The organism is Staphylococcus edaphicus (genome assembly GCF_002614725.1).
Lineage (GTDB): Bacteria > Bacillota > Bacilli > Staphylococcales > Staphylococcaceae > Staphylococcus > Staphylococcus edaphicus.
In genome coordinates this window covers 226,250-275,845 of sequence record NZ_MRZN01000001.1, presented here as the reverse complement: position 1 = coordinate 275,845, position 49,596 = coordinate 226,250, and the positions used below count along the sequence as shown (strand labels likewise).

General features: G+C 33.2%; 48 protein-coding genes, 1 other RNA gene and 2 other annotated features (1 of these 51 running past the window's edge). Of the genes, 5 read left to right on the top strand and 44 right to left on the bottom strand.

Annotation, left to right across the window (positions count from 1 at the left end; translation table 11 throughout):
• On the top strand, positions 1 to 186 hold a 186-nt coding region (locus BTJ66_RS01525), incomplete at its 5' end, for a transposase (protein ID WP_193433004.1).
• 156 nt (positions 187 to 342) lie between these two features.
• Here the strand turns inward: BTJ66_RS01525 and BTJ66_RS01520 are convergent.
• The 9 genes from BTJ66_RS01520 to sal all read right to left on the bottom strand — a co-directional run bounded on the left by BTJ66_RS01520 (position 343) and on the right by sal (position 11,554).
• On the bottom strand, positions 343 to 669 hold the full coding sequence (locus BTJ66_RS01520; RefSeq protein ID WP_017724645.1) for a DUF1292 domain-containing protein: 327 nt from the start codon (positions 667 to 669) through the stop codon (positions 343 to 345).
• Positions 670 to 685: 16 nt separating this feature from the next.
• Positions 686 to 1,114, bottom strand: coding sequence for a Holliday junction resolvase RuvX (ruvX, locus tag BTJ66_RS01515; protein ID WP_099089232.1), 429 nt, complete (start codon positions 1,112 to 1,114; stop codon positions 686 to 688).
• A gap of 3 nt (positions 1,115 to 1,117) precedes the next feature.
• Entirely contained in the window at positions 1,118 to 1,378 is a 261-nt protein-coding gene (locus BTJ66_RS01510; RefSeq protein WP_099089231.1) for an IreB family regulatory phosphoprotein, read from the bottom strand.
• A 69-nt stretch (positions 1,379 to 1,447) separates the two neighbouring features.
• Positions 1,448 to 4,078 carry an alanine--tRNA ligase gene (alaS, locus tag BTJ66_RS01505; protein WP_099089230.1) on the bottom strand — a complete coding sequence of 877 codons (2,631 nt, stop codon included), beginning with the start codon at positions 4,076 to 4,078 and terminating at the stop codon, positions 1,448 to 1,450.
• A gap of 339 nt (positions 4,079 to 4,417) precedes the next feature.
• The gene (recD2, locus tag BTJ66_RS01500) at positions 4,418 to 6,805 is read right to left on the bottom strand and encodes an SF1B family DNA helicase RecD2 (RefSeq protein WP_099089229.1); all 2,388 of its coding nucleotides are present in this window, start codon (positions 6,803 to 6,805) and stop codon (positions 4,418 to 4,420) included.
• 3 nt (positions 6,806 to 6,808) lie between these two features.
• Positions 6,809 to 7,474 (bottom strand): tetratricopeptide repeat protein, encoded by a 666-nt coding sequence (locus BTJ66_RS01495; RefSeq protein ID WP_099089228.1) that lies wholly within the window; start codon positions 7,472 to 7,474, stop codon positions 6,809 to 6,811.
• A gap of 132 nt (positions 7,475 to 7,606) precedes the next feature.
• A complete protein-coding gene (gene mnmA, locus BTJ66_RS01490) occupies positions 7,607 to 8,719 on the bottom strand; it encodes a tRNA 2-thiouridine(34) synthase MnmA (RefSeq protein ID WP_099089227.1) in 1,113 nt (370 codons plus the stop codon).
• Positions 8,720 to 9,862: a cysteine desulfurase family protein gene (locus BTJ66_RS01485; RefSeq protein WP_099089226.1), complete on the bottom strand. Its 1,143-nt coding sequence runs from the start codon at positions 9,860 to 9,862 to the stop codon at positions 8,720 to 8,722.
• A 60-nt stretch (positions 9,863 to 9,922) separates the two neighbouring features.
• Positions 9,923 to 11,554: a Sal family ABC-F type ribosomal protection protein gene (sal, locus tag BTJ66_RS01480; protein ID WP_099089225.1), complete on the bottom strand. Its 1,632-nt coding sequence runs from the start codon at positions 11,552 to 11,554 to the stop codon at positions 9,923 to 9,925.
• Positions 11,555 to 11,834: 280 nt separating this feature from the next.
• On the opposite strand from sal, the gene BTJ66_RS01475 reads away from it, so the two are divergent.
• Positions 11,835 to 12,833, top strand: coding sequence for an LLM class flavin-dependent oxidoreductase (locus tag BTJ66_RS01475; protein WP_099089240.1), 999 nt, complete (start codon positions 11,835 to 11,837; stop codon positions 12,831 to 12,833).
• Positions 12,834 to 13,046: 213 nt separating this feature from the next.
• Here BTJ66_RS01475 and BTJ66_RS13610 read toward each other — a convergent pair whose 3' ends face one another.
• The 3 genes from BTJ66_RS13610 to cymR all read right to left on the bottom strand — a co-directional run bounded on the left by BTJ66_RS13610 (position 13,047) and on the right by cymR (position 13,977).
• Positions 13,047 to 13,211: a hypothetical protein gene (locus tag BTJ66_RS13610; RefSeq protein ID WP_167380371.1), complete on the bottom strand. Its 165-nt coding sequence runs from the start codon at positions 13,209 to 13,211 to the stop codon at positions 13,047 to 13,049.
• Between the two features lie 36 nt (positions 13,212 to 13,247).
• A complete protein-coding gene (locus BTJ66_RS01470) occupies positions 13,248 to 13,430 on the bottom strand; it encodes a CsbD family protein (RefSeq protein ID WP_099089224.1) in 183 nt (60 codons plus the stop codon).
• Between the two features lie 127 nt (positions 13,431 to 13,557).
• A complete protein-coding gene (gene cymR / locus BTJ66_RS01465) occupies positions 13,558 to 13,977 on the bottom strand; it encodes a cysteine metabolism transcriptional regulator CymR (protein ID WP_099089223.1) in 420 nt (139 codons plus the stop codon).
• 86 nt (positions 13,978 to 14,063) lie between these two features.
• Between cymR and BTJ66_RS01460 the strand changes: the two genes are divergently transcribed.
• A complete protein-coding gene (locus BTJ66_RS01460) occupies positions 14,064 to 15,341 on the top strand; it encodes a replication-associated recombination protein A (RefSeq protein ID WP_099089222.1) in 1,278 nt (425 codons plus the stop codon).
• A 44-nt stretch (positions 15,342 to 15,385) separates the two neighbouring features.
• On the opposite strand, the gene BTJ66_RS01455 is transcribed toward BTJ66_RS01460, so the two are convergent.
• From BTJ66_RS01455 to BTJ66_RS01345, 24 genes are all read right to left on the bottom strand, one after another.
• A complete protein-coding gene (locus BTJ66_RS01455; RefSeq protein WP_099089221.1) occupies positions 15,386 to 16,156 on the bottom strand; it encodes a tRNA threonylcarbamoyladenosine dehydratase in 771 nt (256 codons plus the stop codon).
• Between the two features lie 138 nt (positions 16,157 to 16,294).
• A non-coding RNA gene (gene ssrS / locus BTJ66_RS01450) (6S RNA) lies at positions 16,295 to 16,486 on the bottom strand.
• Between the two features lie 63 nt (positions 16,487 to 16,549).
• Complete coding sequence (gene aspS, locus BTJ66_RS01445; RefSeq protein ID WP_099089220.1) at positions 16,550 to 18,316, bottom strand: aspartate--tRNA ligase; 1,767 nt, start codon at positions 18,314 to 18,316, stop codon at positions 16,550 to 16,552.
• Positions 18,317 to 18,328: 12 nt separating this feature from the next.
• The gene (hisS, locus tag BTJ66_RS01440; protein WP_099089219.1) at positions 18,329 to 19,591 is read right to left on the bottom strand and encodes a histidine--tRNA ligase; all 1,263 of its coding nucleotides are present in this window, start codon (positions 19,589 to 19,591) and stop codon (positions 18,329 to 18,331) included.
• 327 nt (positions 19,592 to 19,918) lie between these two features.
• On the bottom strand, positions 19,919 to 20,794 hold the full coding sequence (locus tag BTJ66_RS01435) for an N-acetylmuramoyl-L-alanine amidase family protein (RefSeq protein ID WP_099089218.1): 876 nt from the start codon (positions 20,792 to 20,794) through the stop codon (positions 19,919 to 19,921).
• Positions 20,791 to 21,243 (bottom strand): D-aminoacyl-tRNA deacylase, encoded by a 453-nt coding sequence (gene dtd, locus BTJ66_RS01430; protein ID WP_099089217.1) that lies wholly within the window; start codon positions 21,241 to 21,243, stop codon positions 20,791 to 20,793. Before dtd ends, BTJ66_RS01435 begins: the two co-directional genes overlap by 4 nt.
• Positions 21,244 to 21,255: 12 nt before the next feature.
• Complete coding sequence (locus BTJ66_RS01425; RefSeq protein ID WP_099089216.1) at positions 21,256 to 23,445, bottom strand: RelA/SpoT family protein; 2,190 nt, start codon at positions 23,443 to 23,445, stop codon at positions 21,256 to 21,258.
• A 310-nt stretch (positions 23,446 to 23,755) separates the two neighbouring features.
• The gene (locus BTJ66_RS01420) at positions 23,756 to 24,274 is read right to left on the bottom strand and encodes an adenine phosphoribosyltransferase (protein WP_099089215.1); all 519 of its coding nucleotides are present in this window, start codon (positions 24,272 to 24,274) and stop codon (positions 23,756 to 23,758) included.
• A gap of 12 nt (positions 24,275 to 24,286) precedes the next feature.
• Positions 24,287 to 26,566: a single-stranded-DNA-specific exonuclease RecJ gene (gene recJ, locus BTJ66_RS01415; protein WP_099089214.1), complete on the bottom strand. Its 2,280-nt coding sequence runs from the start codon at positions 26,564 to 26,566 to the stop codon at positions 24,287 to 24,289.
• A 193-nt stretch (positions 26,567 to 26,759) separates the two neighbouring features.
• The gene (gene secDF / locus BTJ66_RS01410; RefSeq protein ID WP_099089213.1) at positions 26,760 to 29,036 is read right to left on the bottom strand and encodes a protein translocase subunit SecDF; all 2,277 of its coding nucleotides are present in this window, start codon (positions 29,034 to 29,036) and stop codon (positions 26,760 to 26,762) included.
• Positions 29,037 to 29,439: 403 nt separating this feature from the next.
• Complete coding sequence (yajC, locus tag BTJ66_RS01405) at positions 29,440 to 29,700, bottom strand: preprotein translocase subunit YajC (RefSeq protein WP_011302951.1); 261 nt, start codon at positions 29,698 to 29,700, stop codon at positions 29,440 to 29,442.
• Between the two features lie 18 nt (positions 29,701 to 29,718).
• Entirely contained in the window at positions 29,719 to 30,858 is a 1,140-nt protein-coding gene (gene tgt, locus BTJ66_RS01400) for a tRNA guanosine(34) transglycosylase Tgt (RefSeq protein WP_099089212.1), read from the bottom strand.
• A gap of 20 nt (positions 30,859 to 30,878) precedes the next feature.
• Positions 30,879 to 31,904, bottom strand: a complete 1,026-nt coding sequence (queA, locus tag BTJ66_RS01395; protein WP_099089211.1) for a tRNA preQ1(34) S-adenosylmethionine ribosyltransferase-isomerase QueA — start codon at positions 31,902 to 31,904, stop codon at positions 30,879 to 30,881.
• Positions 31,905 to 31,906: 2 nt separating this feature from the next.
• Entirely contained in the window at positions 31,907 to 32,911 is a 1,005-nt protein-coding gene (ruvB, locus tag BTJ66_RS01390) for a Holliday junction branch migration DNA helicase RuvB (RefSeq protein ID WP_099089210.1), read from the bottom strand.
• Positions 32,912 to 32,944: 33 nt separating this feature from the next.
• Positions 32,945 to 33,547: a Holliday junction branch migration protein RuvA gene (gene ruvA, locus BTJ66_RS01385; protein WP_099089209.1), complete on the bottom strand. Its 603-nt coding sequence runs from the start codon at positions 33,545 to 33,547 to the stop codon at positions 32,945 to 32,947.
• A gap of 12 nt (positions 33,548 to 33,559) precedes the next feature.
• On the bottom strand, positions 33,560 to 34,015 hold the full coding sequence (locus tag BTJ66_RS01380; RefSeq protein ID WP_099089208.1) for an ACT domain-containing protein: 456 nt from the start codon (positions 34,013 to 34,015) through the stop codon (positions 33,560 to 33,562).
• An 11-nt stretch (positions 34,016 to 34,026) separates the two neighbouring features.
• On the bottom strand, positions 34,027 to 35,322 hold the full coding sequence (gene obgE / locus BTJ66_RS01375; RefSeq protein WP_099089207.1) for a GTPase ObgE: 1,296 nt from the start codon (positions 35,320 to 35,322) through the stop codon (positions 34,027 to 34,029).
• Between the two features lie 131 nt (positions 35,323 to 35,453).
• A complete protein-coding gene (gene rpmA, locus BTJ66_RS01370) occupies positions 35,454 to 35,738 on the bottom strand; it encodes a 50S ribosomal protein L27 (RefSeq protein ID WP_002483091.1) in 285 nt (94 codons plus the stop codon).
• A gap of 12 nt (positions 35,739 to 35,750) precedes the next feature.
• Positions 35,751 to 36,071: a ribosomal-processing cysteine protease Prp gene (locus BTJ66_RS01365; protein WP_099089206.1), complete on the bottom strand. Its 321-nt coding sequence runs from the start codon at positions 36,069 to 36,071 to the stop codon at positions 35,751 to 35,753.
• A gap of 2 nt (positions 36,072 to 36,073) precedes the next feature.
• A complete protein-coding gene (gene rplU / locus BTJ66_RS01360; protein WP_099089205.1) occupies positions 36,074 to 36,382 on the bottom strand; it encodes a 50S ribosomal protein L21 in 309 nt (102 codons plus the stop codon).
• Positions 36,383 to 36,395: 13 nt separating this feature from the next.
• Positions 36,396 to 36,469 (bottom strand) — a sequence feature (ribosomal protein L21 leader region).
• Between the two features lie 29 nt (positions 36,470 to 36,498).
• On the bottom strand, positions 36,499 to 37,023 hold the full coding sequence (gene mreD, locus BTJ66_RS01355; protein WP_099089204.1) for a rod shape-determining protein MreD: 525 nt from the start codon (positions 37,021 to 37,023) through the stop codon (positions 36,499 to 36,501).
• Positions 37,023 to 37,865 carry a rod shape-determining protein MreC gene (mreC, locus tag BTJ66_RS01350; protein WP_099089203.1) on the bottom strand — a complete coding sequence of 281 codons (843 nt, stop codon included), beginning with the start codon at positions 37,863 to 37,865 and terminating at the stop codon, positions 37,023 to 37,025. Before mreC ends, mreD begins: the two co-directional genes overlap by 1 nt.
• A 502-nt stretch (positions 37,866 to 38,367) precedes the next feature.
• Entirely contained in the window at positions 38,368 to 38,523 is a 156-nt protein-coding gene (locus tag BTJ66_RS13605) for a hypothetical protein (protein WP_167380370.1), read from the bottom strand.
• Between the two features lie 70 nt (positions 38,524 to 38,593).
• Positions 38,594 to 39,052, bottom strand: coding sequence for a DUF4930 family protein (locus BTJ66_RS01345; RefSeq protein WP_099089202.1), 459 nt, complete (start codon positions 39,050 to 39,052; stop codon positions 38,594 to 38,596).
• A gap of 148 nt (positions 39,053 to 39,200) precedes the next feature.
• Between BTJ66_RS01345 and BTJ66_RS01340 the strand changes: the two genes are divergently transcribed.
• Positions 39,201 to 39,380 carry a hypothetical protein gene (locus BTJ66_RS01340; RefSeq protein ID WP_099089201.1) on the top strand — a complete coding sequence of 60 codons (180 nt, stop codon included), beginning with the start codon at positions 39,201 to 39,203 and terminating at the stop codon, positions 39,378 to 39,380.
• Positions 39,381 to 39,414: 34 nt separating this feature from the next.
• Here the strand turns inward: BTJ66_RS01340 and BTJ66_RS01335 are convergent, their stop codons facing one another.
• The 6 genes from BTJ66_RS01335 to BTJ66_RS01310 form a co-directional block, all read right to left on the bottom strand.
• On the bottom strand, positions 39,415 to 39,696 hold the full coding sequence (locus BTJ66_RS01335; protein WP_099089200.1) for a hypothetical protein: 282 nt from the start codon (positions 39,694 to 39,696) through the stop codon (positions 39,415 to 39,417).
• 63 nt (positions 39,697 to 39,759) lie between these two features.
• Positions 39,760 to 40,440, bottom strand: a complete 681-nt coding sequence (gene radC / locus BTJ66_RS01330) for a RadC family protein (RefSeq protein WP_099089199.1) — start codon at positions 40,438 to 40,440, stop codon at positions 39,760 to 39,762.
• A complete protein-coding gene (locus tag BTJ66_RS01325; RefSeq protein WP_099089198.1) occupies positions 40,437 to 41,147 on the bottom strand; it encodes a prepilin peptidase in 711 nt (236 codons plus the stop codon). The genes radC and BTJ66_RS01325 overlap by 4 nt, the downstream gene beginning before the upstream one ends.
• A gap of 237 nt (positions 41,148 to 41,384) precedes the next feature.
• Positions 41,385 to 42,203: a squalene/phytoene synthase family protein gene (locus BTJ66_RS01320; protein ID WP_099089197.1), complete on the bottom strand. Its 819-nt coding sequence runs from the start codon at positions 42,201 to 42,203 to the stop codon at positions 41,385 to 41,387.
• 393 nt (positions 42,204 to 42,596) lie between these two features.
• Complete coding sequence (locus tag BTJ66_RS01315; RefSeq protein WP_099089196.1) at positions 42,597 to 43,862, bottom strand: bifunctional folylpolyglutamate synthase/dihydrofolate synthase; 1,266 nt, start codon at positions 43,860 to 43,862, stop codon at positions 42,597 to 42,599.
• Positions 43,863 to 43,873: 11 nt separating this feature from the next.
• On the bottom strand, positions 43,874 to 46,504 hold the full coding sequence (locus BTJ66_RS01310; RefSeq protein WP_099089195.1) for a valine--tRNA ligase: 2,631 nt from the start codon (positions 46,502 to 46,504) through the stop codon (positions 43,874 to 43,876).
• Positions 46,505 to 46,548: 44 nt separating this feature from the next.
• Positions 46,549 to 46,790, bottom strand: a binding site (T-box leader).
• 58 nt (positions 46,791 to 46,848) lie between these two features.
• On the opposite strand from BTJ66_RS01310, the gene BTJ66_RS01305 reads away from it, so the two are divergent.
• Positions 46,849 to 47,415: a DNA-3-methyladenine glycosylase I gene (locus tag BTJ66_RS01305; RefSeq protein ID WP_099089194.1), complete on the top strand. Its 567-nt coding sequence runs from the start codon at positions 46,849 to 46,851 to the stop codon at positions 47,413 to 47,415.
• A 239-nt stretch (positions 47,416 to 47,654) separates the two neighbouring features.
• Here the strand turns inward: BTJ66_RS01305 and BTJ66_RS01300 are convergent, their stop codons facing one another.
• Both BTJ66_RS01300 and hemL read right to left on the bottom strand, forming a co-directional pair.
• Positions 47,655 to 48,731, bottom strand: coding sequence for an AbrB family transcriptional regulator (locus BTJ66_RS01300; RefSeq protein WP_099089193.1), 1,077 nt, complete (start codon positions 48,729 to 48,731; stop codon positions 47,655 to 47,657).
• Between the two features lie 97 nt (positions 48,732 to 48,828).
• Positions 48,829 to 49,596: the 3' portion of a glutamate-1-semialdehyde 2,1-aminomutase gene (gene hemL / locus BTJ66_RS01295; RefSeq protein ID WP_099089192.1), read on the bottom strand. Its footprint extends 516 nt past the window's final position; 768 of the gene's 1,284 nt are visible here — the last part of the coding sequence; the start codon falls outside the window, past its right edge — the gene reads right to left on this strand; the stop codon is at positions 48,829 to 48,831.

Here is a 49,596-nt window from a genome sequence, read left to right as displayed (position 1 = left end):
AAACAATATAAAATGCGAAGTCAAACAATAGAGAGAAGATTTGGTGATGCAAAAGAGCAGCATGGTATGCGATGGACGAGATATAGAGGACATGACAAAGTTTCCATGGATACCACGCTAATTTGTGCTGCCATGAATCTTAAAAAAATAGCAATGTGGTTAGTAAAAGGCCCGGTAATGGTCTGAAAGACCACTGCTTTTTTGAAAAATAACTATATAAATAAAAATAAACAAACCTTACGCATTAATTTGCGCAAGGTTTGTCTACGTTCTGAAACCATACTGAATATTCAGTATGGTTTACATTAATATCAAAGATTTAACAAGAAATTGTTATTTTAATTATTCATGATCATGGTCATGATCGTCCATTTCAGTATTAACTACCTCTTCAATCATATCCCATTCTTCATCAGTTTCTACTGGTAAGAATTTTCCACCTTCACCATTTTCATCTGGTTCATTAATCATAGGTACTAATTCTATCAGATCATCATCATCTGACTCTGCCCCTTCTTCTGCAAGAATGACATATTCTTTTTTGAATTCTGGATGGAAGAATTCTAATACTTTGCGGTATAAGACTTCATTACCTTCTTCATCATATAAAGTAAGTAACTCCTCTTCGTTGTTAATTTCTAATTGAGAATCGTGATTATGTTCTGTCATTATTAAACGCTCCTTTTTATTGTAATGAATCTAAATAGCCTTGTAATATAAATACTGCTGCCATTTTATCGATTACTTTTTTTCGTTTCTGTCTAGAAACATCTGCTTCAAGCAGTGAACGTTCTGCAGCCATAGTGCTTAATCGTTCATCCCACATTATTATTTCTAATGATGGCAATGCTTCTTGAAGTTGCTCCTTGTATTGTAACGAAGCCTCGCCTCGAAATCCAATAGAATTGTTCATATTTTTTGGTAACCCGATTACAACGGTACCAACGTTATCTCTTTTTATAATTTTCACCAATGCATCAATACCTAATTCATTGTTCTCTTCGTCTATACGGAGTGTATCTAATCCTTGGGCTGTCCAACCCATCAGATCACTTATTGCAATGCCAACAGTCTTACTACCTACATCTAACCCTATAATTTTATGTTTTAACATAAATTAATTTGATTTCTCTTGCAAATAGTTTGAAACGAGTTCTTCCATAATATCATCGCGGTCAATGCGACGTATTTGATTTCTTGCTTCATTATTGCGTGGAATATAAGCAGGATCTCCTGATAATAAGTAACCAACGATTTGATTTACAGGATTATATCCTCTTTCTTCTAATGTATTATAGACATTTTGTAATACTGTTTTGACATCTTCTTTTGGAATTTCATCATAATTAAATTTCATTGTTTTATCAAAATTTTCCATTGTTCTTACACTCCTTTTGTATCGAGTAAAAAAGTTCTTATCCATATTCTACCTTAGAATTGTACCAACTTATAGAGATTTAATGTAATCTTTAATGAAACGTAATGATTCTGTTATGTTTTCTGGTTGCGTTCCGCCACCTTGTGCCATATCAGGACGACCGCCACCTTTACCGCCAACAATTGGAGCCATATTTTTAATTAAATCGCCCGCTTTAACTTTATCTGTTAATGTTTTTGGTACGGTAGCAACTAAAGCCACCTTACCATCTATATTGCTAATAAGTACAATAACAGTGTCTTGTAATTTTGATTTAAAGTCATCCATCGTTTCGCGAATCACTTTAGCATTTGGAACTTCTACTTCTGTTGCTAATACTTTTAATCCATTAATTTCTTCTACTTGATTTGTAATATCGCCCATTTTCAAAGATGTGATTTCTTTATTTTTTTGTTCGAGCTGTTTTGAAAGTTCTTTTTCATCAGCTTGCATTTGTTGAATTTTATCTAGTACTTGATCATCTACTTTTACTTTAACTTGAGATTTAACTGCGTTAAATTGTGATTGAATTGTTTCTAAGTATAGAAAAGCGGATTTCCCAGTGAATGCTTCAATTCTACGTACACCAGCACCTGTACCAGACTCACTTACGATTTTAAACAATCCAATTTCTGATGTATTGTTCACATGAATACCACCACATAATTCAATTGAAAATGGAGCCATATTAACTACTCTTACGATATCTCCATACTTTTCACCGAAAAGTGCCATCGCCCCAAGTTGTTTAGCATCAGAAATTGGCATTTCCTGAATATCTACGTCAATACTATTCCAAATTTCTTCATTCACTCTACGTTCGACTGTATCAATTTCATCTTTTGACATTGGACCAAAGTGAGAAAAGTCAAATCTTAAACGATCTGCTTCAACAAGTGAACCAGCTTGGTTAACATGATCTCCGAGTACTTCTTTTAGTGCGGCATGTAATAAATGGGTTGCGCTATGATTTTTCTTAATGGAACGACGTTCTTTATGATTTACACTTGCTGAAACTTCAGCATCCTTCTTAACCGTACCAAATTGGATCTCACCTTTGTGTAAATTTTGTCCGTTTGGTGCTTTTGTTACTTCAGTAACTGCAATTTCAAAGTTTTCATTACTAATCGTGCCTTGGTCAGCCACTTGTCCACCACTTACAGCATAAAAAGGTGTTTCATGCAGAATAAAGTATATTGTCTCTCCAGCTTCTGCAGAATCTACAATCTCACCATTGTGAATAATGTCTGTGATAGACGTAGCCTTATCCATTACATCATACCCTACGAATGTACTATCTGTTGTAATTTTTTTCAATACTTCACTTTGGATTTGCATAGATTGTGAATTTTGTCGTGCTTGTCTAGCTCTATCTCTTTGTTGTTGCATCTCTTCTTCGAAAGTTTGCATATCTACAGTTAAATTTTCTTGTGTAGCAATTTCTTCAGTTAATTCGACTGGAAAGCCATATGTGTCATATAATTTAAAAGCATCTTTACCACTAATTTCATGTGTAGCTTTTTTCGCTTGTGCTACTAAATTATTTAAAATTGCTAGACCATCTTCCAACGTTTCATGGAATCGCTCTTCTTCAGATTTAATAACTCGTTTGATAAAGTCTGATTTTTCTTTAACATTTGGATAATAAGGTTCCATAATTTCAGCTACAATATCCACTAATCGATACATAAATGGTTCGTTTATATCTAACGACTGGCTAAATCTTACAGCACGACGTAATAGACGACGTAGCACATAACCTCTGCCTTCATTAGCTGGTAGCGCGCCATCTGCAATGGCGAATGCAATTGTACGTATATGATCAGCAATGACTTTGAATGCGACATCATAACTATTATCTTCCAAATACTTTTTACCAGAAACTACTTCTACCTCATGAATTATAGGCATGAATAAGTCCGTTTCATAATTTGTGCGAACATTTTGAGCAAGGGATGTCATTCTCTCAAGTCCCATGCCAGTATCAATATTCTTGTTAGGTAGTGGCGTATAAGTATGATCTTTATTATGGTTAAATTCACTAAATACTAGGTTCCAAACTTCTAGAAAACGTTCGTTTTCTCCACCAGGATACATTTCTTCTGCGGGATCATCTTGGCCATAAGTTTCACCACGATCATAGAAAATTTCAGTATTAGGGCCTGATGGACCTTCACCAATATCCCAGAAGTTACCCTCAATACGAATAATACGGCTTTCTTCTATACCGATGTCTTCATTCCATATTCTATATGCCTCAACATCTTCTGGATGAATGGTAACATATAGAAGTTTTGGGTCCATCGCCATCCATTTTTCACTTGTCAAAAATTCCCATGCAAATTCAATGGCTTCTTGCTTGAAGTAATCTCCAATTGAAAAATTTCCTAACATTTCAAAAAATGTATGATGTCGCGCAGTGAAACCAACATTTTCGATGTCATTTGTTCGAATAGCCTTTTGTGAATTTACAATTCTTGGTTTTCTAGGTGTTTCTCTACCATCAAAATATTTTTTTAATGTGGCTACACCAGAGTTAATCCACAACAGTGAATCATCATCAATGGGTACTAATGGCGCAGAAGGTTCTACCATGTGACCTTTTTCTACAAAAAAATCTATAAAATTTTGTCTAATTTCACTTGCTTTTAAGTTTTTCATACTTATTATTCCTCCATCTCAACTCAAGTTAATTCCAAAAAAGAAAATAAAAAACGCCCATCCTCATAAAAGGGACGAACGTTTCGCGGTACCACCCTAGTTATAAGTGTTAGCAAATCTATGCAATCCAAATTGTAAATATGATACAAAACAGACGATTCACTTAAATTTACCATTGTACACTTATCACTTAATTAGTTATTATGCTTTCTGACACAAAGTAGCGTTCAACTATCTCAACTGTACTTTTCACCAACCAGTACATCTCTTTTTGTTATCAAATAGTCTACTCATCTTTATGTGAAGTTAATTATATTGTATTTATTTTCTTTGTTAATGTCAATCTTCAACAAAGTCATACGGCGAAATATCTCCCATATTAATCATCGGGTTAATTTTAAATATATTGTCTTCTGTTAAAATGATGTCTGCATCAAAAGCGTTACTTGTTTCTTCCCCTTCAGTAGTCATATCATTGTTGAAGTATGCTTTTAAAAATGAGCATAATTGTGTCATTCTGACTTGACCATGTGTTTTTAGGGCTATATCAAATGCTTGTGGATCCCCTAAAAACACGAGCGATTGTTTTGCTCTTGTTAGACCAGTATATAATATAGGCTTTTGTAACATTCTAAAGTATTGTTTTACCATAGGCATGATTACAATTGGAAATTCAGACCCTTGTGATTTATGAATAGAAGTGCAATATGCATGTGTTAATTCGATTAAGTCTTGACGCACAAACGTTATTTCATTACCTTCAAAATCAACAACCAACACGTCTTTGTTAAGCGCATTTTCCTTCGCCCAAAAAATACCTACTATGACACCAATATCACCGTTAAAAATATTATCACTTGGTCGATTTACGAGTTGTAATACTTTATCGCCTTTTCTAAATACAACATCTCCAAATTCTATTTCACGAGTGTCTTTTTCTTTAGGATTTAAAATATCTTGTAATACCATGTTTAATTTCTTAATACCCGCAGAGCCTTTATACATGGGTGCTAGAACTTGAATATCGCTCATGTCATAACCTTTATTAACAGCACTAGAAACTACTTTTTCTACAAACGATGGAATTTGATCCGTAGCACAATTTATAAAATTCCTATCATGAAACCGTTGCGTTATATTTATTGGTTCACCTAATTTCATTTGATGTGCTAATTGAATAATACTAGAACCGTCTTGTTGTCTATAAACTTCCGTTAAATTGACACGAGGAATCACTTTTGAATCTATCAAATCTTTAAAGACTTGGCCTGGTCCAACTGAAGGTAATTGGTCCTCATCGCCTACTAATATAACTTGCGCGTCTATAGGAACGGCACTTAAGAATTGATGAAATAACCAGGTATCTACCATAGACATTTCATCAATGATGATTAATTTTGCTGATATCTCATTTTCTAAAATATCTTCTGGTTGTGTATCTTGGTTCCATCCTATCAAGCGATGAATCGTCATCGCTTCTAGTCCGGTAGATTCGGCTAAGCGTTTCGAAGCTCTACCAGTCGGTGCACCTAAAACGACTGGATAATCATCGTTTTGATAATCGTCATAATTTAATGAAAGCCCGTGAATCTCTGCGTATAATTCTACTATACCTTTGATAACAGTTGTTTTACCTGTACCAGGACCACCGGTAAGCAACATTATTTTAGAGTTTATAGCCGTTTGTAATGCATCTTTTTGGGAATTCGCATAGTTCACTTGGTTTCGTTCTTCAATTTCCCCAATTTCCATTAAAAGATCTGATTGTTCAATTTGCTTTAGCTTATTCGTATAGACATAGTTACGATAGAGATTTTGAACACTTTTTAATTCTGAATAATATAAACTTGGTATGGCGACTTCGTGCTCTTGTTGAATTAATTTTGTATCCTTAACCAATTCTTGTAACACATTTTCTAGTTGTTGTATTTCAATTATTTCACTGGGCGCTTGTGAAAGCATTTCTTGAGTCATTTCTAGTACATTCTGAGTCGGTAAATACGTGTGCCCCTGTTTAATACACTCTTCTTCTAGTACATATAATAAGCCTGCTTTAAGTCTTTCCACATCATTAAATTGTATCCCAACATTACGTGCTAATGTGTCCGCTTTATTAAATCCTATTCCTTTTACATCATATACAAGTTGATACGGCTTATATTCAACTACTTTTAGTGTTTCTCCTAAGTAAGCTTGATAAATAGACATTGCTAATTTAGGTCCAAATCCTAAATCGTGTAACCGAATTATAATTCGTTCAGTTTCTTGATTACTAGCAATTTGTTCGGCTATTTGCTTTTGTTTTTTCTTAGGTAAACTAGGTACCTTTTCCAAAACTGTTGGATCATTTAAAATGTCGCTAATTGCATTTTCACCGAGTTTATTGACGATACTTTGTGCGGTTTTCTTACCTATACCTTTAAATAAATCACTTGATAAATAACTGATAATTGCCTCTTTAGTTTGTGGTAATTCTTTTTCAAATGTTTCAGCTTTAAGTTGCTTACCATATTTTGGATGCGTGACAACTTGGCCTTTAAATGTATAAACATCACCTTCAGCAATTTCTGGGAAAAACCCTACTATTGTAGGCATTGAATCAAATGTTTCGCTAGATTCAATCGTATCAACTTTCAAAACCGTATAAAAGTTTTCTTTATTTTGAAATAAAATCGCATCAACGGTTCCTTTAATCATTGAATTATTAAATAATGTAGGGTCTCCCATCAGTTATTCCTCCTCTGCAATAGCTTTAAAAGTCTTTATAGCATGTTGACTCATAACATGCTCTGGATTTGTTGCTACAGCATCTTCAAAGTATTGTATCGCTTTAGCTGTATCTTCTGTTTGCATGTATGTTGCTAAACCTAAATTATATAGTGCATCTGAATGCTTTTCATCAATTTCTAACACATATTTCAGTTGTTTGATCGCTTGCTCAAACATTTCTAAATGGCAAAGTACGAGACCATATTGAAATTGAGCCTCAACATCTTGTCGATTGTCCTGTTCCGCTGCAGTCATTAAAAAAGGTAAAGCTTCTTTATATGCTTCTAATTGATTAAATGACATACCTATCATATAGTTAGTATCTACTATATCTACATTAAATTTCAATGCCTGTTGATATAACTTAATCGCTTCTTTAAAGCGACCTTCGTTATAATATACGTTTCCGAGGTTGTAGTAGATAGCTCCATTTTGTGGGTCTAAGGTAATCGCACGTTGAAAGAATTTCTCCGCTTTGTCTACCTCCCTCGCTTCTGCCAATAAGATGCCAGCATTTATGTAATTTTCTACTTCTTTTGGATTTGCTTCTATATTTTCAAATAATGCTTTGAGTGCTTCTTCAAAATTACCTTGCTTAATTAATTGATAAATGTGTTCTTGATCCATTTCTATCCCTCATTTCTGACTTTTAATTATAACATTTGGCGGAATATTTGAAATATCAATTTTCAAAAAAAATCGCTAGTTCCTATCTTAAATAGTCTACTAACGATTTCAATTAAAATACATGTGAAGTATTTATACGACGTAACTTAATTGACCTGATTCTTTATACACATCATCAATTGTTGCGCCACCTAAACAAATATCTCCATCATACAATACTACAGATTGACCTGGTGTAATCGCGCGTACTGCTTCATCAAATATAACGCGTATTGCATTATCATTTTCTCTTTTCACAAATACTTTCGTATCTTTTTGACGATATCTAAATTTGGCTGTACATTTAAAGCCGTTTTCTAAATCCACATCATTTACAAATGAAACATCAGATGCAATAAGGTAATCGCTATATAACGCTTCATGATGGAAACCTTGTTCCACATATAAAACATTGTCCGTTAAATTTTTACCTACTACAAACCATGGATCTCCATCGCCACCAATACCTAAACCATGACGTTGACCAATCGTATAATACATTAAACCAGCATGTGTGCCTATTTTCTCACCTTCTAGTGTACGCATTTCACCACTTTGCGCTGGTAGATATTGTGATAAGAACGTTTTAAAATTACGTTCACCAATGAAACAAATTCCAGTTGAATCTTTCTTTTTAGCAGTAGCTAAATCCTGTTCTTCAGCAATTCGACGTACTTCGCTTTTCTCAATATCTCCTATTGGAAACATTACATGAGATAATTGTGTTTGAGATAATTGATTTAAGAAATAAGTTTGGTCCTTATTATTATCGACACCTCGTAACATTTCAACGTGACCATCTTCATGACGACGCACGCGTGCATAATGCCCTGTTGCCACAAAGTCCGCGCCAAGTTTTAGTGCATGTTCTAAAAATGCCTTGAATTTAATCTCTTTATTACACATTACATCTGGATTTGGAGTTCGCCCTTTTTTATATTCGTCTAAGAAATAAGTAAATACTTTATCCCAATATTCTTTTTCAAAATTAACTGCATAATATGGAATGCCAATTTGATTACATACAGCGATAACATCATTATAATCTTCAGTTGCAGTACAAACGCCATTTTCATCCGTGTCATCCCAATTTTTCATAAATATGCCAATGACGTCGTATCCTTGTTCTTTCAATATGTGTGCCGTAACTGAACTATCTACGCCGCCTGACATGCCAACAACTACACGTATATCTTTATTTGACAACTATATTTCCTCCTTAAATTTATGATAAATTTTGTGTATTTCTGTAGCTATATATTTAACCTCTTGTTCGGTTGTTTGTTCGTTAAAGCAAAATCTAACTGAATGCTTTGCTCGCTCATCGTTACTATACATCGCTTGCAACACATGTGAAGGTATCGTAGAACCTGCTGTACATGCCGAGCCTGAGGATACATAAATATTAGATAAGTCTAATAGTGTAAGCATCGTTTCTACATCTATAAAAGGTAGAAATAAATTAATAATATGTCCAGTCGAATTTGTCATCGAACCATTTAGTTCGAATGGTACGGAGCGCTCTTGTAATGATACCAAAAATAAATTCTTTAAATTCATTAGATGTACATTGTTTTCATCTAGATATTCATTTGCTAACTTAACTGCTTCGGCTAAGCCAACAATTTGTGGTACATTCTCAGTACCAGCTCTACGCTTCGCTTCTTGCTCTCCACCTAATTGTTGATTTTTCAATGTGGCATCATCTTTTAATAAAAGCACGCCTACGCCCTTAGGTCCACCAAATTTATGTGCAGTTATACTCATTGCATCAATATTAAATTCATGAAAATCTATTTCTAAATGCCCTACAGCCTGAACTGCATCAACATGGAATAATGCACCCGTTTGAGAAACGATTTCATCTATATCATACATTGGTTCAACTGTACCAACTTCATTATTAACAAACATAATTGAAACTAAAATCGTTTCATCTGTAAGCGCATTGCTTAATTGATTAAGATCAACTAGACCTTGTTTATCCACGTCTAAATAAGTAACTTCAAAACCTTCTTTTTCAAGTTGTTCAAATACATGGAGTACCGAATGATGTTCAATCTTAGTTGTAATGATATGCTTACCCTTATGCATATGTTCATATGCTATCCCTTTTATCGCAGTGTTATTAGATTCAGTTGCACCACTTGTAAAGACGATTTCACTAGGTTTGGCATTAAATGATTTAGCTATTGAACGACGTGCATCGTCTAAGTATTTTCTTGCATCTCTACCCATACTATGAATCGAAGATGGATTACCAAAATGCACTGAATATACTTCCATCATTTTATCAATCACTTCTTGTTTGACGGGTGTTGTTGCAGCATAATCTGCATATACTTCCATGTTAGACACTCCTTATGTTTTAATCAATGTTCCAATAATAGCACCATATATATTATTTTTCTACTTGTCTGTTTCATAATGACCATTTTCATCAATATTTTTAAAATCCTTTAATAATTGCACTGTGTTTTCCATATTGATTTTATGATTACTATTCATTGTAACATTTATCAGTTGTTTATTTTTAATTGTCCAATGCGTCGCCTTAAAATGTGTTTGCAAATACGTATCATGTGTAACAATAAATACTTGCCCTTTAAATCCCTCAATCATATTTAATATTAAGTCTTGTGTTGCAATATCAAAATAATTAGTTGGTTCATCAAGTATAAGTAAATTGGGGTTTGAAAAATATAAAAGTACAAATTGTAATCTTCCTTTTTCACCCATGGATAACGTACGAATCGTCTGATGGATTTTATCTTTATTAAATCCAAAGGACGCTAATATCGTTTGTGCATTACTACGCGTCATGTGCTCGAGTGATAACACCATATCTAATGGAGATTGATTATAATTTAAATTATTATTTTGTTGGTCAAAACAAGCAATTTTTAACGAGGGTGTTATATAAACACGACCTTCATCAGGTTTGACTTTCTGCCTTATGAGTGCAATTAATAATGATTTCCCACTACCATTAGATCCTGTTAACAAAATATTTTCTTCATTTTTTATTTCAAAATCAATCGCATTATAAATTATTTTTTGGTCAGCGCATTTAGATACGCTATCAAATTTCACTAAAACGCGTTTACGAAATTGCTGTGAATCCTTAAAATAATAATTCTTATCATCATGTTCTGGAGCAAGTAATTGTTTATCGTTTATTTTATGTTCTAATTGAGACTTTTTCATCTTGGCTTTTTGTGCAAGTTTGCTAAGGCGTTTTTGTTGATTTGGATCACGAACACTTGCCGACGCTTTGGCGGATGCGTGCCATTCATTGATACGTTGTATTGACTCTTCCAGTGCCTTAACTTCTTTTTGTTGCTTTTCATAGGCTTTGTATTGTGATTGGAGTTCTAAATCCTTAACTACTTTATACTGATTATAATTACCTTTAAACTTTCTAGTTTCTTTATCCGTAATTTCATATACATGACTAGCAGTTTGATTGATAAAACCTCTATGATGTGAAACATAAACTATCGTTTGCTTAGATTTATTAATTGCTGATATTAAGTCATTTAACCTGTCCTGATCAAGATGATTTGTAGGTTCATCTAACATTATGAACGCTTTTTCAGATATGAAGGCTCTTACCAAAGCGACACTTGTTTGTTGTCCACCGCTTAATAATTGAATTGGTTTATTCAAATCTTGTTCGCTGAGATTGAAACGTTTTGCAAGAGTGATTATTTTTTGTTCGATTTCATAGCCACTTAAAGCAATGTAGTCGCCTATCTTGTCATAATCATTTTCAATCTTCATTCGCAACGCTGCAACTTTTGGAAAAACAGAGATAATAAAGTCTATCCCGGTTTCATTTAACACATCAGTTAAATCTTGTTTCATTAAATATGACTGATTTGAAAATTTTGAATGCATAGCATTTAACAACGTTGACTTACCGACACCATTATCACCAATTATTGCAATATGTTCTCCTGGTTCAACTTCAATATTTACTTCATTTATTAATACTCTACCGAACTGTTCGAACGGCTTTAGTGAAAAATAAAAAGACATATCATTACTCCTCTCAACGGATATGACACATCTTTAAACATTATAACTGTATAAATCTCGTTTTATACAAAATACTATTTAGACATAGACATATCCCATATAAGTTTATGTTCTCGATTTCGTTTATTAATTACTTTATGAGTCTTGTCCATAGTATTTTTCTTATGCCACCTAACATTTTAATTTTATTTATTATAACAATGAGCAATTTCTTACGCAAGTTTAATATGCACTGTTATACTTCATTATATTAGTTATCTGAAGGAGGATTATGTTGCAAATGAAAAGTTTAAAGTTATCGGCACTTAATTTAGTACCGATTCGCGAAGGTCAGGATGACCAGAATGCGATAGAAGATATGGTAACATTAGCACAAAAATTAGAAACATTAGATTATGAACGATATTGGATTGCCGAACATCATAATGCACCTAATCTAGTAAGCTCAGCAACTGCATTATTAATTCAACATACATTAGAACATACTTCAAAAATACGCGTTGGTTCTGGTGGTATCATGCTACCAAATCATGCACCTTTAGTCGTAGCTGAACAATTCGGTACTATGGAAACGGTATTTCCAAATCGAGTTGATTTAGGCTTAGGACGTGCACCAGGTACAGATATGATGACCGCTAGCGCATTACGTAGAGATCAACATAATGGCGTTTATGAATTTCCTGAAGAAGTTGAACAACTTGCAACTTACTTCGGCCCAGCAAATAAACAAGCATACGTGCGTGCATATCCTGCGGTTAACAAAAATGTACCCCTTTATATTCTTGGTTCTTCTACAGATTCAGCACACTTAGCTGCACGTAAAGGACTACCCTATGTTTTTGCAGGTCATTTTGCACCTCAACAAATGAAAGATGCCATAGAAATATATAAAGAGCTATTTGAACCATCTGAAATATTAAGTGAGCCTTATGTTATTGTTTGCCTAAATGCTATTGTCGCTGATACAGATGAACAAGCTGAATACCTATCAACAACTCAAGCACAAGTGATGGTCAGTATCACGAGAGGTAGAATGCAACCTGTTCAGCCACCGACAGATGATTTAAGAGGTTTATTAACGCCTACTGAATATGAATTAGCCAAACAAAGAATGGGACAATCATTAATTGGCTCAGAAGAAACAGTAAAAGCTAAATTAAGTTCATTCATCGAAGAACATGGTGAAATAGATGAATTGATGGCAATCAGCTATATCTATGACCAAGAAGCGCAGGTTGAATCTTACCGTAAATTAAAAAAAGTAATCAATGCTTTATAATCTTGATGTAAATTAATACACTTAAATTTCTCAATTAAGTAGAACTAGAGGTATCTTAAGTAAAAATTTCTGTTGTTTCATCTACTAATATTTAATTGCAAATTCGTTTTTTAAAAGGAATATGATTTCCCACACCCTCTATCAATACAATCGCAAAAAGCACAACTTACCTTCAAGTAAGTTGTGCTTTGCTTTAACCAAATTAACAAAACTTTATTTCTCGTCTTTTTTATCATCTTTATTATCGTTGTCACTGCCACCAGTGAATTTATCGATTTGTTCAGATGCTTGTTTTGCTTTCTCGTTATCTGTATCTTTTAATTTATCTGATACGTTTTTTGCTGCTTCTTTTGCTTTGTTTAAGAAATTTTCAGCCATGTAAATCGCTCCTTTAAACTAAAGAATAAGTAAAAACTATTTTTTGAATTTATCAATAACGTCGTTTGCTTTATCTTTTGCATTTTCTACAAACTCTTTAGCTTTACCAGAAGTTTTATCTTCTTTACCTTCATTTTCTAAATCTTTATTGTCAGTAACGTTACCAACTGTTTCTTTCACATTACCTTTTGCTTGTTCAAATTTATTTTCGTCTGCCATAATGATTACCTCCTTACGATATATATTACCTATACCACCATATTTAGTAATTAAACACGAAAATATAGATTTTTTTCATTTCCCACAAAAAGTTAATCAAATACTATTAAATAGTATTAATTATCTGTTAAATATAAAACATATATCCATCTAAATTATTTGTTTCTTTATATTCAGCTAAATATTTTAATGATGTATTATCTAGTACTTCTCTTACTGCATCTCTCATCCTAATCCAAAGTTGTTTTTGTGCCGGTGGTTCTGAATCTATGCTTTCTACAAATGTGATAGGACCTTCTAACAAACGAATAATATCACCCGCTGTTATTTCTTCAGATGGAACTCTTAATTGATAACCACCTTTTGCACCACGAACACTTCGAATTAATCCAGCATTTCTCAATGGACCGACCAATTGTTCTAGATACAGATCACTCAAACTATTTTCTTCTGCTATAGATTTTAATGATACACACCCTTGACCTTCTTTTTTAGCAAGAGATATCATAAGTGTTAACCCATATCTTCCTTTAGTTGAAATTTTCATTACATTACCTCACTTAATTCGAATACTATATATTAACATTCTATCATTTTTTAAGTTAATATAGAATTAGAAAGGTGTGAAAGATTGTGACAAACGAACCATTAGCGTCAAGAATGCGACCAAGTAATATTGATGAAATCATTTCACAAGGACATTTGGTTGGACCAAAAGGTATTATTAGAAGAATGGTTGAAACTAAAAGACTATCATCAATGATATTTTATGGACCTCCAGGAATTGGTAAGACAAGTATTGCTAAAGCTATTTCTGGGAGTACACAATTTAAATTCAGACAATTAAATGCTGTAACTAATACTAAAAAAGATATGCAACTTATCGTAGAAGAAGCCAAAATGTCTGGACAAGTTATTTTGTTACTAGATGAAATTCATCGATTAGATAAAGCTAAGCAAGATTTTTTATTGCCACACTTAGAAAATGGAAAAATCGTATTAATCGGTGCGACGACATCAAATCCATATCATGCCATAAATCCGGCTATTCGCTCTCGTGCTCAAATATTTGAATTATATCCCCTAGATGAAAATGATGTCAGGGTTTCACTCGATAGAGCTTTAAATGATTCCGAAAGAGGTTTAGCTAATTACAATCCTAACGTTGATGAAGATGCGATGGCTTATTTCACTACACAAAGCCAAGGTGATGTAAGAAGTGCATTAAATGCATTAGAACTCGCTGTCTTAAGTTCAGAAACTACTAATAATCAGCGTCATATTACTTTACAAGATGCAAAAGATTGTCTACAAAAAGGTGCTTTTGTAAGCGACAAGGATGGAGACATGCATTACGATGTTATGAGTGCTTTTCAAAAATCAATTCGTGGTAGTGATGTGAATGCTGCTTTACATTATCTTGCACGCTTAATTGAAGCTGGAGATTTGCCAACCATCGTAAGAAGATTGTTAGTGATTAGTTTTGAAGATATCGGCCTGGCTTCTCCAAGTGCAGGACAGCGAACACTCGCTGCAATTGAATCAGCAGAACGATTAGGTTTCCCTGAAGCCAGAATTCCATTGAGCCAAGCAGTCATCGAGCTTTGTTTATCTCCAAAATCGAACTCAGGTATTGCTGCCATTGATGCTGCACTTTCTGATATTAGGAAAGGACATATCGGCCAAATTCCAGATCATTTAAAAGATGGTCATTATGCTGGTGCAAAAGAGCTCGGCCGGTCTATTGGCTATAAATATCCACATAATTATGAAAATGGCTTTGTTGTGCAACAATATCTACCAGATAAATTAAAAAACAGAATTTACTATGAACCAAAAAGCACATCAAAAACCGAACAACAATTTAAGACTGTATTTGATAACATAAATCAATCACAACATAAAAAATAAAGCCTAAGACATGAATATTGTCTTAGGCTTTATTTTTATATAAATTATTTTTTATCTTTTATTCTCGTTACGGGAATATCTTTTAAAATGTTATTTACTACATAACTTGCACAAATTAACCCTACTACACTTGGTACAAATGCATTAGAGGAAGGTGGAATCTGTGCTTTTCTTGTTGATGCATTAGCATCGCCAACTGTATCTTTAACATCTTCCCTAATTACAATTGGACTCTCATCTGAAAAGACGACTGGTATCCCTTTATGAATGCCTAATTTTTTTAATTTCCTACGAATGATTTTAGCCATTGGATCCATATATGTTTCAGAAATATCCGCTATTTGAAATTTTGTTGGATCTGTTTTATTTGCAGCTCCCATACTTGAAATTACAGATATACCTCTATTTAAACACTCATGCATCAAGTGAACTTTATACATAATTGTATCACTTGCATCAACAAAATAATCGATATCGTAATTGTTAAATAATTCTTCGTATGTGTCTTCTGTATAAAACATGTGCAATGATGTTACTTTACAATCAGGATTAATGAGCTTAATACGTTCTTCCATCAATGTCACTTTACTTTGTCCTATTGTCGTTGTCAAAGCGTGAATTTGTCTATTCACATTTGTAATATCAACATCATCTTTATCTATAAGTATGATGTGTCCAATATTCGTACGTGCAAGAGCTTCAGCTGCAAATGAGCCTACACCTCCGACACCCAAAATAACGACTGTTTTTTGTTTTAATAAATCCAAACCTTCTTGGCCATAGGCTAATTCATTTCTTGAAAATTGGTGTTTCATGTCATGCTCCTTAATAAATATAAATATTTAATCTAACTCAAAACCAAAAATTCATTTTAATAATATATGTGAGTTCATAAGTTTATACATAATAAATTGATATCAAAAAAATACGCAAGACCGAAGTCTTGCGTACCGATAGAGTCCGTTAGTGCCGTAGTTATAAAATGCTTGATCATTCGGCCTGCTTATAACAGGTGGGTGCCCTGTTTCTTGTTTTGCAAGTCCTCCTAATTGAGGCGTGTGCGCTGCAAGAAAACCCATTGGGCTCCCGGATCAAAGAGTGTTAGGCCCAAATATGAAGCAAACTTACGAACACTACAGATGACTATCTTATGGAATAATCATAACACAATATTTAAATATAGCAAGAATTATAACTTCTCACATGCATTAATGACGTATACGCAATGATAGTTCTTCTAGTTGACTTTCAGAAACTTCACTTGGTGCATCCGTTAACAGACATGTGGCTGAAGCTGTTTTAGGGAAAGCAATTGTATCTCTTAAATTCGTACGACCTGTTAGTAACATGACTAAACGATCTAAACCTAATGCAATACCGCCATGTGGAGGCGCGCCATATTTAAAGGCATCAAGTAAGAAACCAAATTGTTCCTGAGCCTGTTCTTCAGTAAAACCTAAGACTTCAAACATTTTTGATTGTAGCTCTGCATTATGAATTCTGATTGATCCACCGCCCAGTTCATAACCATTTAGTACAACATCATAAGCATTCGCTTGTGCATTTTCAGGTTCATTATCTAATTTTTCTATATCTTCTTGTTTAGGTGCAGTGAAAGGATGATGCGCTGCAGTATAACGTTTTAAGTCTTCATCATATTCAAGCAAAGGCCAATCCGTTACCCACAAGAAATTTAGTTTAGATTCATCTATTAAATCTAATTCCTTTGCAAGTTTCAGTCTTAGCGCACCTAGACTTTGTGCTACTACATTAGGTTTGTCAGCAACAAATAATACTAAATCACCAGCTTGAGCGTGTGTAAGTGTCTGTAATTTTTCTACATGTGCTGAATCAAAGAATCTAGCGATTGGGCCACTCAAGCCATCATCAACTACTTTAACCCAGGCCAACCCTTTCGCGCCGTAAATGTTTACAAATTCAGTCAAGACATCAATGTCTTTCCTAGTATATTGATCAGCTGCCCCATTCGCGACAATAGCTTTAACTTGTCCATCATTGTTTACTGCATCTTTAAATACTTTAAAGTCCATTTCGTGCCCAAGTTCTGATACATTAATTAATTCCATATCAAAACGTGTATCTGGTTTATCGGAACCAAAACGTTCCATCGCTTCGCTATATGTCATTCTTGGGAATGGACGTGGAATTTCAATATTTTTCACATCTTTTACGACGTTGTGCAACATTTCTTCACCCATATCCATAACGTCTTCTTGATCAACAAAACTCATTTCGATATCGACTTGTGTAAATTCAGGTTGGCGGTCAGCACGTAAATCTTCATCACGGAAACATTTAACAATTTGATAGTATTTATCAAAACCACTAATCATTAGCAACTGTTTAAAAATTTGTGGTGATTGTGGCAATGCGTAAAATTCACCATCATGCACACGAGATGGTACTAGGTAATCACGTGCACCTTCGGGCGTTGATTTAGTTAAAACTGGTGTTTCAATATCAAAAAATCCTTCTTTATCTAAATATTGTCTTATAGCACGTGTCGTTTGATGTCTCATTTTAAAAGTTTGTGCCAATTCTTGACGTCTTAAGTCAAGGTATCTATATTTTAATCGAATGTTTTCATCTACGTTTTGATTTTCTTCATTAATGGCAAAAGGAGGTGTTTCAGATTTATTAATAATATTAATGTCAGATACCTGTACCTCTACTTGCCCAGTTGCAATTTTAGGGTTTACTGTTTGTGGGTCACGTTTTTTAACTAACCCTTTTACCTCTACAACATATTCTGATCTAACTGTTTCAGCTATTTTTAGTGCGTCTTCAGAAAAATCAGGATTAAATACTATCTGAACATATCCTTCACGGTCACGTAAATCAACGAAAATTAATCCGCCTAAGTCTCTACGATTGTGTACCCAACCTTTCAATGTTACTTCTTGGTCTAATAATGATTCGGTTACTAAACCACAATATGTTGTGCGTTTACTCATATTATCTTCTCCCTATTTTGTAAAGTAATCTACTAATTTATCTAAAACGATGGTTTCACTGTCACCTGATTGCATATTTTTAATATTAATTTTATTTTCTTGTAATTCTTGTTCACCGATGACAATTGTATAATTCGCGTTCAATCGATCTGCCTGTTTCATTTGTCCCTTAACTTTACGTTGTAGATAATCTTTATCTGCTTTAACACCGTTTTTACGTAAATCATTAAGTATTTTAACAGCAAAGCGATCTGCTTCATCTCCCATAGTAGCAATAAATAAATCAAAGTCATAATCGACATCTAATGCTATGTTTTCTTCGTCAAGCGCTAGTAGTAATCTTTCGATACTTAATGCAAATCCTATACCAGTTTGACTTGGGCCATCCAAAAGTTCCAATAGGCCATTATAACGTCCGCCACCACATAACGTTGTAATTGCACCATCGTAATTTGGGTTATCGATCATTAACTCAAATGCTGTATGTGTATAATAATCGAGTCCTCTCACTAAATTTGGATCTTCCACATACGGTACTTCTAAATCATCCAAGTGTTGTTTTACCTCGGCATAATATTGTTTAGATGATTCATTTAAAAATTCTGTGATCCTTGGCGCAGTTTTTACTGCTTCTTTATCTTTGTCTATTTTACAATCTAATATTCTCATTGGATTCGTGTGGAGCCTAGCTTGACAATCACTACAAAAATCATCAATAACTGGTTCGAAATGTTTAACTAATGCATCATTATACTCTTGGCGCGTATCAATATCACCAATACTATTAATGACTAGTTTTAAATGTTTTAGTCCAAAAGATTGATAAATGTGCATTGCCATTGCTAATACTTCAGCATCGATCCCTGGGTTTTCAGCACCTATTGCTTCAACACCAAATTGTGTGAATTGACGATAACGGCCTTTTTGTTTGCGTTCATATCTAAACATCGGGCCATTATAATAAAGTTTAATCGGTTGATTAGGTAAGCCTTGCATTTTATTCTCAATGTAGGAACGAACTACTGCAGCAGTACCTTCTGGACGTAGTGTAATACTCCGATCACCTTTATCCTTAAATGTGTACATTTCTTTTTGAACAACATCTGTAGAATCACCAACGCCACGTGCAAATAATTCTGTACTCTCAAAAATAGGCGTACGAATTTCTTGGTAATTGTATAGTTCCATTAGTGCATCTAATCTTGCTTCTATAAAGCGCCATCTCTTAGTTTCTTTTGGTAAAATATCTTGCGTCCCTCTAGGTATATTGATCATAGAATCTCTCCTTTTATGCAATAAAAAAACCCTTGCATGACTTATAGTCATACAAGGGACGAATTTCCGTGTTGCCACCCTAATTGGTTATAAAAGTTAAATTTATAACCCACTTCATACGATTAACGCTCGCTACTCGACTTTTAATAAAGCACCTGTTCTTGTGTTAAAGATTTCTACTTTACTCTGCATAATTTTTCAGCCATGAATTATGTCTCTTCACATATAAAATGCTACCATTTCAAATAAAAATTTCAAGAATCATATCGGTTTTAATATAGTATTCGTATATTATGATAACGACTTTATCATAATTATGCAAGCTTTTTATTCTGAAAAGTAGGCCCGCAGCCCTTCAATAATTGCTTGTTCTACTATATGACGATGCAATTTTTCTGTAATCATATCTTCATCTGTCGGATTACTTATATAACCCAATTCTAATAATACCGCTGGTACATTGGTTTGTCTCAATACTTGGAAATTTTCTTGTCTTGCACCTTTATTAGTTAATAAAGCTTTTTTCTGCAAACTCGCACTTAAGGTTTCTGCCAATGGTTTTTGATTATCTTTAAACCAATAGACTGTGCTACCGTTTGCTTTGGATGATTTAAGTGAATCATTATGTATACTAATATAAGCATCACCTTTAATATTACGGTCATCAAGTGTGACATACGTATCAGACTCCCGCGTCATATCTACGTTCGCACCTTCTTTTTCAAGAAGCACCTTTAATTCTTTAGCCGTTTTTAAAGTATATACTTTCTCTTTACTATTTTTATGTGTATTACTTGATGCACCCTGGTCACTGCCACCATGACCAGGATCAAGTACAATGGTTTTATCTTTTAAAGTTTTGGCATTGACATTTTTATCTGCTTGAATATCTAAATTGGTATGCCAACCAGCCACCCAACCCTTATCTTTACCATTACTGGATAAAACTTCTATCCATTTACCAGTTTTGCCTATTTTTTGGAAATTTTGTCCTTTGTCAATCGAATGAATTTCTGGATAAATAGCGCTAGGTCCAGTTCGTAATTCGGCATCTTCAGTAATATATATTGTACTACTGTCTTCATCATTATGATTTAAGAAAGCAATTACTATAAATATAAATAGTACAAATGCAACAACAACAATAAGTGTGGAGAAGTTCCTAAGACTATGTTTTTCTAACCAAGCATTGAATTTGTTCATATGATTTTGCCATCCTGACTTTCATAAATAATCGTCACAGGACCATCATTGGCTATATCAACAAGCATATCAGTACCAAACTCACCCGTTTGTACATTAATACCATACGAACGTAATGTATCATTGAAATGTTCATATAATTCATTCGCTCGATCTGGTGACATCGATTGTGTAAATCCTGGTCTATTTCCTTTCCTAACATCTGCATATAAAGTGAATTGCGAAATAGATAATATTTCACCATTAACTTGTTGTAAATTCAGATTTAATTTACCTTCTGCATCTTCAAACAAACGTGCATTAACTATCTTTTTTGCTATTGCAGCACTATCTGATTCGGTAGATGTTTTTCCAACACCAACTAGTAAACAATAGCCTTTTTTTATTTTATTTTCTACAGAGTCATTCGTGACTGAAGCCTGTTTAACTCTTTGGAGTACGATTTTCATTTGGTTGCACCTCTAATTCCAAACTCTAGTGACTGTATATACATCGCCGAGTTGTTTAATTTTATCTACAACTTGGTAAACTTCATTTACGTTTTTTACCATAACACTAATATTAATCACTGCATTTTTGTCAATATCAGAACGCCCTGAAACCTTCACTAAATTACTATGCGTAGAATTAACTGCTTGTAACACTTCATTTAAAAGCCCATTTCTATCGTATGCAGAAACTTCTAAATCTACTTGATAACGTTGTGTCGAATCTTTGGAGCGCACCCATTCAACATGAATGAGTCTTTCTTTTTCATTTTTGATATTTGGGCAATCAGTTCGATGGACCTTGATGCCATGACCTTTAGTGATATAACCAACGATATCATCTCCAGGTATAGGATTACAACATTTTGATAATCTAATTAAGACATTTTCAATACCTTCTACATATACACCACTATCGGTTGTTATGTCATCTTTGATTGGCACTGATTTAGTGATTTCTTGCGCTTCATTTAATGCTTTTTGTTTATCAATAATACGTTGTTTCTCAGTTAATTTATTAACAATTTGCAGGGCCGTTACACCACCAAAGCCAACAGCAGCAAACAAATCATCTTCATTTGCAAAATTATATTTATCATTTACAACTTCTATATTATTTTCTGTTAGTACACTATCAACTCTAAATCCTTGATCCTTAATTTCCGCTTCAATCATGAACTTACCTTTTTCAATATTTGAAGATCTGTCTTGTTTTTTAAAGAAACTGCGAATTTTACTTTTGGCGCTTGAAGATTTAACTATTTTCAACCAATCTCTACTTGGGCCATAAGAATGTTTACTTGTTCTAATTTCAACAATATCCCCAGTTTGTAAGATGTAATCAATCGGTTCGATTTTTCCATTTACTTTTGAACCAATCATTTTATTACCTACTTCACTATGCACTGCATACGCAAAATCAATAGGGACGGCACCATACGGTAATTCTATAACATCACTTTCTGGTGTAAAAGCGTATACCTTATCACTTTGTAAATCAAATTTGAGCGTCTCCATAAACTCTTCCGCATCAGACGTCGTATTATCAGTTTCTGCTAATTCCTTAATCCAATTCAGTTTATTATTGAAATTTTGAGTCTTCTCGGTAACTTTCTTACCTTCTTTATAAGCCCAATGTGCTGCCACACCATGCTCTGCTATTTCATGCATTTCAAATGTTCTAATTTGAATTTCCAATGGATCTCCATTTGGGCCTACGACTGTAGTATGTAATGACTGATACATGTTCTGCTTGGGCATTGCTATATAATCTTTAAATCTACCAGGCATTGGTTTCCATAGCGTATGTACTAATCCTAATACGGCATAACAATCATTTATTGAATTGACAATGATACGAATTGCCAATAAATCAAATATTTGATCGAATTGTTTCTTTTGTTTGACCATTTTTCTATAAATACTGTATATATGTTTGGGACGACCATTAATATCTCCTACAATATTCATATTCGTTAAATCAGATTGTATTTGGTTAATCGCATTTTGAATGTATTCTTCTCTTTCGCTGCGTTTCTTTTTCATTAGATTAACGATTCTGAAATATTGAACAGAATCTGTATATCTTAATGCTGTATCTTCTAATTCCCATTTAATCGTATTAATACCTAAACGATGTGCTAATGGTGCATAGATTTCTAGTGTTTCTTTAGAGATTCTGATTTGCTTTTCCCTTGGCATAGCTTTCAATGTTCTCATATTATGCAAACGGTCAGCTAGTTTAACTAATATGACACGTACATCTTTAGCAATAGCAATAAATAATTTTCTATGATTTTCTGCTTGTTGCTCTTCTTTTGATCGATATTTCACTTTTTTTAATTTTGTAACACCTTCGACGATTACTGCAATTTCTTCATTGAACATGCCTTTCACGTCATCAAATGTATACGGCGTATCCTCTATGACATCATGTAAAAAGCCGGCAACTATTGTTGGACCATCTAAATGCATTTCTGTTAAAATTCCTGCAACTTGAATTGGATGCATAATATAAGGTAATCCATTTTTTCGAAATTGGCCTTCATGTGCTTCATACGCTATATGATAACTTTTTAATACAAATTCATAATCTTCTTTTGATAAGTAAGATTTTGCCTTGGATAGTACTTCATCTGCACTATATGGATATTCATTGTTCACTTAAGTCACCCCTATACTAAATATTTATCGCTATGAGATACCCAGTCTTATATTTAGCTTCCATTCATTCATTTATTTAATTACGATTGTAACGTATTTTTTACGTTAATTGGCCAAATTTTGTATAATAGTTATATAATACTACATGTTAATAAATAAATAAATGCGTATGCCATACTAATGGAAAAATACAATTTAAAATTATTCAATTTAAGGTATAGTAAACTTCTTTAGTTATATAGTTTTAAATAAAAAAGCCAGATGACACATGTCTCATAATGTGTATATCTGGCTTCATTTTTAAAATAATTTAACTTTTATATGAGATTAGACTCATAACATCATAGTCTTTAATTTTATCAATTCCATTCAAATATTTGAGTTCAATAATGAATGCTATGCCAACCACAATACCGCCTAGTTTCTCTACAAGCTTAATTGCCGCTTCAATTGTTCCGCCTGTAGCAAGCAAATCATCAGTGATTAATACGCGTTGTCCTGGTCTTATAGCATCTTTGTGCATCGTTAATACATTCGTACCATACTCTAAATCATATTCATAGCGAATGACTTCTCGTGGAAGTTTGCCTTCTTTTCGTACTGGAGCAAATCCAATGCCCATTGAATATGCCACAGGACAGCCGATAATAAAACCACGTGCCTCTGGACCGACGATAACATCTACGTCTCTATTTTTCGCATAATTTACAATTTGATCGGTTGCATAACCATATGCTTCACCATTATCCATGATTGTAGTAATATCTTTAAAATTCACACCCGGTTTTGGCCAATCTTCAACTTCAGACACATATTGTTTCAAATCCATTCAAACTTCCTCCTATTTATCAACCAGTTCAGTTTTAATCCATTGTTTTAAATTAGTGAAATCATCATAAAGTAGAATTTTTTCTACTTCTATTCTCTCGAGTCTTCCTTGATAATATTTACTAGATGCTATGTCTCGCTTTGTTGAAACATGATTCATCTTAACTATTCCATTTTCCTCTTTTATAAACTCTAAATCAAGAAAAACTTTTAGCATGAATTTAAGTATGCTAGGTTGTACATTTAAAAATTGAGATAATTGCATACCTTCTTTGGCTAAATCCGTTTCTTTTTTGGTTACTAAAGCTTTAAAACATTTTTTGAATGTTTCCATTTTTGGCATACCTTCAAAATATATTGAATGATCATGATTAAGTACTAGGTATATCTGTGAAATATCCACCGTTTTGAGTGTTGTCTTCAGAGCGTCAACAGATGGTGGTAAATCTAAAAATACGTACTTTTCATAAGATTGTTCTATTGCGTCACCATAATAGTAATAGTTAGTATCTAATTTTTTGTTTTTACTATGAATAAGATATGCAACATGTTTTGAACTTTGGTCAAATTCACTCACTTTACTTTTACTTCTATAATCTAATATTTGTAAATTATTACTGGCTAAATCTTGAATCATAAACTGTGGAGACTGAAATCCATTCCATTCGTTTATTTGAAGTGTTCCTATCACATTAATTGGTTGTTGTTCTCCTAACTCTTTAACAAGGTGACCATTTTGCCAAAATATTGCTGTTAATTGGCTTTCACCCATTACCAATTTTAAATGTTTTTTATCTTGTCCAATCGCTTTAGCTTGATTAACCATAATACCTTCTAATTCAAAACATGGGCTTGAAAAATCAGTGCCAAATGGTCTAAGTCTTTCAATATCTTGAATATACTTTATCGTTATATCAGATTCTGTAATTTTAACATCAATTTTTTTGTGTGGCTCTAGTGATATCGAAGATGTTAATTGTGTCATCCAATCATTAAGCCCTTGTCTTAATGCTTCGATATTTTCAATTGGCATCGTAATACCAGCAGCCATATGATGACCACCGAATTTTGTAATTAAATCTGAATGTGCATTTAAAATTTCAAACATTGAAACTTGTTCTATACTACGTGCTGAACCCTTGGCATGGTCTTGACCTTCATCAATATTTAGAATTAAGGTAGGTAAATTATATGTTTCTACAATTTTAGATGCTACAATTCCCAATACACCTTCATGCCAATCAGCTTGTGCTAACAGTAAAAACTTCGATCCTTGATTTACTTGTTCTTCTGCAGCAATTAGCGCCTCTTCGGTAATTTGAGCAACGATATCTTTACGTTCTTGATTAAAAAATTCAACTTGCTCTGCTAAAAATGCTGCTTCTTCATCATTAGTTGTCATCAATAATTCAGCAGCTAAAGCAGCGTCTTCAAGCCTACCTACAGCATTCAATCTAGGGCCAATAATAAATCCGATTGTCTCTTCTGTAATCACATCATTATAGCCTGCTTGCTTGAGCATTGCTTTTACTGACGCAGGACAATGGTTATTTAGAACTTCTAATCCCTTTTGGACAAGTGTCCTGTTTTCATCAGTCAATGAAACTAGGTCTGCAACTGTTCCAATTGCTACTAATCCTAGAAAATATGCTGGTGGCTCATCTAATAAACATTGCGCTAATTTATATGCGACACCTGCACCACACAGGTACTTGAAAGGATAGTCAAAGTCAGGATGCATTGGATGTACTATAGCATAAGCTTTGGGCATTGTTCTACCAATTTCATGATGATCTGTGACAATAACATCTACACCTAAATCTTGAATCATCTGTATTTCATCATGTCCTTGTATCCCATTATCTACTGTAATGATTAAAGCAATATCTTCTTCATATGCATTTTTAAATGCCATCTCATTTGGACCATATCCTTCTGAAAAACGGTTAGGGATATACCAACCAACATGTGCACCCAATGATTTTAATGTATCTACTAAAATAGTTGTTGAGGTTACACCATCTGCATCATAATCACCATAGACTAAGATTTTTTGATTTTGGTCAATAGCTAAATTAATACGTTCTATAGCCCTTTCCATATCACTCATTAACATAGCATCATGTATATTCTGAGCACCTTTTAATAAATCAATTATGGCATCTTTATCAGTAATTGCTTTACTTTCTAATATTTTTTTTACAATAGGAGTTAGTTTTAAATCTAATGAAACATCCTCTGTAATTTCATTTTCTGGCGATTTAACGTCCCAAGTATATTTTGATTTAATCATACTATTCTCCCTCATTTCCACAAGTCATTATACAAAAGAAATTCGAAAATAAAAAGTAGTTCCATTTAAAAGCTAAATTCAATTAACCAAATACCGCTAATAATAACTTTAATGTACTAATTAATATCTATAAAAACAACCTTCTACATGTTGTGTAGAAGGTTGTTGCTATTAAATAATGCGCTATATTGAATCAAACTAAAATCTTCTCTTCATTTGATTTTTTCTCTTTGTGAACAATAATTTTATGATTGTCTGATTTTTTAAGCTGGCGTTTCTTCATAATACCCCATAGCGGAACTGCAATAAATACAGATGAGAATACACCCGTAATTAAGCCGATTAATAACGCTAATGAGAAGTTGAAGATACTTGGTGCCCCAAAAATCAATAATGCAATGACTACAATAACTACAGTGAGAACTGTATTTATTGAACGCGTCATTGTTTGACGAATAGATCTATTAACGATGTCATCAATTTGTTCATTTTTAGTTATAACTCTTACTTTGTGTAAGTTTTCTCGCACCCTATCAAACGTAACAATAGTGTCATTGATAGAGTAACCAATAATTGTAAGTACAGCTGCAATAAATGTAATATCAATTTCTAATCTAAACAAACTGAATACAGCTACAATCATAAATGCATCATGTAGCAATGCAAGGACAGATGAAAGGCCCATTCGCCATTCAAATCTAAATGTAATATAAATAATGATACCAATTGCTGCATATATCAGTGCGAACATTGCATTTTTCGCTAATTCTTGGCCTATTACTGGTGAAACTGTATTAACAGTTGGTTTATTACCAAATGATTGATCTACTGTATCTTGTATTTTAGAAACTTCATCTTTAGATAAATCGTGCTTAAATTGTACAGTAGCATTCTTGCCATTTTCACCTAAGGAAACTTGATCAGGTTTAAACCCTTTATCCTCTAGTGTTTGTGTAACCTTATTTTCATCAACTTTATTGTTAGATTCAAAATCAACGCGTGTACCACTTGTAAAATCAATACCTAAATTTAATTTGAAAATAAATAATATAATTGCACCAATGATTATAATAAGCACACTTAAGCTTAATAATGGTCTAGCTAATTTCATAAAGTCAATACGTTCATACGGTGTTTTCAAATCATGTATTTCTTTTTCTTCGTTCGCATGATGAATGTTTTTCTTACTTACACCAAATAACCAATTGGACTTTTTAAAGAAATTAGATGATATAAGTAACGATAGTAACCATCTTGACAGGAATACTGCCGTAACGAAAATCATTAGGATACCTAATAGTAACATCGTTGCGAAACCTTTGACTGAACTTTCACCAAAGAAGAATAATACTGCTGCTGCGATAACTGTTGTTAACTGAGCATCGACAATAGTTAGGAAAGAACTCTTATTCGCTTTTTTATATGCTTGTTTAAGCGTTCGACCAATTTTTAATTCATCTTTTATCCGTTCATACATTATGATATTGGCATCGACCGCCATACCTACCCCAAGAACTAATGCCGCTAGACCAGGAAGTGTTAAAACACCTGAAATAAAATTAAACGCGACTAACGTTAAATAAATATAAGTAGTTAAGGCAATTACTGCAACTAAACCAGGTAAACGATAGAAACCTAACATAAACAGATAAATCACAGCAATACCTATTGCAGCTGCTAACACAGTTTTATCTAATGCATCTTGACCAAATTGTGCGCCAACAGAATTAGAGTATATTTCATTAAGGTCCACTGGTAGTGAACCAGAATTTAGTAAATCAGCAATTTGTTTTGCTTTTTCTACACCTTCCTCACCATTAAATCCACCTGATATTTCAACACTATCAGAATTAATTGGTTTATCTACAGAGGCTGCTGAAACGTATTTAGGATCTTTTTTATTCATTTCTTTATGGTAAGTATCACCTTTTTCATGATCTAACCATACTACCATAACATTTTCATCTTTTTTAGAAATTTCTTCTGTTACTTTTTTAAATTTGTCACTATCTTTTAATTTAAATGTAACGGCTGGTTGATTCGTGTTCTGTTTGAATTCTTGTTTAGCAGAACCTTGTTGAATATCTTTACCAGTCAATTTGATATTATCGTCTGCATCACGAATTGTTAAATTTGCTTGTGACGATAAGATATCCCGTGCTTGAGATTGATTTTTTACACCTGCTAGTTGCACACGAATTCTGTTTTTATCTTCAACTTGAATTTTAGGTTCTGAAACCCCTAAGACATTGACTCGATTTTCAAGCGTTTTAGCCGTAGCTTTAACCGCTTTATCGTCTATCTTATCATCTTTTTGTAATGGATCTACTTGATACAAGACTTCAAATCCACCTTGTAGGTCCAATCCAAGGTTAACGTCTTTAACTACGCTCTTATATGTAAGTCCCATGCCTGCAAACAGCAGAACTACTAGTAATATGAACGCAACTATTCTACTACTTTTCTTCACTTGAACACCTCATTATAAGCTTATGTTTTAAGAATACTCGATTAAAACGAATTAATGCAAGTTTAATGAAACTATAAAAATTTACTAAACGACCTTATATATCTTAACATATTACATCGAGTGTAAAAACTAACTCACCTAAAATAATATCGTGAATTCAATTGTAAGCGTTAAAAATTCAATCATACATAAAAAATATGCTGTTTTGAGTAATCAACTATAATTAATTAACTTATAACATTAAATGAAGTATATACTTCATTTTGTCTTTCATGTCATTCAAAAATAACGTCATTATAGCGCTCTATAAACATGAATACTAAATAAGAAGAAATATTGATTACCTTAACGAATCAACCTATAAAAAAAGAACTGATACTTGTATATCAGTTCTCACACTTATTTATGAAGGATCAACTTGTTTAATAGCTGGTTTTTCTAGAGTTATTTCTGTACCGTTACCATTTAAAGTTAATACAACTGTAGTTTCATCCACACTACGTACCGTACCTTTGATACCGCCAATAGTTGTAACGCGTTGTCCAGAGCTTACTTGGCTAATCATTTCACGATGCTCTTTAGCCTTTTTCTGTTGTGGTCTAATTAAGAAGAACCACATTAATACTAATAATAATATCGGTAATATCAATGAAGTAAATTGCATGATTTTATTTCTCCCTTTTTAAAAGTTTTTTGGGTTTTCCACATTAAGTCCATACTGTTCAAAGAATGTTTCTTTAAAATCTAGAAGTCGATCTTCACGAATTGCTTGTCGGATATTTTCCATTAATTTTAGCAAGAAATGTAAATTATGATAAGTAGTAAGACGAATCCCAAAAGTTTCTTCTGCTTTTATTAAATGTCTTATGTAAGCTCTACTATAATTTTTACAAGTATAGCAATCACAGTTATCATCAAGTGGTCCTAAATCATCCGCATATTTAGCATTTTTAATGATTACACGGCCATGAGATGTCATACAAGTACCATTACGTGCAATCCGTGTTGGTAATACGCAATCAAACATATCCATACCTCTAATGCTACATTCAATTAGTGCATCAGGCGAACCTACCCCCATTAAATAACGCGGCTTGTCTTTAGGCATGAATTGTTCCGTATGATGTACCATGTCATACATAACTGGTTTAGGTTCACCTACAGATAACCCGCCAATCGCGTATCCAGGAAAATCTAAAGCTACTAACTCCTCAGCGCTTTGCTTTCTTAGATCTTTATATTCTCCACCTTGAATAATACCAAACAAGGCTTGATCCTCTGGTCTCTCATGTGCTTTAAGACAACGTGCTGCCCATCTTGTTGTTCTTTCAATCGAGTCTTTAACATATTTATATTCAGCAGGCATAGGTGGACATTCGTCGAAAGCCATCATAATATCTGAACCTAAATCATTTTGAATCTGCATAGATTTTTCAGGACTCAAAAATAGTTTCGATCCATTTGTGTGGTGACGAAACTCTACACCTTCTTCAGTAATCTTTCTCAAATTACTTAAACTAAATACTTGGAAACCACCAGAATCAGTCAGTATAGGACCATTCCAGTTCATAAACTGATGTAATCCCCCACTCTTTCTGATGATATCATTTCCGGGTTGTAACCACAAATGATATGTATTGCCTAATATAATCTTAGTTTCCATTTGGTGTAATTCTTCCGGACTCATTGTTTTTACAGTTGCTTTTGTTCCAACGGGCATGAACATTGGCGTTTCAAATGATCCATGTGGTGTGTGAACAATACCTAATCTTGCACCTGATTGTTTACAAGTTTTAATATGCTCATATGTAACAGCTGGCATATAAAATCTCCTTTCATTCCCTAAATAATTAACATTGCATCTCCAAAGCTAAAAAATCTATATTCTGATCCTACTGCTTGATTGTACGCATTTATGACATAGTCTCTAGTACTAAAAGCAGAAACAAGCATTACAAGTGTTGATTTTGGTAAATGGAAATTAGTAATGAGTCCATCAATTGCTTTAAATTCAAATCCTGGAAAGATAAAAATATCTGTCCAACCACTTTTAGCAACAAATCTATCATGTGACTCCATAATTGTTTCTAATGTTCTAGTAGATGTCGTACCAACAGAAATGACTCGCTTGCCATTTGCCTTTGTGTGATTCAATAATTCTGCTGTTGCCTCATCCATTTGGTAATATTCGCTATGCATTTCATGGTCATCAATATTTTCTACACTTACAGGTCTAAACGTACCCAAACCAACATGTAATGTAATAAATGCAATATTTACACCTTTTGCTCTAATGCGCTCCAATAATCCATCTGTAAAATGTAAGCCCGCTGTTGGCGCAGCTGCAGAACCAGTCTCTTTAGCATACACAGTTTGATAACGATTTTGATCATCTAAACGTTCTTTGATGTAAGGTGGCAACGGCATTTCACCAAGTTCATCCAATCGTTCCTGAAGAATACCTTCATAATGTAAACGCATGATACGTCCACCTTGATCTAATGTTTCAATACACTCTGCTACTATTTTACCTTCTCCAAACGTCAATTTGTTACCAACTTTAACTCTCTTCGCTGGTTTTAATAAAACTTCCCAATCATCACCTTCGATTTGAGTAAGCATTAACATTTCTACTTTGGCACCCGTTTCTTCTTTCATTCCAAATAACCGGGCAGGCATGACTCTCGTATCATTCAGTACAAGTGTATCACCACTTTTAAGATAATCAACGACATCTTTAAAAAGTTTATGTTCAATATTTCCAGATTGTCTGCCAAGAATTAGCAATCTACTTTCATCTCTGTTTTTCAGAGGTGTTTGCGCAATTAATGATTCAGGCAAATGATAATCAAATGCTTCAATATTCAAACTTATTCCCTCTTTCCATTGTTCTTGCTAAAATGCTCAAATGCATATGGTGTTGCTTTTCTACCTCTTGGTGTCCGTTCTATAAAGCCTTTTTGTATTAAAAAAGGTTCATAAACATCCTCAATCGTTATGCGTTCTTCACCAATTGAAACTGCTATAGTATCTAGACCAACTGGACCGCCTTTGTATTGTTCTAAAATACAGTTCATCATTTTATGATCAATATAATCTAAACCTTCATCGTCAACTTGTAGTAATTGCAATGATGCTTTTGTCGTTCCAATACTTATTAATTCATCCTCATTAACTTGTTGGAAATCACGTACGCGTTTCAACAGCCTATTAGCAACTCTAGGTGTTCCACGACTCCGTTTCGCTAATTCTATAGCACTTTCATCATCGATGGATGTGCCTAAAACTTCTGCTGTACGCACAATAATTTCTTTCAATTCATGCTCTTTATAATATTCTAGTCTTAAATGTACGCCAAATCTATCTCTTAAGGGTGCAGTTAAACTACCAGCACGTGTTGTCGCGCCTATCAAAGTGAACGGAGGTAAATCGATACGTATGCTACGCGCTTCTTCACCTTTACCTATTACAATATCTAAAAAGAAATCTTCCATTGCTGGATACAAGACTTCTTCAACAACACTGCTCAATCTATGAATCTCATCAATAAATAGAACGTCGCCAGGTTGTAAGCTTGACAGGATTGCAGCCAAATCACCTGGTCTCTCGATTGATGGACCCGAAATTGTTCGAATATTCACTTCCATTTCATTGGCGATAATATTCGATAATGTCGTTTTCCCTAGACCAGGGGGGCCAAATAACAGAACATGATCTAACGGTTCTTGTCGAATTTTAGCTGCTTTTATAAACACTTCTAAATTTGATTTAATCGCAGATTGTCCAATATACTGACGTAATTTTGTCGGTCTCAAAGATAATTCAAATGAAGATTCCTCGTCATGCATAGATTGATCAACCATTCTATCATCCATTCTTATCCCCCCTTGTTAAATACTGTTTTATATTCACGATATAAGAAGTTGTAAGCCACGTTTAACTGTATCATCAACAGAATCGAATGTTTCTTTACTAAGTGTTTTCTCAACTTTGGTTAATTCGCGCTTTGAATAGCCTAAGGCTTCAAGAGCTAGGAGTGCTTCTTTTATAATTGGACCATTATCTTGATGATTTAAGCCTAAATTTAAAATTTGGTCATTACCCATTTCATTAATTTGCACTTTCCCTTTAAGGTCCAAGACAATTTGTCTTGCAGTTTTTTTACCGATGCCAGGGAATTTAGTTAAATAAGCATCGTTTTCATTTTCAATAGCTATTTTAACATCATTTGGTGAACTACTCGCCAGAATTGCTAGTGCTGACTTGGGTCCAATTCCTGTTACTTTAATTAAACTCAAAAACATATCTTTTTCTTCTTGATTTATAAACCCATATAGTAATTGCGCGTCTTCTCTAACTATGAGTGAAGTATGTACAATAACTTCGTGATCCATATGTTTCTGAAAACGATAAGAATTCGGGGTTTGAATTTCGTAGCCAACACCAGATGCTTCAACCACCAAGTGCGTAGGGTTTAATTCAGTTAATGTTCCTTTAATATATGCGTACACGGATACACTTCCTTATATAGTCATACTAATTAATTCAACTTTAGAAACATGGTCAATCACTCTCAATGCTTCCATTACATCATCAATTTCTAAATCGGTACTTGTTGCATCTAACGACAAAGTTATTGTTGCTCTATCCTCCATGGGAATACTTTGATGAATCGTTAACACAGATAAATTTAAATTAGATAATGTATTGAAGACTTCTGCTAACATGCCAACAATATCATTCACATATAAAATCAATGTAAATTCTCTCGTTGATTCAATCTTTTCATCTATTGGAAAGATAGTATCTCTGTATTTATAAAATGCACTTCTTGATAAATCAAATTGCTTAACAGCTTCAAATATGGACAAGGATGGATCATTTTTTAAGACTTCTTTTATCTTTAAAGTTTTTACAACTGATTCAGGTAATACATCCTCACGAATTAAGTAAAACTTTTTATAATCTTTTTTGTCCATATTTTTCACTCCTATTCAACAAATTCAAATTCTCCACCTAAAATTCTAACGATATCGCCATTTCTACAACCACGTGCTCTCAATGCATCATCTATACCCATTGAGCGCATTTGACGTGCGAAACGACGAACAGCTGGATCACTGTTAAAGTCAGTCATCTTGAACATTCTTTCAATGGCTTTACCGCTAACAACATATGCAGCGTCATCATCTCTTGTAATAGTAAATTTATCTTGACTAGGCGTATGTTTATACACTACTCTGTTCACACCTAAATCTTCTTCCTCATCTTTACTAAAATCAATATCTTTCACTTCTTCTAATTTGTCAGCTATGGCATATAAAAGGCTATCTATATGATCATGCATAAATGTAGAAAGTGGTATTACTAGAATTGAATCATCATTTAAATTTTCTTTAAATAACTTTAAATTATCCTCTGAATTAGGCATATCCATCTTATTCGCTACAATAATTTGTGGCCTTTCTTCTAAGCGGTGTGCATATGCACTGAGCTCTTCATTAATAACTTTGTAATCTTCGTATGGATTACGACCCTCTGATCCACTCATATCAATCATATGTACGATTACTTTTGTTCGTTCAACATGTTTTAAAAATTGATGTCCTAATCCTACTCCTTCAGAAGCACCTTCAATTAAGCCAGGCAAATCTGCCATTACAAAACTTCTTTGGTCCTTTGTAGATACTACACCTAAGTTAGGTTTAATTGTTGTAAAGTGGTATGCACCAATTTTCGGTTTAGCTTTAGATACTATAGATAATAACGTTGACTTCCCTACACTTGGAAAGCCTACAAGTCCAACATCTGCAAGTAATTTTAACTCCAATGTCACATCTATTTCTTCACCTGGTTCACCATTTTCACTAAAATCAGGGGCAGGGTTCCTTGGTGAAGCAAAACGTGAGTTTCCGCGTCCACCGCGACCGCCTTTAGCAACAACAGCGCGCTGTCCATCTTCAACTAAATCGGCTAATACTTCCTCAGTATCTGCACGTTTAATAATCGTGCCAGGTGGTACTTTTAAGACAAGATGCTCAGCATTTTTACCATGCATATTACTACTCTGTCCACCATCTCCTCGTTTAGCTTTGAAATGCGTTTGGTATCTAAAATCTAATAAAGTTCTTAATCCTTCATCAACTTCAAATATAATAGATGCACCATCACCGCCATCACCGCCAGCTGGTCCACCAAATGGAACATATTTTTCTCTGCGGTAAGCAGTTATACCGTTACCACCATCACCTGCTTTAAGTGATATTTTAACTTGATCGACAAACATGATTTCACCTCTTTTTTTCAATTTTTAAACTTTCATATCTTGTTTATTATAGCATTATCTCGTTAACTAGAAAATAAAGACAAAAAATAAACACCAGAAGTGATCACTTCTGGTGTTAACAATGACAAAAATTACTCAGCTGCTGCATAAACAGAAACTTGTTTTTTGTCGCGACCTTTGCGCTCAAATTTAACAACGCCGTCGATTTTAGCGAATAATGTATCGTCGCCACCACGACCTACATTTTCACCAGGATAAATTTTAGTACCGCGTTGACGGAATAAAATAGAACCGCCTGTTACGTATTGACCATCAGCACGTTTAGCTCCTAAACGTTTTGATTCTGAGTCACGCCCGTTTTTTGTAGAACCAAGTCCTTTTTTAGATGAGAAAAATTGTAAGTTTAATTTTAACATTATGATTGCACCTCACTTATAATTTAGTCTAATATTTTCTTTATATTCTTCTTCAATCGTTTGCAATGATACTAACATTGCTTGAAGAATTAATTGCGCTTTTTCATTTGTAGTGTCTACACTTCTAACGTGGAAATGTCCACCGTCATCATTGTAATCAATGTCGGGTTTCTCACTTGTTAATCCCATTATAGCATTAACACTTCCGAAAAGAACTGCGGATGCACCTGCACAAACTACATCATGTCCATACTCGCCATGTTCTGCATGGCCATCCATGATAACATCAGTTACTTGACCGGCATCGTTCAATGTAACATCAACAGTAATCATAATTATGCGTTGATTTTGTCGATTGTTAATTTTGTATAAGGTTGACGATGACCTTTTTTACGTTTTGAGTCTTTACGACGTTTGTAAGTGAATACAGTAATTTTTTTACCGCGTCCTTGTTTTTTAACAGTAGCAGTAACAGTAGCACCTTCAACTGTTGGCGCACCAACTTTAACTGCGTCTCCACCTACAAATAATACTTTGTCAAAAGTGAAAGAATCGCCTTCGTTAACATCTAATTTCTCTACGAATATTTCTTGGCCTTCTTCAACTTTAACTTGTTTTCCACCTGTTTCAATAATAGCAAACATACTTTGCACCTCCTAATAATTTAAGTCACGCCAAATTCAGGTGACATACATGTACTTTAACCTGAATCCGAGCGGTTGTATGTAGCTAAAAACTACTCAACTACTGCATTTTAGCATTACGATTTCTTACTGTCAATCTTCATTTGTACTTTTCTAAAGAATTTCGTAATAATTGGGTACAGTAATATTAACAATATAAAATTCAATATAAATGTAGGTAATAACCTGAAAATTATAAAATCGAGGAAATCAAACGAAATTAATCCCAATATGCTATATATAACAGCGATGTATATTTCTAATAATAAAGTAATTAACAATACCGCGAGAAATAGCATTGCACTATCTCTATAAAATACTTTAAAGAAAAAATCCATAATTACAACAAATAAAATGTAACCAAATAAATACAAACCATAAAAACTACCATAATATAAATCTGTGGCCAGGCCCAATACTGTAGCTAAAACCATTGCTACACCAAAACTTCTGTATACACATATCAACATTAAATACATAAGTGTCAAATGTGGGACAAAAATGATGCTCTTATCCCCTATCTGCATTGGGATGACTAAACCAATCGCAGTATCAATATAAAATAAAACAATACCGATAAGAAAATAGTATAACGCACGCATTAATTATCCCCACTTTCGTTATCAGGTATCGACTTAGGATCTCTTTTAGCTACATATACATGATTTAAGTCAGATAAGTTGGCTGCTGTTCTAACTCTAACTTCTTTCGATAAGCCATATTCATCATTTTCAACTTTAGAAACTTCTCCTATGTATATACTGCTAGGTAGTTGATCTGCTAATCCGCTCGTAACAACTTTATCTCCTTTTTTAATACTATCTTTGTTGTTAATATCGGTAATTACTAATTCTTCATTTTTAGAATCATAATGGTCAATTAATCCAAAGACATTTTTACTATCATGTTGAATATTTACTGATAAGCGATTTGCACGTGTATTTGTAGAAATAAGGTCAACTTGTGATGAAAACTGATTGACTTTAGAAATTCGGCCAACTAAACCTTCTGAAGTCATGACAGCCATGTTATTTTGAATACCATCTTTTGAACCTTGGTTTATTACTAACGTGTTCATCCACTGGTCAGGATTTCTAGATAATACAGTGCTAGAGATAGGCTCGAATTGAGAAATGTCTTCAATATCCAATTCTTTTTTATACTTCTTATTTTCAACTTCTAATCGTTCATTTTCAGCTTCTAATTTCTTCACCTTTTTCGATTGTTCTGTTGAACCATCATTTGAAAATAGATTGTTAATTGATCCTGTCACAAACTGAACAGGATAACTAATTGCTTTTTGTCCAAAAGCCACTGAATCCCCTACATATTGCTCCACTGGTGACTGTGATTGTGAGCGTAAGGATACACCAATTAAGGCGATAAACACAATGATTGCACATAACATAACAATCAATTTGTTGTTTTTAAAAAACTTTGACAACCTAAACACCTCTATTACCCGACTATTTTATGTTCTTTTATCATTTTATATTACTAGTAGTTTGAAATAAAGCGCGAACCTTAATAATTTATAAATTAGTTCTTTTCAATACACGTAGATTAAATATACAATGAAAAAACATATTACTTCTTACATTAATTTATAATAACAATCCTATGTATTATAGCAATTTTTAATGTCATTCGTGTATTAAAATGATCTATTTCACAAGAATAAAGTTATTCAATAACTATTATCTTTAAATGACATTTGTTTTTATGTAACTCATCTTTCATTATAGTTCTCACTGAACTTAAAATAAACAATTACCATCGTCTGATAATGAAATTACCTCATATAACTTTATGAACATGGTACCTAATTGACATAATAATCGCTAATTGCTGACGCAAAATAATCATACAACTACTTAACCAAAATGCGTTCACAAAAAAAGACTGAAACATTTATGTTCCAGTCTCTCATATTTATTAAAGGTATACTATTTTTTTTCTTCTTCTGAATTATCTGTATTAGCAGCTTTTTGTTCTTCTTTTTCATCTTCTTTATATAACGTTTCTTCTTTCCGCCAACGTGCAAAAAGATTCTGTGCTTTAGCTTGCTCATCCACTTTTTTATCATTAGACTGTTCACTCATAATTAGACACCAACCTTTAACGTTTTTACTTATTTAAGGCTAACGCATTTTGGCTTAGAATTCAAACCTCTTACTCGTAACTTGAAGGCGGTAGAAGCTCAATATGTTCACCAAGTTGATTTAAATCTTGCTCCATCTCTATTTCAGTTCTATAAACTCTAATTGAATCAGAACCAAATTTATAAATAATAAATTCATCCCCACGCTGTCCAGCTAAATAGTTATCACTATAACCCATTCTAGTTATACCTGAGACAGACATAAATTCCTTTTTATCTATCCAATTAAAAACATTTTTTGTTTGGCTCAGAGGCACATTGTTCAAAATATCGTTATCTTCAACTGTATAACGCTGTCCTCCAGCCAAATCTTCTTTTGTTTGCGTATGATTAACAGAAGGTTCATCGTTACTTACTGGGTTCCATTGTTGGTCTTTTAAAAATGGTGCATATTTGAGCGCGAAGAATACAATAAACACTATTGCTATAATTGCTATAATATTTTTAATGACACTAAATATAAAACGCATGAACCATCCTCCTATTAAGTCATATTAAATTATAATATTATGTCTATGAAAAAACATCAGTCTGTAGCAGTATTTAAAATTCCACTATAGACTGATGCACAATTATTCATTTCATAGTAAAATTGGAAACAAAGGGAGTGAACATAGAATGAGTATTTTATCTATAATCCTGCTTGCCCTCTTGGTCATATTATTATTTAGAGTAGGCTTATCTATATTAAGATTTTTAATATATGTTGGAATTATTGTATTATGTATCTACTTAGGATATCAAGGAATCCTTTGGCTAATGGATTATTTTAATTATTATTTCAACTTCATAAATTAAAATTTAGCGCTTAATGACTAGGTCATTGAGCGCATTATTTTTTCACATTATTAGAAAGTATTTGATAAATATAGTAACAGCCACTTAGTAATAATGCCCACACAACTGCTACAATTATTGCACTAATCATAGTACCCCATATCGGTATATTTGTATGGTTCAATAGTATAAAAATAATCGTAGTTACTACTACACTAATTATAGATATGCCAACTGTGTTTCTAGTATATTTTACATTAATAGCTTCTTTCTTTTTTGTCAATTGCATTAAGTATACAACTGGTATCAATAAACCAATTAAAAGTATAGTACCCAAATGATCAACCTCCCTAATCAACTATTTGATTATACCTCATCTTACAAATTACAGAAAGTCAAATTATATATCAAAGTAACCTTCCTCAACCATACTTAAATACGTGTGATCACCTATAATTATATGGTCTAATAGTTGTATGCCTAAAATGTCACCACATTCTCGTAATCTATCCGTCGTTTTCACATCTTCTTTTGAAGGTGTTGTATCACCTGAGGGATGATTATGAAGCACGATAATCGCGTTACTTGCACATTTAACTGCTTCACAAAAAATTTCGCGTGGGTGCACAATTGAACTATTCAGTGTTCCGATAAAAATCGTTTTTTGTTTAATAATTACATTCTTTGAATTTAAAAACAAAGCTATAAATTTTTCTTGTGTCAAATGTTCCATTTTACCCATCATAAACTCCGCGACATCTTTCGGGCTATTGATTTGAATTTTATCGTCTATACTTCCAGAATGCATTCGTTCACCTAATTCAAATGCCGCTTTTAAAATAAGCGCTTTATATAGTCCTACACCTTTAATCTTTTTTAAATCATTTATAGATAAGTTTTTTAACTCTTTTAAATTTACAATGGATTTTAACAATTCATTCGCAATATCTAAACTAGAGCAACCCTTTCTCCCAGTGTTTATTAATATTGCCAATAATTCAGCATGAGATAGATGTGAAGCGCCATAATTTAACATGCGCTCTCTAGGTTTTTGATAATTTGCAAGATCATTTATTTTCATATAAATATTCCTCCATAGTAAGTGTATTGTTGTAATATATTTATGAGGTTATAAGCTAAAAAAATAAAAGGAATAAGTGGGACAATTTGTTTTGAATTTTTAAAGCATGTTAATTGTAATAGTGCATAACCACCACCAATGATGAAAGTGAATAAAAAGAGATAACTAAAAATTATAAAAGGTAACGCTAAAGAAAGTATTGAAAAAAGTAGAATATCGCCGTAGCCAATTGCTTTGTTGGAAAACCAATAAATTAAATGAAGTAAACTACTGATAGTAAAAAACGATATAAAATGCATTGGTACTAAAATACAAATACAAATCGTAAAGATAAATAAAAGATGGATTGGTATACTTAATGTAGCTAAATCATAAAGTGCAAAAACAAGTAAAAATAAATAAATGAGTAAAAACGAGGTGAAATCTATGGTTAACATTGGTGTGTATTGAAGCGCGAAGAATGCAGGAAAAATAGCGAGGATTTCACCAACTAAATAACAATAACTTAGTTTACGATGACAACATTTCGTTTTGCCTTTTTGTAATAAAAAGCTTAAAACGGGAACCATTTCCTTGAATTTAAGACGTTGATAGCAATAATCACAACGAGATTGTAATTTAAAATAAGTTAAATTTAGATTATTTACAAAACTTAACTGATATAAAAAACTAAATAGGATAGGACAAATTAATAATAGTTGAAACACAAATGCACCTCCTATTTTCAATCATACCACATTAAATGCTACTTAATAATAAATTTAACAACTTTAAAAAATATTATAACAAAATAATATTTTAATTGATATTTGGTGCATTTATTATCCAATGTTTAAAGTTTTAGCACTTTTATTATATCTAATATAAAGGAACAACAATCATCTCCTAATTTGATTGCTGTTCCTTTAATAATTATCATTAAATTTTTCTTCAAAAAAATGAAGTTACTCTTTTTGAATTTCTTCGACTGTTGCTTCGACTTCAGATCGTGAAATTTTTTCACGTCCATTTTTCATAGCTTTAAGCGATTTATGTGCAAGTGCTAATGGCAAACGACAGAATAGTAAGATAGATTTCTTATTTATGTCTTTTATATATATATCAGCTTTAGCTAAATTGCTTTCAGCGTATTTAAATAAATCATCCCTACTCCAATCATCTGGAACAAAACTAACACCTCGTTCTTCGTAATCCTCTTGCTGATTGCGCAAAATATTTACAGCCTGTAATCCTCGACCGTATCCGATAGCTAAGTCGCGATCTGTCTTTATACCTGCACAAAATTCCCAAAGTTGTGAAAGCATTACACCAACAAGTCCTGCAACATAATATGTATAATCATCTAAATCCGCTTCAGTATGAATGTCCCAATTTGCTTTTGCCCATTTTGCCATACCATAAGCCATTTCGCTTGAAGCGTCCATTACGATTGTTCTTGTCTTATTTGGACAAGCATCAATCCATTCACTTAAACGCACCGTTACTTCGGGCATCTTATCTTTAACTGGCGCTAAAATTTGCAAATACTTGTCATTATTAAACTGTTCCTTAAATAAATCACTGATTTGCAATAACATGTCGTATTTCATCTCATTTGTTAATTCTTCATGATCTTCAATTTCATCTATCGCACGTAATATCAAGTATGCAGAAGCTACCGAATGCTTTAACTCTTTTTCTAAAAAAGTGATGGGAATATAAAAAGTACGGCTTGTTTCTTTTAAAACGCGCATTGCATCTTTTGGGAATTTCTTGTCTGTCATTTTATTCTTATACCTCCCCTTTTTTTAAATATTATCATACAATTACAAATTTAAATAGAAAATGAATGCCACTGCTTTGTATTATATTTAAATTACTTTTTATATTTTTTACTTATTTGTAAACATTAAATCGTCATATCGTCCTAACACAAAATATTTAAAAACGACCGAGACATCAATTTATCTCGGTCAAATTTTATGAAATTAAATATTTTTGTTCTAGTATTAGCACTTCAACTTTCAAAATCTTAAGTAAACACTTGTGCTATGGATAATTCAACTATAGCCCATATATTACTTTTGTCTTGTTACGTAATCATTCTTAACTACCAGGAGACTACGAATCACTTTGAAAATGGACTTCTATATCACTGCCATGTTAAAAATCACTTGTTAATTGAAATCTACTTTAGATTTTACTTCACTAATAAAATATAAACTTCCAGTGATTATTAAGCCTTTACCATCGTAAGACTCGATAAATTTAACATAATCTTCGACAAGGGCTTTTTGATCATATTTCATATCTTCATAAATTTCTTCTTTTGTTAATGCTTTTGGAAAATCAAAGTCTGTAATATAAAATGTTGAAGCAATCGTCTTAAGTTGATCAATCATAGCATTAATCGGTTTACCTTTAATTGCTGAAAATAAAATATCTATATTATCCACATGATAATAATGTTTCATTGTACTAATCAATGCCTCTACGCTTTCCACATTATGCGCACCATCAATAATCATTAACGGCTGCTCTTTGACTTGTTCAATTCTACCAGTCCAACTAACTGATTCTATGCCGTCAATCATTTTATTGAAGTCTAAATCAACAATCCCGGCTTCATTTAATTCAATCAAAGCTGTAATAGCTAACGCTGCATTTTCTTTTTGATGCTCGCCAACCATGTTTAGTAATAAGGTCTCTAGTTCATAGTCTTTATATCGATAAGTAAATTCTTCATCTTCTGAGATAATACTGATATCACGCTCTAATTCTATGCCTTCAGCATTTTGTTGTTCAACATAATCTCTGATAACTTTAAGCGCTTCTTCATGTTTTACAGCGTAAATAACAGGTGTTTCAGGTTTGACGATTGCACCTTTATCTTTTGCGATATCTACGTAAGTATCGCCTAAAATATCCGTATGATCTAAACCAATACTAGTTAATATTGACAATATTGGCTTAAATACATTAGTTGAATCATTTTTAATTCCTAATCCTGCTTCAACTATTACAAAATCTACTGGGTGAATCTCACCAAAATATAAAAACATCATCGTTGTTATAATTTCAAATTCAGTAGCTGTTCCAAGCTCTGTTTCTATTTCTAATGCTTCACTTACAGGTTTCACTTTTTGAACTAATGCAACAATGTCATCATCATTTATTGGATTACCATTTAAACTAATGCGTTCATTGAAGGTTTCGATAAATGGTGAAGTGAACGTACCCACTTCATATCCGTTATCAACAAGTGCCGATCTTAAATATGAAACTGTAGATCCTTTACCATTTGTACCACCTACATGAATACCATTTATATTAAATTGTGGGTTATTCAAACGCTCTAGCATCCACTCCATGCGTTTGACACCTGGTTTTATACCAAATTTAGTTCGTTCGTGTATCCAATATAAGCTATCTAGGTAATTCATCATAAGGACTCCTATGCTTTTAATTGATTAATTCGTAATTTAACACCGTCATATTTCTCTTGATACGTTTGTTTTTTCTCACGTTCTTCATTAATCACTTTTTCAGGTGCTTTATTGACGAAGTTATCATTTGCTAATTTTTTATTCACACGATCTAACTCTTTTTCCCATTTTAAGAGTTCTTTTTCTAATCGTTCAATTTCTTTTTCCATATCAATCAAGCCTTCAAGCGGAAGCACTACTTCACCGGCTGTTGTTACAGAAGTCATGGCTTTTTCAGGAATTTCAATAGCAGTATCAATCGTTAATTTACTTGGATGACAAAATCTATCAATATAATTAGAATTATTTAATAAAGTATCTTTAATATTTTCATCTTTCGCTTGAATGAAAATAGGAATTGCTTTAGATAATGGCGTATCAACTTCTAATCTTGATTGTCTCACAGATTTAATGATTTCTACGAGTTGTTGCATCGTTTCTTTACTTTCATCAAAAACAAGCGCATCATTTACAGTTGGCCAAGCAGCATTAACAATTGTTTCGCCCTCATGCGGTAAATTTTGCCATATTTGCTCTGTAACAAATGGCATAAATGGATGCAACATTCTCATTGTATTATCAAGTACATAAGTAAGTACAGAACGTGTCACTTGTTTCTGTGCTTCATCTTCACCGTTCATTGGAATCTTACTCATTTCAATGTACCAGTCACAGAATTCATCCCAAATGAAATTGTATAATGTTCTTCCAACTTCTCCAAATTCATATTTGTCACTTAAATCCGTCACATTTGCAATTGTTTCATTTAAGCGTGTAAGAATCCATTTATCAGCCAGTGATAAATCTTTAGATAAATCAACTTGCTCTACTGTGAAGTCTTCACCAATATTCATCATACTAAATCTAGCTGCATTCCAAATTTTATTGATGAAATTCCACACAGATTCTACCTTTTCAGTTGAATAACGCAAATCATGACCTGGTGAAGAACCAGTTGCTAAAAAATAACGTAAACTGTCAGCACCATATTCATCAATAACGTCCATTGGGTCTACACCATTGCCGAGTGATTTACTCATCTTACGTCCATCTTCTGCACGTACCAATCCATGTAATAATACATCATTGAACGGACGTTTTCCAGTAAATTCTAGTCCTTGGAAGATCATTCTTGCTACCCAGAAAAAGATAATATCATAACCGGTAACTAATGCATTCGTCGGAAAATAACGTTGAAAGTCTACAGCCTCAACATCTGGCCATCCTAGTGTAGAAAAAGGCCATAATGCACTTGAGAACCAAGTATCTAAGACATCATCATCTTGTACCCAATTTTCTATATCTTCTGGTGCGTGTTCTCCCACGAATAATTCGCCTGTTTCTTTGTGGTACCAAGCAGGAATTTGATGTCCCCACCACAATTGTCTTGAAATAGTCCAATCTCTAATTTCTTCCATCCAACGATTGAACGTTTTTTCGAAACGTGCAGGAACAAAATCAATTCTATCGTCAGTTTTTTGATTATTTAAAGCTTGCTCAGCTAATGGTTTCATCTTAACAAACCATTGCGTTGATAAGTAAGGTTCTACCACTGCACCAGAGCGTTCAGAATGACCCACTGAGTGTTCATGTTCTTCAATTTTAATCACTAAATTTTCAGCTTCTAAATCTTTTACTAACTGTTCACGACAATCAAAACGATCCATACCTTGATATTTGTCAGCTTTGTCATTCATTTTTCCAGATTCATCCATCACTATAATTCGTTCTAAGTCATGACGATTACCTATTTCAAAGTCATTTGGATCATGTGCTGGTGTCACTTTCATTGCACCACTACCAAATTCAATATCTACATATTCATCTGCTAATATTGGCAATTCTCTACCAACAATTGGTAAAACAACTGATTTACCAATTACATCTTTATAGCGTTCATCATGGGGATTAACTACAATCGCTGTATCACCTAACATTGTTTCAGGTCGCGTTGTCGCAATTTCTATATAACCATTACCATCAGCAAATGGATATTTAAAATGGTAAAACTTGCCTTGAACATCTTCATGAATAACTTCAATATCAGATAAAGCCGTACGCGCAATTGGATCCCAATTGATTATATATTCGCCTCGATATATTAATCCTTTATTGTACATATCGACGAATACTTTTTTAACAGCTTTACTTAAGCCTTCATCTAATGTAAATCTCTCTCTACTATAATCAAGGCCAAGACCCAGTTTTGCCCACTGTTGTCTGATAAAGTTTGCATATTCTTCTTTCCAATCCCATGCTTGTTCAAGGAATTTTTCTCGTCCTAGATCATGTCTAGATAATCCTTGTTCATTTAATTTTGCTTCAACTTTAGCTTGAGTCGCAATGCCGGCATGATCCATTCCTGGTAAATATAAAGTATCATAGCCTTGCATTCGTTTCATACGTGTTAATATATCTTGTAATGTTGTATCCCAAGCGTGTCCTAGGTGTAATTTACCAGTCACGTTTGGTGGCGGTATTACGATTGTATATGTTTCTTTTGAATTATCCTCTTTTGCTTTAAAATATCCACTATTCACCCATTGTTCGTAACGACCAGACTCAACTTCACTCGGATTATATTTTGGTTTCATTTCCATACATTAAAATCCTCCTTAAAAAAATAAAAATATCCGTCCTATCAATATAGGACGGATATTCCGTGGTACCACCTAAATTCAAGAAATTACAAACTAATTTCAAGCACTTAATTACATGATTAACGCTCAAGCACGCTTCAACTTAATAAACAGATATCTTTAAAAATCCGTGTTCAGCTAAAGTTCATTGTGGGCTACCTTCAATAAGATAAATTGTACATTTTCAGCATTTATGTACTCTCTGTTTAATTTAAGCCTATTTACTCTTCCCAGTAGACAATATTTATTTACTTAATTATAGTATAATGGATGTGAAAATAAGTCAATAAAATGGAGTGAAATTTATGAACGAATGCGCATTTGGTACGAAAGACCCTGTTTATTTAAAATATCATGATGAGGTGTGGGGTCAACCACTATATGATAGTCTAAAACTATTTAAACTTATGGCATTAGAATCGCAACATGCCGGTCTTTCATGGTTAACTATATTAAAGAAAAAAGAAGCTTACGAACAAGCATTTTATGATTTTGATCCACACAAAATTGCTAATATGAATGATGAAGATATTAATCAGTTAATGACCTTCCCTAACATAGTGCATAATCGAAAAAAATTAGAAGCAATTGTAAGTCAAGCGAAGGGATATTTTAAAATTGAAAAAGACTTTGGTAGTTTCAGTGATTTTTTATGGTCAACCGTCGATTATGAACCCATTGATTGTGGATACAAACGCCCTAGTGATCGAATTACTGTGGATAAACGAGCTACAGAACTTTCAAAGTCATTAAAAAATTATGGCTTTAAATTTCTAGGTCCTGTGACTGTTTTTTCATTTTTAGAAGCTGCCGGACTGTATAATGCTCATTTAGAATCTTGTCCAAATAATCCTAAACACCTAACATTTTGAAGTAATTATGCGTAGCGACAAGAAGATATCAGACATGAACTAAAATATCTATTAACGAAATATATACAAAAACAGTTCAAGACTGGTATCGTCACATTTTAAAATGACGATACCAGTCTTGAGGCTTACAAAAATACGTGATTAGTTAATAGCAGTATACATGACGTTTACTGCTTTAAATATAGACCAACATAATGTTAGCGATGAACGATGTTTAACTCTATCAACCTAGTTATTTTTTATCGTTTTTCATTTGATGACTCAACATATTTAAGTAATTGTCCTAATAAAGGAGCAATTACAAATAAGATGAAAAATATTCTGAAAATATGATAGCTTGATATCAATGCTACATCTGCGCCTGTTTCAATCGCTACTAATACAATTTGACTCATCCCACCAGGAGCAGCACCTAGGAATAATTCATTTACTGAATGGTTTGATACCATTGAAATTAATAACACCATAATGAAAGCTAATAATATCAAAAATACATTTTGAAAAACTATAGCAACAGCAATTCTTCCTTTCATTTGGTCTAACAATTTAGCTATTTGTATACCGATACGAATCATATAGATGACTTGTGCTGCAGCAACGATATAATTATCTAACGTAAACGTTACACCAGTAAATAAATTCCAAGCAATAAGTACAATGATCGGTGCTAGTAACTGTTTCGTTGGAAAGTTAATCTTGCTCATAATCATATAGATAATAAAGATCGCTAAGGCTAAGATGCATATTTGTGGTATGGACACTACATCAGTCAACGCTTTTGTTGCTGATTTTTCAGCTACACCATTCCCGCTATTATCTCTGAAAAAATATGAAATAAATGGAACTAGAATAACAACAAATATAATTCTTGAGGTTTGAGTCAAACTTACTACCATGATATTCGCTTTTTTATTTTCTTCTGCCATGATTAACATTTGACTTAAGGCGCCTGGGATGACACTGAGAATAGCAGTTTCAGTATTTACATTGGCAATCTTTTTGAAAAAGAAAGCTATCACTAACGCAAGCACCAATAACATTACAGTAATCAAGATAATCGTTAACCAATCATCTTTAATATCAAATAGTACGTCTTTCGTAAAAGTTGATCCAATTTGAACACCTAACAGTACTAAGCCCACTTGGCTAAGCCAAAATGGCCATTCAATTTCAAGACGGAAGACCCTCACGCAAATCACACTTGCAATAATTGGTCCAAACATGAACGGCAATAGTACATGAGCTGCGCTTAAGATTAAACTTAAAATTATAGCAAACAGTAATACAATTATATTATTTCTCAATTGCTTATTCATGTTCTCACAACTTTCATCGTTATCGTTAATCTCAGCATAGCTATATAAACAATAAACGCCCGATCAACTCTCTGGTTGTTCGGGCGTCTTTCAAACTTTATACAATTCGACTTAATGCTGTATCAAATGCTTCTATGGTTTTATGAATATCTTCTTCAGTATGTGAAGTTGAAAGGAAGGTACCCTCAAATTGTGAAGGTGGTAAAAATACGCCCTCTCTTGCCATTTCTCTATACATTTGGCTAAACATTTCTAAATCGCTATTGTTAGCTTGTTCAAAATTCGTAACTGGCCCTGCATTTAAGAAATATCCTATCATAGAACCAGCTCGATTTACAGTGATTGGCACATTATATTTTGCAAAGACTTTTTTTAATCCTTTTTCTAATATGTCACCTAATTTATTGAAGTAGTCATAAGTTTCTGGTGTTAATTGGCTTAAAGTTTCATAACCACTTGTCATTGCTAATGGATTACCAGATAGTGTGCCAGCTTGATATATATCACCTGTTGGCGCTATTTGATCCATTATTTCTTTTTTACCACCAAATGCACCAACTGGTAAACCACCACCAATTACTTTACCTAAACAAGTTAAATCCGGTGTAACATTAAAGTAGCCTTGTGCGCAATTATATCCTACGCGGAAGCCCGTCATCACCTCATCAAAAATTAGTAACGATCCATACGCAGTTGTAATTTCTCTAAGGCCTTCTAAAAATCCTTCGATTGGAGGGACTACCCCCATATTACCTGCTACTGGTTCAACAATCACACCTGCAATGTCATCACCAAACTCTTCAAAAGCAACTTTGATTGCGTCTAAATCATTATAAGGTACCGTTATCGTATTTTTAGCTATACC

Bases quoted from the DNA above. Each gene is read 5' to 3' on its own strand.
- sal (WP_099089225.1), bottom strand. From the start codon at position 11,554: ATGTCTTTTTATTTTTCACTAAAGCCGTTCGAACAGTTCGGTAGAGTA.
- aspS (WP_099089220.1), bottom strand. From the start codon at position 18,316: ATGAGTAAACGCACAACATATTGTGGTTTAGTAACCGAATCATTATTA.
- BTJ66_RS01475 (WP_099089240.1), top strand. From the start codon at position 11,835: ATGAAAAGTTTAAAGTTATCGGCACTTAATTTAGTACCGATTCGCGAA.
- rpmA (WP_002483091.1), bottom strand. From the start codon at position 35,738: ATGTTAAAATTAAACTTACAATTTTTCTCATCTAAAAAAGGACTTGGT.
- ruvX (WP_099089232.1), bottom strand. From the start codon at position 1,114: ATGTTAAAACATAAAATTATAGGGTTAGATGTAGGTAGTAAGACTGTT.
- recD2 (WP_099089229.1), bottom strand. From the start codon at position 6,805: ATGGGAGACCCTACATTATTTAATAATTCAATGATTAAAGGAACCGTT.
- BTJ66_RS01345 (WP_099089202.1), bottom strand. From the start codon at position 39,052: ATGCGTTTTATATTTAGTGTCATTAAAAATATTATAGCAATTATAGCA.
- BTJ66_RS01455 (WP_099089221.1), bottom strand. From the start codon at position 16,156: ATGAAACACCAATTTTCAAGAAATGAATTAGCCTATGGCCAAGAAGGT.
- BTJ66_RS01470 (WP_099089224.1), bottom strand. From the start codon at position 13,430: ATGGCAGACGAAAATAAATTTGAACAAGCAAAAGGTAATGTGAAAGAA.
- rplU (WP_099089205.1), bottom strand. From the start codon at position 36,382: ATGTTTGCTATTATTGAAACAGGTGGAAAACAAGTTAAAGTTGAAGAA.
- ruvB (WP_099089210.1), bottom strand. From the start codon at position 32,911: ATGGATGATAGAATGGTTGATCAATCTATGCATGACGAGGAATCTTCA.
- radC (WP_099089199.1), bottom strand. From the start codon at position 40,440: ATGAAAATAAATGATCTTGCAAATTATCAAAAACCTAGAGAGCGCATG.
- BTJ66_RS13610 (WP_167380371.1), bottom strand. From the start codon at position 13,211: ATGGCTGAAAATTTCTTAAACAAAGCAAAAGAAGCAGCAAAAAACGTA.
- BTJ66_RS01320 (WP_099089197.1), bottom strand. From the start codon at position 42,203: ATGACAGACAAGAAATTCCCAAAAGATGCAATGCGCGTTTTAAAAGAA.
- cymR (WP_099089223.1), bottom strand. From the start codon at position 13,977: ATGAAAATTTCAACTAAAGGAAGATATGGGTTAACACTTATGATATCT.
- recJ (WP_099089214.1), bottom strand. From the start codon at position 26,566: ATGATTAAATCAAAATATACTTGGGACGTTAAATCGCCAGAAAATGAA.
- alaS (WP_099089230.1), bottom strand. From the start codon at position 4,078: ATGAAAAACTTAAAAGCAAGTGAAATTAGACAAAATTTTATAGATTTT.
- BTJ66_RS01495 (WP_099089228.1), bottom strand. From the start codon at position 7,474: ATGGATCAAGAACACATTTATCAATTAATTAAGCAAGGTAATTTTGAA.
- BTJ66_RS01485 (WP_099089226.1), bottom strand. From the start codon at position 9,862: ATGGAAGTATATGCAGATTATGCTGCAACAACACCCGTCAAACAAGAA.
- tgt (WP_099089212.1), bottom strand. From the start codon at position 30,858: ATGCCAGCTGTTACATATGAGCATATTAAAACTTGTAAACAATCAGGT.
- BTJ66_RS01520 (WP_017724645.1), bottom strand. From the start codon at position 669: ATGACAGAACATAATCACGATTCTCAATTAGAAATTAACAACGAAGAG.
- BTJ66_RS01340 (WP_099089201.1), top strand. From the start codon at position 39,201: ATGAGTATTTTATCTATAATCCTGCTTGCCCTCTTGGTCATATTATTA.
- mreD (WP_099089204.1), bottom strand. From the start codon at position 37,023: ATGCGTGCGTTATACTATTTTCTTATCGGTATTGTTTTATTTTATATT.
- BTJ66_RS13605 (WP_167380370.1), bottom strand. From the start codon at position 38,523: ATGAGTGAACAGTCTAATGATAAAAAAGTGGATGAGCAAGCTAAAGCA.
- BTJ66_RS01435 (WP_099089218.1), bottom strand. From the start codon at position 20,794: ATGAACAAATTCAATGCTTGGTTAGAAAAACATAGTCTTAGGAACTTC.
- hisS (WP_099089219.1), bottom strand. From the start codon at position 19,591: ATGATCAATATACCTAGAGGGACGCAAGATATTTTACCAAAAGAAACT.
- BTJ66_RS01310 (WP_099089195.1), bottom strand. From the start codon at position 46,504: ATGGAAATGAAACCAAAATATAATCCGAGTGAAGTTGAGTCTGGTCGT.
- BTJ66_RS01300 (WP_099089193.1), bottom strand. From the start codon at position 48,731: ATGAATAAGCAATTGAGAAATAATATAATTGTATTACTGTTTGCTATA.
- BTJ66_RS01420 (WP_099089215.1), bottom strand. From the start codon at position 24,274: ATGGATTTGAAACAATATGTGTCTGAAGTTGAAGATTGGCCAAAACCG.
- BTJ66_RS01315 (WP_099089196.1), bottom strand. From the start codon at position 43,862: ATGAATTACCTAGATAGCTTATATTGGATACACGAACGAACTAAATTT.
- obgE (WP_099089207.1), bottom strand. From the start codon at position 35,322: ATGTTTGTCGATCAAGTTAAAATATCACTTAAAGCAGGTGATGGTGGT.
- BTJ66_RS01305 (WP_099089194.1), top strand. From the start codon at position 46,849: ATGAACGAATGCGCATTTGGTACGAAAGACCCTGTTTATTTAAAATAT.
- BTJ66_RS01365 (WP_099089206.1), bottom strand. From the start codon at position 36,071: ATGATTACTGTTGATGTTACATTGAACGATGCCGGTCAAGTAACTGAT.
- BTJ66_RS01510 (WP_099089231.1), bottom strand. From the start codon at position 1,378: ATGGAAAATTTTGATAAAACAATGAAATTTAATTATGATGAAATTCCA.
- dtd (WP_099089217.1), bottom strand. From the start codon at position 21,243: ATGAAAATCGTACTCCAAAGAGTTAAACAGGCTTCAGTCACGAATGAC.
- BTJ66_RS01380 (WP_099089208.1), bottom strand. From the start codon at position 34,015: ATGGACAAAAAAGATTATAAAAAGTTTTACTTAATTCGTGAGGATGTA.
- yajC (WP_011302951.1), bottom strand. From the start codon at position 29,700: ATGCAATTTACTTCATTGATATTACCGATATTATTATTAGTATTAATG.